The organism is Shouchella tritolerans, from assembly GCF_025770735.1.
Lineage (GTDB): Bacteria > Bacillota > Bacilli > Bacillales > Bacillaceae_D > Shouchella > Shouchella tritolerans.
On sequence record NZ_JAODPB010000002.1, the window covers coordinates 115344 to 173014 of the forward strand.

At 44.2% G+C, this 57671-nt stretch carries 57 protein-coding genes (1 of these 57 only partly in view); 45 read left to right on the forward strand and 12 right to left on the reverse strand.

What is annotated here, in order from left to right:
• The 11 genes from N6H06_RS06850 to N6H06_RS06900 all read left to right on the forward strand — a co-directional run.
• Positions 1 to 871, forward strand: partial view of a beta-ketoacyl synthase N-terminal-like domain-containing protein gene (locus N6H06_RS06850; RefSeq protein ID WP_263705938.1) — the 3' portion only. It extends 380 nt beyond the left edge of the window; 871 of the gene's 1251 nt are visible here — the last part of the coding sequence; its start codon lies beyond the left edge, outside the window; the stop codon is at positions 869 to 871.
• Between the two features lie 21 nt (positions 872 to 892).
• Complete coding sequence (gene fabZ / locus N6H06_RS06855; protein ID WP_263705939.1) at positions 893 to 1330, forward strand: 3-hydroxyacyl-ACP dehydratase FabZ; 438 nt, start codon at positions 893 to 895, stop codon at positions 1328 to 1330.
• A gap of 129 nt (positions 1331 to 1459) precedes the next feature.
• Positions 1460 to 2173 carry a 4'-phosphopantetheinyl transferase family protein gene (locus tag N6H06_RS06860; RefSeq protein WP_263705940.1) on the forward strand — a complete coding sequence of 238 codons (714 nt, stop codon included), beginning with the start codon at positions 1460 to 1462 and terminating at the stop codon, positions 2171 to 2173.
• Positions 2163 to 3407 (forward strand): hotdog family protein, encoded by a 1245-nt coding sequence (locus N6H06_RS06865; RefSeq protein ID WP_263705941.1) that lies wholly within the window; start codon positions 2163 to 2165, stop codon positions 3405 to 3407. The genes N6H06_RS06860 and N6H06_RS06865 overlap by 11 nt, the downstream gene beginning before the upstream one ends.
• 140 nt (positions 3408 to 3547) lie before the next feature.
• Positions 3548 to 4330 (forward strand): enoyl-ACP reductase FabI, encoded by a 783-nt coding sequence (gene fabI, locus N6H06_RS06870; protein ID WP_263705942.1) that lies wholly within the window; start codon positions 3548 to 3550, stop codon positions 4328 to 4330.
• Positions 4331 to 4466: 136 nt separating this feature from the next.
• Positions 4467 to 5282, forward strand: coding sequence for an SDR family oxidoreductase (locus N6H06_RS06875; RefSeq protein WP_263705943.1), 816 nt, complete (start codon positions 4467 to 4469; stop codon positions 5280 to 5282).
• A gap of 84 nt (positions 5283 to 5366) precedes the next feature.
• A complete protein-coding gene (locus N6H06_RS06880; RefSeq protein ID WP_263705944.1) occupies positions 5367 to 7031 on the forward strand; it encodes a flavin-containing monooxygenase in 1665 nt (554 codons plus the stop codon).
• A 512-nt stretch (positions 7032 to 7543) separates the two neighbouring features.
• Positions 7544 to 8950: a sucrose-specific PTS transporter subunit IIBC gene (locus tag N6H06_RS06885; protein WP_212953152.1), complete on the forward strand. Its 1407-nt coding sequence runs from the start codon at positions 7544 to 7546 to the stop codon at positions 8948 to 8950.
• Between the two features lie 18 nt (positions 8951 to 8968).
• Entirely contained in the window at positions 8969 to 11224 is a 2256-nt protein-coding gene (gene bglX / locus N6H06_RS06890) for a beta-glucosidase BglX (RefSeq protein ID WP_263705945.1), read from the forward strand.
• Complete coding sequence (locus tag N6H06_RS06895) at positions 11217 to 12596, forward strand: glycoside hydrolase family 32 protein (RefSeq protein ID WP_263705946.1); 1380 nt, start codon at positions 11217 to 11219, stop codon at positions 12594 to 12596. The genes bglX and N6H06_RS06895 overlap by 8 nt, the downstream gene beginning before the upstream one ends.
• 376 nt (positions 12597 to 12972) lie before the next feature.
• Positions 12973 to 13800 carry a helix-turn-helix domain-containing protein gene (locus N6H06_RS06900; protein ID WP_263705947.1) on the forward strand — a complete coding sequence of 276 codons (828 nt, stop codon included), beginning with the start codon at positions 12973 to 12975 and terminating at the stop codon, positions 13798 to 13800.
• A 112-nt stretch (positions 13801 to 13912) separates the two neighbouring features.
• Here the strand turns inward: N6H06_RS06900 and N6H06_RS06905 are convergent, their stop codons facing one another.
• Entirely contained in the window at positions 13913 to 14419 is a 507-nt protein-coding gene (locus tag N6H06_RS06905) for a MepB family protein (RefSeq protein WP_263705948.1), read from the reverse strand.
• A 355-nt stretch (positions 14420 to 14774) separates the two neighbouring features.
• On the opposite strand from N6H06_RS06905, the gene N6H06_RS06910 reads away from it, so the two are divergent.
• From N6H06_RS06910 to N6H06_RS06935, 6 genes are all read left to right on the forward strand, one after another.
• Entirely contained in the window at positions 14775 to 15698 is a 924-nt protein-coding gene (locus N6H06_RS06910) for an ABC transporter ATP-binding protein (RefSeq protein ID WP_263705949.1), read from the forward strand.
• A complete protein-coding gene (locus tag N6H06_RS06915; protein ID WP_062747696.1) occupies positions 15695 to 16453 on the forward strand; it encodes an ABC transporter permease in 759 nt (252 codons plus the stop codon). The genes N6H06_RS06910 and N6H06_RS06915 overlap by 4 nt, the downstream gene beginning before the upstream one ends.
• 239 nt (positions 16454 to 16692) lie before the next feature.
• Positions 16693 to 17073: a GntR family transcriptional regulator gene (locus N6H06_RS06920; RefSeq protein WP_142237501.1), complete on the forward strand. Its 381-nt coding sequence runs from the start codon at positions 16693 to 16695 to the stop codon at positions 17071 to 17073.
• Positions 17070 to 17768, forward strand: a complete 699-nt coding sequence (locus tag N6H06_RS06925; protein ID WP_263705950.1) for an ATP-binding cassette domain-containing protein — start codon at positions 17070 to 17072, stop codon at positions 17766 to 17768. Before N6H06_RS06920 ends, N6H06_RS06925 begins: the two co-directional genes overlap by 4 nt.
• Positions 17765 to 18511, forward strand: a complete 747-nt coding sequence (locus tag N6H06_RS06930) for a hypothetical protein (protein ID WP_263705951.1) — start codon at positions 17765 to 17767, stop codon at positions 18509 to 18511. Before N6H06_RS06925 ends, N6H06_RS06930 begins: the two co-directional genes overlap by 4 nt.
• A gap of 68 nt (positions 18512 to 18579) precedes the next feature.
• Positions 18580 to 19629: a M42 family metallopeptidase gene (locus N6H06_RS06935; protein ID WP_062747690.1), complete on the forward strand. Its 1050-nt coding sequence runs from the start codon at positions 18580 to 18582 to the stop codon at positions 19627 to 19629.
• Between the two features lie 92 nt (positions 19630 to 19721).
• On the opposite strand, the gene N6H06_RS06940 is transcribed toward N6H06_RS06935, so the two are convergent.
• Both N6H06_RS06940 and N6H06_RS06945 read right to left on the reverse strand, forming a co-directional pair.
• Positions 19722 to 20183 carry a Dps family protein gene (locus tag N6H06_RS06940; protein ID WP_062747688.1) on the reverse strand — a complete coding sequence of 154 codons (462 nt, stop codon included), beginning with the start codon at positions 20181 to 20183 and terminating at the stop codon, positions 19722 to 19724.
• A gap of 70 nt (positions 20184 to 20253) precedes the next feature.
• Complete coding sequence (locus tag N6H06_RS06945; protein ID WP_062747686.1) at positions 20254 to 20793, reverse strand: hypothetical protein; 540 nt, start codon at positions 20791 to 20793, stop codon at positions 20254 to 20256.
• Positions 20794 to 20879: 86 nt separating this feature from the next.
• On the opposite strand from N6H06_RS06945, the gene queG reads away from it, so the two are divergent.
• Together queG and N6H06_RS06955 are read left to right on the forward strand one after the other, a co-directional pair.
• A complete protein-coding gene (gene queG, locus N6H06_RS06950; protein ID WP_263705953.1) occupies positions 20880 to 22031 on the forward strand; it encodes a tRNA epoxyqueuosine(34) reductase QueG in 1152 nt (383 codons plus the stop codon).
• A gap of 39 nt (positions 22032 to 22070) precedes the next feature.
• Positions 22071 to 22598 (forward strand): methylated-DNA--[protein]-cysteine S-methyltransferase, encoded by a 528-nt coding sequence (locus N6H06_RS06955; RefSeq protein WP_062747682.1) that lies wholly within the window; start codon positions 22071 to 22073, stop codon positions 22596 to 22598.
• A 15-nt stretch (positions 22599 to 22613) separates the two neighbouring features.
• Here N6H06_RS06955 and N6H06_RS06960 read toward each other — a convergent pair whose 3' ends face one another.
• Positions 22614 to 23075 carry a GNAT family N-acetyltransferase gene (locus tag N6H06_RS06960; RefSeq protein WP_263705954.1) on the reverse strand — a complete coding sequence of 154 codons (462 nt, stop codon included), beginning with the start codon at positions 23073 to 23075 and terminating at the stop codon, positions 22614 to 22616.
• Positions 23076 to 23183: 108 nt separating this feature from the next.
• Here N6H06_RS06960 and N6H06_RS06965 point away from each other — a divergent pair, with 108 nt between their 5' ends.
• Positions 23184 to 24074 carry an amidase domain-containing protein gene (locus N6H06_RS06965; protein WP_263705955.1) on the forward strand — a complete coding sequence of 297 codons (891 nt, stop codon included), beginning with the start codon at positions 23184 to 23186 and terminating at the stop codon, positions 24072 to 24074.
• Between the two features lie 109 nt (positions 24075 to 24183).
• Entirely contained in the window at positions 24184 to 24657 is a 474-nt protein-coding gene (gene trmL / locus N6H06_RS06970; protein WP_062747677.1) for a tRNA (uridine(34)/cytosine(34)/5-carboxymethylaminomethyluridine(34)-2'-O)-methyltransferase TrmL, read from the forward strand.
• 42 nt (positions 24658 to 24699) lie between these two features.
• On the opposite strand, the gene N6H06_RS06975 is transcribed toward trmL, so the two are convergent.
• From N6H06_RS06975 to N6H06_RS06985, 3 genes are all read right to left on the reverse strand, one after another.
• The gene (locus N6H06_RS06975; RefSeq protein ID WP_062747676.1) at positions 24700 to 25257 is read right to left on the reverse strand and encodes a YufK family protein; all 558 of its coding nucleotides are present in this window, start codon (positions 25255 to 25257) and stop codon (positions 24700 to 24702) included.
• Positions 25258 to 25293: 36 nt separating this feature from the next.
• Positions 25294 to 25608, reverse strand: coding sequence for an antibiotic biosynthesis monooxygenase (locus N6H06_RS06980; RefSeq protein WP_094428868.1), 315 nt, complete (start codon positions 25606 to 25608; stop codon positions 25294 to 25296).
• A 380-nt stretch (positions 25609 to 25988) separates the two neighbouring features.
• Positions 25989 to 27833, reverse strand: a complete 1845-nt coding sequence (locus N6H06_RS06985; protein ID WP_263705958.1) for a transglycosylase domain-containing protein — start codon at positions 27831 to 27833, stop codon at positions 25989 to 25991.
• Between the two features lie 149 nt (positions 27834 to 27982).
• Between N6H06_RS06985 and N6H06_RS06990 the strand changes: the two genes are divergently transcribed.
• The 3 genes from N6H06_RS06990 to lepB (N6H06_RS07000) all read left to right on the forward strand — a co-directional run bounded on the left by N6H06_RS06990 (position 27983) and on the right by lepB (N6H06_RS07000) (position 31309).
• A complete protein-coding gene (locus N6H06_RS06990) occupies positions 27983 to 29878 on the forward strand; it encodes a PrkA family serine protein kinase (RefSeq protein ID WP_263705959.1) in 1896 nt (631 codons plus the stop codon).
• Positions 29879 to 29970: 92 nt separating this feature from the next.
• The gene (gene lepB, locus N6H06_RS06995; RefSeq protein ID WP_062747668.1) at positions 29971 to 30534 is read left to right on the forward strand and encodes a signal peptidase I; all 564 of its coding nucleotides are present in this window, start codon (positions 29971 to 29973) and stop codon (positions 30532 to 30534) included.
• A 205-nt stretch (positions 30535 to 30739) separates the two neighbouring features.
• Positions 30740 to 31309 carry a signal peptidase I gene (lepB, locus tag N6H06_RS07000; RefSeq protein ID WP_062747666.1) on the forward strand — a complete coding sequence of 190 codons (570 nt, stop codon included), beginning with the start codon at positions 30740 to 30742 and terminating at the stop codon, positions 31307 to 31309.
• Between the two features lie 237 nt (positions 31310 to 31546).
• Here lepB (N6H06_RS07000) and N6H06_RS07005 read toward each other — a convergent pair whose 3' ends face one another.
• Entirely contained in the window at positions 31547 to 32290 is a 744-nt protein-coding gene (locus N6H06_RS07005; RefSeq protein ID WP_263705960.1) for an AAA family ATPase, read from the reverse strand.
• A gap of 337 nt (positions 32291 to 32627) precedes the next feature.
• Here N6H06_RS07005 and yhbH point away from each other — a divergent pair, with 337 nt between their 5' ends.
• On the forward strand, positions 32628 to 33800 hold the full coding sequence (yhbH, locus tag N6H06_RS07010) for a sporulation protein YhbH (protein ID WP_263705961.1): 1173 nt from the start codon (positions 32628 to 32630) through the stop codon (positions 33798 to 33800).
• A gap of 397 nt (positions 33801 to 34197) precedes the next feature.
• Here the strand turns inward: yhbH and N6H06_RS07015 are convergent, their stop codons facing one another.
• Positions 34198 to 34374: a hypothetical protein gene (locus tag N6H06_RS07015; protein ID WP_157730510.1), complete on the reverse strand. Its 177-nt coding sequence runs from the start codon at positions 34372 to 34374 to the stop codon at positions 34198 to 34200.
• Between the two features lie 146 nt (positions 34375 to 34520).
• Positions 34521 to 35411: a TetR/AcrR family transcriptional regulator gene (locus N6H06_RS07020; RefSeq protein ID WP_062747660.1), complete on the reverse strand. Its 891-nt coding sequence runs from the start codon at positions 35409 to 35411 to the stop codon at positions 34521 to 34523.
• A gap of 186 nt (positions 35412 to 35597) precedes the next feature.
• Between N6H06_RS07020 and N6H06_RS07025 the strand changes: the two genes are divergently transcribed.
• The 10 genes from N6H06_RS07025 (at position 35598) to N6H06_RS07070 (ending at position 43398) form a co-directional block, all read left to right on the forward strand.
• Positions 35598 to 37079: a DHA2 family efflux MFS transporter permease subunit gene (locus tag N6H06_RS07025; RefSeq protein ID WP_062747658.1), complete on the forward strand. Its 1482-nt coding sequence runs from the start codon at positions 35598 to 35600 to the stop codon at positions 37077 to 37079.
• Between the two features lie 380 nt (positions 37080 to 37459).
• Positions 37460 to 38434, forward strand: coding sequence for an ATP-binding cassette domain-containing protein (locus N6H06_RS07030; protein ID WP_062747943.1), 975 nt, complete (start codon positions 37460 to 37462; stop codon positions 38432 to 38434).
• Positions 38431 to 39270, forward strand: coding sequence for an ABC transporter permease (locus tag N6H06_RS07035; protein ID WP_263705962.1), 840 nt, complete (start codon positions 38431 to 38433; stop codon positions 39268 to 39270). The genes N6H06_RS07030 and N6H06_RS07035 overlap by 4 nt, the downstream gene beginning before the upstream one ends.
• A gap of 129 nt (positions 39271 to 39399) precedes the next feature.
• Positions 39400 to 39915, forward strand: a complete 516-nt coding sequence (locus N6H06_RS07040; RefSeq protein WP_263705963.1) for a hypothetical protein — start codon at positions 39400 to 39402, stop codon at positions 39913 to 39915.
• Positions 39867 to 40562, forward strand: coding sequence for a response regulator transcription factor (locus N6H06_RS07045; RefSeq protein ID WP_062747651.1), 696 nt, complete (start codon positions 39867 to 39869; stop codon positions 40560 to 40562). The genes N6H06_RS07040 and N6H06_RS07045 overlap by 49 nt, the downstream gene beginning before the upstream one ends.
• Positions 40559 to 41878, forward strand: a complete 1320-nt coding sequence (locus N6H06_RS07050; protein WP_263705964.1) for a sensor histidine kinase — start codon at positions 40559 to 40561, stop codon at positions 41876 to 41878. Before N6H06_RS07045 ends, N6H06_RS07050 begins: the two co-directional genes overlap by 4 nt.
• 125 nt (positions 41879 to 42003) lie before the next feature.
• Positions 42004 to 42162 (forward strand): hypothetical protein, encoded by a 159-nt coding sequence (locus N6H06_RS07055; protein WP_263705965.1) that lies wholly within the window; start codon positions 42004 to 42006, stop codon positions 42160 to 42162.
• Positions 42163 to 42257: 95 nt separating this feature from the next.
• A complete protein-coding gene (locus N6H06_RS07060; RefSeq protein WP_062747647.1) occupies positions 42258 to 42650 on the forward strand; it encodes a DUF6220 domain-containing protein in 393 nt (130 codons plus the stop codon).
• A complete protein-coding gene (locus N6H06_RS07065) occupies positions 42647 to 42835 on the forward strand; it encodes a hypothetical protein (RefSeq protein ID WP_263705966.1) in 189 nt (62 codons plus the stop codon). The genes N6H06_RS07060 and N6H06_RS07065 overlap by 4 nt, the downstream gene beginning before the upstream one ends.
• A gap of 89 nt (positions 42836 to 42924) precedes the next feature.
• On the forward strand, positions 42925 to 43398 hold the full coding sequence (locus N6H06_RS07070) for a DinB family protein (protein ID WP_062747643.1): 474 nt from the start codon (positions 42925 to 42927) through the stop codon (positions 43396 to 43398).
• Positions 43399 to 43572: 174 nt separating this feature from the next.
• Here N6H06_RS07070 and N6H06_RS07075 read toward each other — a convergent pair whose 3' ends face one another.
• On the reverse strand, positions 43573 to 45348 hold the full coding sequence (locus N6H06_RS07075) for a right-handed parallel beta-helix repeat-containing protein (protein WP_062747641.1): 1776 nt from the start codon (positions 45346 to 45348) through the stop codon (positions 43573 to 43575).
• A 247-nt stretch (positions 45349 to 45595) separates the two neighbouring features.
• Between N6H06_RS07075 and N6H06_RS07080 the strand changes: the two genes are divergently transcribed.
• Complete coding sequence (locus N6H06_RS07080; protein WP_035204447.1) at positions 45596 to 46465, forward strand: SDR family oxidoreductase; 870 nt, start codon at positions 45596 to 45598, stop codon at positions 46463 to 46465.
• Between the two features lie 143 nt (positions 46466 to 46608).
• Here N6H06_RS07080 and N6H06_RS07085 read toward each other — a convergent pair whose 3' ends face one another.
• On the reverse strand, positions 46609 to 47331 hold the full coding sequence (locus N6H06_RS07085; protein WP_062747639.1) for a GntR family transcriptional regulator: 723 nt from the start codon (positions 47329 to 47331) through the stop codon (positions 46609 to 46611).
• Between the two features lie 135 nt (positions 47332 to 47466).
• Here N6H06_RS07085 and nagA point away from each other — a divergent pair, with 135 nt between their 5' ends.
• The 9 genes from nagA (at position 47467) to N6H06_RS07130 (ending at position 57613) form a co-directional block, all read left to right on the forward strand.
• On the forward strand, positions 47467 to 48654 hold the full coding sequence (gene nagA / locus N6H06_RS07090) for an N-acetylglucosamine-6-phosphate deacetylase (RefSeq protein WP_263705967.1): 1188 nt from the start codon (positions 47467 to 47469) through the stop codon (positions 48652 to 48654).
• Complete coding sequence (gene nagB, locus N6H06_RS07095) at positions 48651 to 49394, forward strand: glucosamine-6-phosphate deaminase (protein ID WP_062747635.1); 744 nt, start codon at positions 48651 to 48653, stop codon at positions 49392 to 49394. The genes nagA and nagB overlap by 4 nt, the downstream gene beginning before the upstream one ends.
• Before the next feature lie 163 nt (positions 49395 to 49557).
• Positions 49558 to 50301: an oxygen-insensitive NADPH nitroreductase gene (gene nfsA, locus N6H06_RS07100; RefSeq protein ID WP_263705968.1), complete on the forward strand. Its 744-nt coding sequence runs from the start codon at positions 49558 to 49560 to the stop codon at positions 50299 to 50301.
• A gap of 15 nt (positions 50302 to 50316) precedes the next feature.
• A complete protein-coding gene (locus tag N6H06_RS07105) occupies positions 50317 to 51492 on the forward strand; it encodes a pyridoxal phosphate-dependent aminotransferase (protein ID WP_318527509.1) in 1176 nt (391 codons plus the stop codon).
• Between the two features lie 46 nt (positions 51493 to 51538).
• On the forward strand, positions 51539 to 52174 hold the full coding sequence (locus N6H06_RS07110) for a fumarylacetoacetate hydrolase family protein (protein ID WP_062747629.1): 636 nt from the start codon (positions 51539 to 51541) through the stop codon (positions 52172 to 52174).
• Positions 52175 to 52250: 76 nt separating this feature from the next.
• Positions 52251 to 52982, forward strand: a complete 732-nt coding sequence (locus N6H06_RS07115) for a glycerophosphodiester phosphodiesterase (protein WP_062747627.1) — start codon at positions 52251 to 52253, stop codon at positions 52980 to 52982.
• A gap of 662 nt (positions 52983 to 53644) precedes the next feature.
• Positions 53645 to 55183, forward strand: coding sequence for a bifunctional GNAT family N-acetyltransferase/carbon-nitrogen hydrolase family protein (locus N6H06_RS07120; protein ID WP_062747626.1), 1539 nt, complete (start codon positions 53645 to 53647; stop codon positions 55181 to 55183).
• 58 nt (positions 55184 to 55241) lie between these two features.
• Positions 55242 to 55940, forward strand: coding sequence for a DNA/RNA nuclease SfsA (sfsA, locus tag N6H06_RS07125; RefSeq protein WP_062747624.1), 699 nt, complete (start codon positions 55242 to 55244; stop codon positions 55938 to 55940).
• Between the two features lie 65 nt (positions 55941 to 56005).
• Complete coding sequence (locus tag N6H06_RS07130; protein ID WP_263705970.1) at positions 56006 to 57613, forward strand: glycerol-3-phosphate dehydrogenase/oxidase; 1608 nt, start codon at positions 56006 to 56008, stop codon at positions 57611 to 57613.
• Positions 57614 to 57671 lie beyond the last annotated feature (58 nt).

Genomic DNA, 57671 nt, shown 5'->3' on the forward strand with positions numbered 1-57671 from the left:
TATAACAGTCACTGAGGGGCCCCAATTTGTAAGTCCAATGCAGGCGCCAAATACCTTGGATAACGCTCCCGCTGCACAACTTGCCATCAGAACAAATGCGCGTGCATTCAACACGACGATTGCTACTGGACAATGTGCCGGACTCGATGCAATTGCTTATGCTGTTTCAGCAATTGATAGCGGACGTGCTAAACAAGTTTTAGTAGGGGGCGTAGAAGAGATAAACGAAAGAGTTTTATGGATTTACCACGATTCTAGTGTTCTGCCAAAAGAACATTCTGATCGAGCCGGAAAACCCTTTTCATCAGACAGCACGGGATGGATACCGGGAGAGGGTGCTTCTGTTTTGATGTTGGAAAAGTTGTCACATTGCTTAGAACGCGGAGGAACGCCACTAGGGAAAATCGCTTCATATTCCAACACTTTTGCTATTAATGAAGACTCACGCATTCATGCGATGGAAAGAGCGGCCGGTCAAGTCTTCAAACAGGCAAGTATTGATTTTAGTGAAACAAGTGGGATCATCACAGGGGCCAGTGGATTTTATCCGCAGGATACGGTGGAAATGAAGGCGATAAACCACTTATTTTCCTCAGTGAATCCGGAAATTCCAATTAGTTCACTAAAAGGGGCAATTGGTGAAACGTACGGAGCGTCCGGGGTATTCCAAGCAGCAGCAGGGTTGATGGCTTTTAACAAGGGCATTTTACCAAAGAGCATGGCTCTTTCAGATCTGAATGATCATGCTCAAGAAAAAATTCCAGTGGATTTAGCACCGAATCATTTAAAGAAAACGAAAAGGCAGAGTATAGTCGTTACATCACAAGACTTGTCAGGGATAACAAATTGTCTGATGCTGGAAAGTGTCTGATAAAAGGGAGGCTGGTTCGTTATGAGACTAAGTTCAAATGATGTCAGATCTCTCTTGCCACAACAGTATCCGTTTATTTTCGTTGATTCGGTACTGAATTATGAGACTCACGATCACATCACATGTTTAAAAAATGTAAGTTTCAATGAATGGTTTTTTCCGGGACATTTTCCGAACAATTCGATCTTCCCAGGTGTTTTATTAATCGAAGGAATGTGTCAGTCCATCATTTTGCTTTATAAATTATCAATTAGTAAAACAGGAGACGTTGAGAAAAATTTCTTGTTTACTGGAATTAAAAAGGCGAGGTTTTTAGATATAGTAAAGCCAGGCGACCAAGTGATATATAAATGCAAGTTCGTAAAAATTATCGAACAGGCAATCTTTGCAGAGGCTGAGGCTTTGGTAGGGGATAAGGTTATAGCTAAAGCTGAATTAAATGGTCGTTTCAGCGATTAAGAAAATTTATCGCTATGAAAGTGTTAATTATCGGCGGCAGAATAGCTGGTGACTCTACCGCCTTTTTTTCACGGGCTTGTTTCAACGTTTCAAGCTTGCCCAAATCTGCTGCCGTAACGGGGTACGATCATGAAATTATTTGCTTTAAGCATTGATTTATATTCGACTGTTTTAAGGGATCATTTTAAAGAAATATTGACTTTTCTTGATAACTATAATAGATCCAAAATTTTAAAAGTAAAAAATCAAGAAGCGCAAATAAGGTCCTTGGCCGGTCAATTGTTGATCAGATATATCATTACGAACGATCTCCACATTAAAAATAGAGATATAAGGCTTTTAAAAAATAAATATGGGAAGCCATACTTGGAAAATAACCCTGATTTTCATTTTAATATCTCTCATTCTCAGAATCAGATCGTTTGTGTAGCCGGCACAAATAGAGTCGGAATTGATGTCCAACATATGAAGCCAATATCAAAATGTTTGAACCTCTCAAAAAAATTCTTCACACATCAAGAGTATTGTTATTTGATCAATGTAGTTTCTTATCATAAAAGAATAGAAAACTTTTATGAGATATGGACGTTGAAAGAAAGTTTTATAAAAGCAGTCGGCAAAGGTTTTCATATTCCTCTAAACACGTTTAATGTTATTCACGAGGATAAGTTAGCATCATTCATATATTTCGAGGAATCAAATTACTATTTCAAACAGTACGATACGATTGAAACGTATAAGCTATCTGTTTGTTCAGCTAGCCCTGATTTCGCTAGTGATGTCATACATGTTAAACCTGAAAAATTAATTCGCTTTTTCTGGGAGGACACATATGAACTTTAAGAAAACGGTTGAATCAACAGAAGCAAGCAAGCACTCATACCCATTTCGACCTGTAGGACCTTCATTTTCTCGGCCTGAACTGGAAGTGTTAACGTCAGGAAAGATTTCAGATATATTTGGAGATCGATTCAAATTCCAGGACAAGTATACGCTGCAAATGCGTATGCCTAAACCCCCATTGTTATTCGCTGATCGGGTTCTCGGTATCGAAGGGGAGCCGGGCACTCTTGGATTGGGTAAGATCTGGTTTGATACGAATGTTTCGGAAGACTCATGGTTTTTACATGATGGTTGTATGCCATTAGGTCTCATGCTTGAATCGATGCTAAACCCTTGTATATTGCTCATGTCCTGGTTGGGTATTGATTCATACAGTAAAGGGGAACGCCGTATACGGTTAATAGGTTGTGAGTTTATGTTGCATGAATCACTTGTTGAGCCTGATTCTACAATTACGTCTGAACTAACTGTCGATGGTCACGTCAATAATGGCGAGATGTGGCTGACCTATTTCCACAGTGACTGTTATGCAGCAGGGCAGAAATGCTTGACAGTACGAAAAGGTCAGTTAGGTTTCTTCACTAAAGCTGAATTGCTTGGAGCACGTGGTGTAAAGTGGGATGTTGAAACGGCACGGTTTAATGCAGACGCCAGGCGGGATGCTCCTGTCGTGGTTTGTGAGCATCGCTCTTTTACTAAGGAACAAGTAAGCTTATTTTCCAAAGGACGTACGGCCGAATGCTTTGGAAACGGATATGAAAAGGCATCTTCCCACACAAGATCACCACGTATTCAATCGGGGGAAATGCTCATGATTGATGAAGTGGAATGCTTTGATCCCCAAGGGGGACCTTGGGGATTAGGTTATTTAAAGGCGAAAAAAGCGCTTAAACCTGATGAATGGTTTTTCTTATGTCATTTTCACAACGATCCCGTGATGCCAGGTTTGCTGCAATTTGAAGGCTGCTTGCAAGCGATGGCGTTCTACCTTGCCGGATTAGGGTTTACACTGGATAAGGATGGGTATCGCTTTGAGGCTGTTCCTGAGGAACTGTATAAAGTGCAATTTCGGGGAGAAGCGGATCCAACCAATAGGGAAATTATTTATGAAGTATTTGTCGAAGAGGTTCATGGTGGGGATGAACCCAAATTATATGCAGACGTGTTGGTTACTGTAGATGGATTAAAAGCTTGTTACTGTCGAAGAATGGGATTGCGGCTCGTCCCTTGTTGACCACATTCAGATATTAGATTGAAGTGTATCATCTGTTTGTTCCTCCAGCCCTGCTTTTGCTAGTCCTATCATAGATGGCAAACCGAGAATTTTTGTTTCTAAATTCTACTTGTCGAGTAACGAACTTCAGGAGGTAGAAAATGTCAGGCCTATTAAAAGGGAAAAATATTGTGGTGATGGGTATCGCGAATGAGAGAAGTATTGCTTGGGGGATTACGAAATCCTTACATCATGCCGGAGCAAATTTAATCTTCACGAATAGACGAGAACGATCCTATAAAAAACTAGTTAAATTGCTAGACGAGCATAACATAACGCCCAAATTAATTGTTTCCTGTGATGTAGCAAGCGATGAAAGCATTCAGGAAGCCTTTGCAAAAATCAAGGATGAAATCGGTGTGATTCACGGACTCGTCCACTCCCTTGCCTTCGCCAATGTGGAGGACCTTGAAGGAGAATATGCAGACACTTCCCGTGACGGATATTTAATGGCACAAGAAATTAGCGCTTATTCGCTTGTCGCTGTCACGAAAGCAGCGAGAGAGCTTATGACGGAGGGAGGAAGTATCGTTACCCAAACGTACTTAGGTTCAGAACGAATACTACCTAAGTTGAACTATAATGTTATGGGCATTGCTAAAGCGGCTTTAGAAGCTAGTGTGCGTTATTTGGCTGAGGATGTTGGAAAATATGGGATACGTGTGAATGCTGTGTCTGCCGGTATTGTTCCTACCTTTTCAGCCAAAGTGATTTCTGGCGTTGATGAAAAAATGCGTGAAGTTGAGGAAAAAGCTCCTCTGCGTCGAGGTGTTGACCAAGATGAAGTTGGAGATGCAACATTATTCTTCATTAGTGATCTATCGAGAGGTGTAACAGGGGAGGTCTTACACGTTGACTCAGGATTTCATATTATCGGTGGTTGATTAGTAGACCATGAAAGGGGTTTATAAATTAATAAAACAATTAGAACTTGCTACGAATGCTTATATCTCTCAGTCACTTGTCGTTATTAAATGCAACAGATTAAAAAAATATTCTTATCCATAAGGAGGAAAAATAATGAAAACGATTTTGATTACAGGTTCATCGTCTGGAATTGGAAAGGCCGCAGCCAAGCATTTTGCTCATAAAGGGTGGAATGTGGTTGCTACGATGCGTTCGCCAGAAAGAGAAACCGAATTGACACTGTTAGAGAATGTCTTAGTCACTAAGCTCGATGTCGAACAACAAGAAACGATTGAACAGGCTATTCAAATGGGAATAGAACGCTTTGGTCAAATCGATCTTCTATTAAACAATGCCGGATATGGCGTGATGGGCATCTTCGAGGCAGCTTCCGAAGAGCAAATTCAAAAACAATTTGGTGTGAACGTATTTGGTCTGATGGGAGTGATTAAAACCATTCTTCCTCATTTTAGAGCGAATAAAAATGGATTAATCATTAATCTCTCTTCCATATGCGGAAAAGTGACATTTCCTACATTTTCGCTGTATAACGCAACGAAATTTGCCATTGAAGGCTTTACGGAAAGTTTATTTTTTGAACTTGCTCCTCTAAACATCCGGTTAAAATTAATAGAGCCAGGTGTGGTCAAAACGGACTTCTTCGGAAGGTCTCTCGATTTCTTGTCCCTTGAAAGTTTGGCAGATTACCAAGAATACTCTGATATGGTTCAACCGTTGCTACAGGAAACGATTGATTCCGAAAACACCTCCTCTTCAGAATTGGTTGCAGAGACGATTTATCAGGCAGCCACAGACGGAACAAACCAAATGAGATATGTGGTAGGTAAAGATGCAGAAATATTTTTAAACCGTAAAAAAGAGCTAGGTGAAGAAGCGTTTATCCAGTATATGAACCAAACATATTCCTGAAATAGGACCACGACACTTAGTTAAGAGATGAGTCTTCGTAGACGCTAGCTATGCTTCAATGAAACGATTAGGAGGAACAGTAAGATGAGGTCAAAGGACGTATCTACTAAACGAACAAGCCAAAGCACTGACTTTGATGCGGTTGTTGTCGGCGCAGGATTTTCGGGTTTGTATATGCTTCATCGTTTACGTGAAACTGGTTTATCCGTCCGGGTTTATGAAGCTGGTGACGATATCGGGGGCACGTGGTACTGGAATCGTTATCCCGGAGCCCGTTGCGACATTGAAAGCATCTATTATAACTACACGTTTTCCGAAGAACTGCTTCATGAGTGGACATGGTCATCAAGGTATGCAGATCAGCCGGAAATCTTACGTTATCTCAACTATGTCGCGGATAAGTTCGATCTGCGCTGTGATATCCAATTAGGGACGAAGATTATCGCAGCCGATTATGATGATCAAACCCATAGATGGAATATCCAAACTAGCAATGGCACGCAGGTGTCGGCAAAATACTTCATCACAGCGGTAGGCTGTCTATCTGTACCCAACATGCCGAAATTCAAGGGCATAGATACCTTTCAAGGCGAGATGTACCACACCGGATGTTGGCCGCATGAGAAGGTAAGCTTTACAGGTAAGCGGGTCGGCGTAATTGGGACAAGTTCGACAGGCAGCCAGTGTATCCCAATAATTGCCGCAGAAGCGAAACAGCTGACCGTTTTTCAACGTACACCACAATACAGCGCCCCAGCAAAAAATCATCCTTACAATCGGGAGTTCATGCGGAAAACCGTTGAAAACTACGAGGAAATTAAGGAACGGATGCGTGACTCTATGCACGGTGTACCTTTCCACGCTCGTGATCAGTCGGCGCTGCAAGATTCGCCAGAAGTACGCCAGCTTGTATATGAGGCAGCGTGGGAGGATGGCAGGCTTTTATCGATGTTGTACAGCTATAACGATTTGCTTGTTAATGCAAAAGCGAACGAAACAATCACCGAATTTTTCCGTTGCAAGATCCGTCAAATTGTACGGGATCCTGAAGTAGCAAAGAAACTAATGCCGTCGTTCTATTACGCAACGACACGACCAGTTATAGACAATCATTACTTTGAAACCTTTAACCGTGACAATGTCTCTTTAGTTGATGTCAGGTCAGCTCCAATTGAAGAGATTACCTCAACGGGGATTCGGACAGTGGAAGCAATGTATGATTTGGACATGATTGTATGTGCAACTGGATTTGATGCCATGACAGGGCCCTTATTCAAAATGGATATCCGCGGTAAGTCTGGAATCTCGTTAAAGGAAAAATGGGAAGAGGGAGCAAGATTAAGGACATACCTTGGAATCGCAGTCGCTGATTTTCCTAATCTTTTTATGATTACAGGCCCTCAGAGTCCTTCTGTGATAGGCAATATGTTGGTTTCCATTGAGCAGCACGTTGAATGGATTTCCGATTGTATTGAATATCTTCGCAGTAACGGTATTGAAGCCTTGGAAGCAACGGTGGAAGCGGAAGAAGGGTGGAGCAAGCATTGTCAGGAAATTGCTGATTCTACGTTGGTAACAAAGACGGACTCCTGGTACATGGGGGCGAACATCGTAGGTAAGCCAAGGGGGTTCTTGGCTTATCTGGGAGGAGTCGGCAATTACCGTCAAATCTGTGATCGAATTGCAGCCAAAGACTATGAGGGATTTTCAATGATTCCTACTTATAACGAAGAAAAAATGTTAAATTAAAGGTCGTCTTCTGACGGTCTTTTTTCATTTCTAGTCAAACACACATTTGTCGTTGCAATCATAAAACTAGAGGCGAATTTAGATGGCATGAACAAGTAGATAATAAGTACCCTTTTTTAAAAGGCATAATCGTGACGGTTGCTGTCTTTGCGAAAACGCTCTTTAAAAATGTAGTTGCCTAGTTGAGCTACTGGAATGCCCTTTTAAATGTCATATTCGGGAAAGTGTAGGGTGAAATGAAACACGTTACTCATCATTTTGAGGTTAACATAGAATATCTTTGGACAAAATACACTTTATGTTTAGTTACATTGCATTGAAAAAGAACGGAAGTGACGTCCAGAATTTAGAAATAGCTTACATATATTGTTGTTTCGCCCGTTTTGCCAGGGGAAAAGGTACAAAAGGTCAAAATTTGCCCTTAATCACGTAAAATAATACCGCTGATTGTAAGCGCCATCTTGATATGCTTAGAAGCAGGAAGCTACTTATTAATTGAAAGGAAGAGACAGATGGGGCCTGAAAAGGAATATCAAAAAATTGCTCAGGATGTAATTAAAGGGCTTGGGGGAAAAGAAAATATCATATCGATGGCACATTGTGCCACACGTCTTAGACTGATCGTCAAGGATCGGGACATCATTGATGATGAATTTATTGAGAACGTGGACAAGGCTAAAGGGGTCTTTTTTACTTCCGGGCAATATCAAATCATTTTTGGAACCGGTACCGTCAATAGGGTATATGAAGCGATGATTGGAGAGGACGTCTCTTCTACTTCCAAAGCGGAATTGAAAGAGAAGGCTTCTGAGCAAGATGATCATTTCTTTAAGCGAATGATCCGGGTTTTCGGTGACGTATTCGTACCGATTATCCCAGCGTTGGTTGCTACGGGATTATTTATGGGTGTCAGAGGCCTTATTACACAGCCTGCCATCCTCGCATGGTTTGGACTTACTCCAGACAGCATTTCCGACAATTTCTTAGTGTTCACGCAAATTTTGACAGACACTGCTTTTGGTTTTTTGCCCGTGCTCGTATGTTGGTCAACCTTCCGGGTGTTTGGCGGATCACCGCTGCTTGGGATTGTGCTCGGCTTAATGCTCGTCAGCCCTTCCCTGCCAACGTCATGGGATGTCGCCCAGAATGTTCAGGAACCGCTAATGTTCCTTGGATTTATAAAAGTAGCCGGTTATCAGGGATCGGTGTTGCCTGCGTTTATTATCGGTATAGTTGGTGCGTTGCTAGAAAAAAGGATCCGCAAACTCGTTCCTGCTGCGTTAGATTTAATTTTGACGCCATTTCTAACCTTGCTGATCGCCCTAATGCTAGGACTGTTTGTGCTCGGTCCTGTGTTCCACGAAGTAGAAATGTTGATCTTGTCAGCAGTTACATGGATCCTGCAGTTGCCGTTCGGAATTGGCGGCTTCATCTATGGTGGCATTAATCAATTTATCGTTGTGACTGGGCTCCATCATGCCTTAAACTTGATCGAAATTCAAATGCTGAGTGACACTGGCTGGAATATGGTCAATGCGATCAGTTCTGGTTCGATCGCTGCACAAGCAGGAGCCGCCTTGGCCGTTGGCATGAAGGCGAAAAGCCTCAAAACGAAGTCGATTGCTTATCCTTCTTCTCTATCTGCACTGTTAGGCATTACGGAGCCGGCCATTTTCGGTGTGAATATCCGTTACGGCAAGCCGTTCCTGATGGGCTTGATCGGTGGCGCCGTCGCTGGATTCTTTGCCCGGATCCTCGATGTCCAGGCAACAGGCATGTCGATCACAGTCATCCCAGGTATGCTGCTGTACTTGAACGCGCAAATCATCCCGTACATTGCAGTCTGCGTCATTGGATTTGGGGTAGCGTTCGCCCTTACATGGATGGTTGGCTTTAAAGAGAAATCAAATCTGAAATAAACAATTAGGGGGAGAACCATGCAAAATAAACAGCTGCTTGAGAAATTGGGCAGTCTTACTGTTGAAGAGAAAATCGGCCAGCTTGTTCAGCTGACTGGTGATTTTTTTGAAGGAGATCTAGATACGGTTGTCACAGGACCGCTTAAAAAACTGGGGCTGCACCAAAATTATAATGTGTATAACACCGGTTCGATCCTCAACGTGACCGATCCTGATAAAATTATTCGGCTGCAAACCGATTATCTGGAAAAATCCAATCATAAAATCCCATTGCTGTTCATGGCGGATATCATCTACGGCTATCGGACGATCTTCCCGATTCCCCTTGCCCAAGCGTGCAGCTGGAACTTTGAGTGTATTGAGCACGCGGCATCGATTGCTGCCCGGGAATGTTATGAGGAAGGTGTGCACGTAACATTCTCCCCGATGGTCGATATCGTCAGAGATCCTCGCTGGGGCCGGGTAATGGAGTCGTCCGGTGAGGACACGCTGTTGGCTAAGAAGTATGCAGAAAGCATGGTGTACGGCATCCAGGGCCGACAAGGGGAAAGCAGCATTCCTGCCGACAAAATTGCTGCTTGTGTCAAACACTTTGCCGCCTATGGCGCACCTGTAGCCGGACGGGAGTATAACGCCGTGGATATGTCGGAGCATATGCTTAGAGAATATTATTTGCCTGGCTATCAGGCTGCGATCGACGCAGGAGTCAAGCTTGTCATGACTGCCTTTAATACGCTGAACGGCATCCCCGCCACAGGCAACGAATGGCTGAACCAGGATCTGCTTAGGCAGGAAATGAAGTTTGACGGAGTCTTGATCTCAGACTATGCAGCTGTAGAAGAACTGATTATGCATGGTTACGCGGAAGACGAAGCAGCGGCCGCCAAGCTCGCTTTGGTGGCGGGTGTTGATATCGATATGAAGACAGCCGTTTACGCCAACCAGTTGGAAAACGTAATAACCGGTAGTGAGGAATTGCAGCAGCTTCTGGATGACGCTGTGTACCGTGTCTTAAAGCTGAAGAACGACTTAGGGCTGTTTGAGGACCCATTCCGCGGTTTAAAGGCCACCCGTCAGCTGCCGACAACGCGCATCTTGTCAGACGAACATAAGACGGCCGCCCGGTCTTTGGCAGAGCAATCCATCGTTTTGTTGAAGAATGAACAAGAACTGCTGCCGTTGTCGAAACAGGCAAAGATCGCTTTAATTGGCCCGTACGCAGAGGAAACCTCTACCCTTGGCATGTGGGCGATTAAGGGGGACGAAGGGGATACGGTGAATTTGAAAACAGGACTGCTGAAGCATGTGGATCCTGAGCAAATTTCCGTATGCAGGGGTTCACACCTCCTGCCTGATTATGCGAGAGATGCGCTTGGCAAGTATGTAGACAAACTGCCTGTTGAAACAGTTGACGAGGATGTGTTGCTTCAGGAAGCGATTCGCAAGGCTAGCGAAGCCGATGTGGTGGTTCTGGCGTTGGGAGAGAGCATCTATCAAAGCGGAGAAGGCGGTTCCCGCACGAATCCTACATTGCCAGAGCCGCAACTGAAGTTGCTCCACGAAGTCAGTCAACTGAACAAAAAACTTGTTGTGATCGTGTACAGCGGCCGTCCGTTAATTTTAACTGAAGTATCCGCCCAAGCTGATGCCCTCATCCAGGCCTGGTACCCGGGAACAATGGGTGGGGAAGCGCTGGCCAATATCCTATATGGAACAGCCAATCCGTCAGGGAAGCTGGCGATGACATTTCCTCGCAGTGTTGGCCAAATTCCGGTTTATTACAACGAGCTTAAAACGGGAAGGCCAAACTTGCCTGAAAATGGTTTTTACCGTTTTGCCTCACGGTATATCGATGAAGCGAATGAACCGCTATATCCGTTCGGGTACGGAAAATCCTACACGACGTTTGACTACAGCCTGCTGTCCGTCAGCCGCAAGGAAATGAGCGCCGATGAGTCAGTCGACATCGAGGTATCTATTACCAATACCGGAAAGTATGATGGGAAGGAAACGATCCAACTATACATCCGCGACCGATTCGCCAGTGTAGCCAGACCAATAAAAATGTTGGCCGATTTCAAGCAGATTTTTTTGCGGAGCGGCGAAACAGGAACTGTTCAGTTTTCAATTTCTGAAGACATGCTTAAATTTTATGGAACGAGTATGAAGTACGAGAGCGAGCCAGGGGATTTTGAGGTTTATATCGGCACGAGCTCACAGGAAACGCCGCTGACGTTTAACTTCGCTTTACGGGCGGGGGAACATGATGAGTAAAAGTGACGCTTATAACCTGAAGTATCATATTACGCCGACACGTGGCCTATTAAATGACCCGAACGGGCTTGCCTATTTCCAAGGTCAATATCATGTTTTTTATCAGTGGAATCCCCATGGCACCGAACATAAAAACAAAAGCTGGGGCCATGTCGTTTCCAATGACCTAGTGAACTGGCACAGGAAAGAGATGGCATTGGTACCTTCGGAATGGTACGACAAGGACGGCATCTATTCCGGCGGGAGCATCGTTCATGAAGGAAAGCTGTACCTGTTCTATACAGGTAACGTCATCAATGAAGATGGGACACGGGCAAGTTATCAATGCGCGGCGGTTTCTGAAGACGGGCAACAATTCCAGAAGCTCGGCCCGTTATTCGAGCATCCTGTTGGTTATACGAGACATGTCCGCGATCCGAAAGTCTGGAAAGACGATTCAGGCAACTGGTGGCTGATCGTAGGGGCCCAGCGAGAAGATCTTACGGGAGATGCCCTTGTCTATAAGTCCGAGGACTTGATCAGCTGGTCGTGCCAGGGATCGTTTCTCGAACAGGAACATTCTTTCGGATATATGTGGGAATGTCCCGATGTGCTCCAGTTCTCTGAACATGATGTCTTTGTCTTTTCTCCGCAAGGCTTGCCAGAGGAAGGCGACAAATATAAAAATCCGAATCAATCAGGTTATATTGTAGGGCGCATTTCAGAGACCGGAAAATTTCTTGGCACGTTGTCTGACTTCAACGAGCTCGACCGGGGATTTGATTTTTATGCCCCGCAAACGTTCAAGGTCGACAATCGAATCTTGATGTTCGGGTGGATGAGCGCAATGACGGAGGAAACAGAGCAAGCTGTCCCGACAATTGAGGAAGGATGGGTTCATGCATTGACTCTTCCGAGGGAAATCATTCTCGCAGACGGCGTGCTATATCAGAGACCGTTACATGAACTCCAGCTATTAAGGCAGCATGAAATACACGAAGGAATTAGCAACAGCGGTCAATGGAGCTTACCTTCCCTGGCAGCTGAGGTCATGATCCGGTTTATGAAGCAACCTGAAAGCTTCCAGCTCATTATTAGAAACTCCGTACAGATCGACTATAATCATGAGCATAACAGTTTGACCGTCTGGAGAACGAACTGGTTAACGAACGAGAAGGAACACCGTAGAGCTGTGCTCGGCCAGCCGCTTGCAGAATTGCATATGTTCATTGAAAGCTCCAGCATAGAGCTATTTGTGAATCAAGGTGAGGAAGTGTTCTCTTTGCGGTACTTTCTAGAGGATACGAACGAGCGCAGCGTGCGGCTTGAGTCAGACTGCAGCGAAGCTGTCTTAAGCATGTACCGCTTGCGAGAAAGTATAGACGAGGAGTGACTCATCATTTTCAATCGCTCAAAAACGCCACGATTTATACTGCAGGCTTGTCAGCGATTAGCCGGTAATTGTTCCCAACATATTTGAACCTGCTGGAAGTATAAAGATAAATGAGGCAGAAGCGAACGATTCTGACGTACCCGTCATTACGGGCTTGCCTTGTACTCTGACTCTCCCTTTGGAATGTACAAGCAGGTAAGAGAAGGCAGTGGCCCCATCGCGGGCGAAGCTGCCTTCTTTTTTTGCGTTCATGCCTTTGATGGATTGACGCTTGTTTGCGTATTTTACTATCGGTATACTATAGGTAAAAGGGACTGGTTCTAGTTCCAAGGAAACAAGCAGGTTCATGTTCACGGTTTGGTGACGGGGTGGCAAAATGAAAAAGATGTATGAACATATCGAAATAGATCGTAAAAAGCTGATTAACCTTTTTATTTTCCAGGCGAGGACGACAGAAAGAGTCATTCCCATGCATTTTCACAGCAACATGGAACTGATTTACTGCATTAACGGAAGCTTGCGGGTCTGGCACGAAGGAAAAGTAACCACTCTGATGGACAAGGATATGCTGTTCATAAACAGCAATGTCCCCCACTCCACTCAAAGCCTTACGGAGAACCGCGTACTTGTGCTGTATTTTCCGGAATCTTTTTTTGCCAGCGAACAAGTTCTTATCCAGTTGAACACTTCAGAAGAACAGCTGGATGAGCAGGTCCTGTCCAATCTAAGAACGCTGCTTATGGAAATATACAACCTCCATTATTCAACAGGCACGTATGACTATATTCTGGCCCAAAGCCGGATCATTGAGTTGAAATACAGGCTGGTGCGCCATTTCGGCCAAACAGCCGAGCTTTCCCCTGCTACTAGCAGAGCCGATCGACAAAAAATCCAAACGATCCTAGACTTTATTAAAGAGCATTATACCGAAAACATCAGTTTGGCCGAAACAGCCCGCATATGCGGTTATTCTGAGGCTTATTTGTCCCGGATGTTTCATGAGTATACAGGGCAGACATTTACGGAGTACAAGCAGATCCTTTGTCTAGAGAAGGCAATCGATTTGCTCGATACTACGTACAAATCGCTTACGGAAATTTCCTATGAGACCGGCTTCCCTAACGTCAAATCGTTTAGAAAAGTATTTAAGGAAGTCATGGGGAAAACCCCTTATGAATATAAAAAATCAACTGAAATGTACTAGTGTAGTGTTGAAGGTGTAGCAGAAAAGGATCAAACATGTGGTTCTGCTAAATTTGATTGTTCTTCTTCAATAACGCATCTGTTAGTTACTAATTAGCCAACTTAGGAATTAGTTAAGAATACAGCTTTACTAGTTCTTGTGCTGGAAAACGATTTGTATTGTTCACCTCTATAAAGTATGCTAACTGCCATTTTTGTGTTTCAAGCGCTTGTTTGCTAGTGGGATTTTCCCATCTAGGGTAAACTCTAATAGCCATTTTTCCTTTTGTAGTGGGTGTTTTAAGGATATTTTGTTTTACAAGAACTTCTTTCGGAAAAACGAATTGGCCAAAATGATTGTCACTAGTAAAAGTATTGATAACCAATAAATCAGTAGCCTTTTCATATGAAAAGGCTTGATTTTTATTGACTTGATCTTTTTCCCAAAAAACAACAAACTGTCCTATCTTGTTAGGTGTGATTTTTGCGACTCTAAATCTAACCGATTTTGAATTTAGTTGAAATATACCAGCTCCATAATCTGAGTTTTGCGCTTCTTCTTGAATAGCATTTATAATTAAGTGATTTGGCTCATAAAAAATTTTATTTACATATGTTAACGCCTGATAAAATTCATTCACTGCTTTGTACTCCTTATTTTTTATACTACGTCATCCAATGCCTTCTAGAATCCGCTAATCATAAATTTTCTTGTTTTATTACGTTTTATATCTAAACATCTTGCTTCGTTAATGAAATAAAACCTAAATAACGAAACACTTTGCTCATTTCAACCCTTTGGATGAGAACGTTCGTTCTTATTGTAACAGCATTTTGGAAACGTATCAAATTGACAGAGCCGAAAATTTAAAGAAGACTTGCGGGAACGTATATGGTTACATGCCGAGAAGTAGCTTTTTATTTTCCTTGCAACCAGTTTAATATTAGTGTACTATTTAAATAGAACACTAGAACATAAGGATAGGAGTGGAGAAAATGGAGTACCCTTTAAAGGTAAAAGAGCTCAACAAATCGCTTGGGAAAAAGCCGATTATAAAAAACATGTCATTCCAATTGGAACGGGGAGCGATTTATGGCTTTTTAGGACCTAATGGATCAGGGAAGACTACCACAATCCGCATGATTGTTTCCTTGATTGCCCCTGACTCAGGAGATGTGGAAATAGAAGGGAAATCAGTGCGTACAAACCGTGAAGAGGCGTTGGCACATATCGGCGCCATTGTCGAAGATCCAGATTTGTACGGCTACTTAACAGGACGACAAAATCTCGAGCACTTTGCACGGATGAGCGCTACTCCTGTTTCAAAAGAACGGATTGATGAGGTGGTCGCGCTTGTAGAGCTAGAAGGGGCGATGCGAAAAAAAGTCAAATCTTATTCACTCGGTATGAAGCAACGGCTTGGCATTGCCGTCTCCTTGCTTCATAAGCCTTCTGTCCTTATTCTTGATGAGCCGACAAACGGACTTGATCCGAAGGGAATCCGCGATTTGCGCCATTATTTGCAACGGCTCGCACGAGAAGACGGTGTCACGTTGCTTGTCTCGAGCCATCAACTAAACGAAATCGAAATGTTGTGTGACAAAGCCATTATCATTAAACAGGGGGAAGTCATTGAACAAATTTCAATGAATACTGCTGTTAAAGAAAAAGCAGCGACTTTTAATATTCAAATTGAAGCAGAGCCTGTAGAGCAAGCAAGAAGCGTGCTTGCTGACTTCGGAAAAGTAGGGGAAGTTGCAGGGAAATTGGAACTAGAAAAACAACCGTATGAGCAAATACCAAAGCTTGTCAATGCCCTCGTTGCAGCGGGAGTCAACGTCTATGGAATGGCTTACCGCAACCGTTTGGAAGACGCCTATTTTTCAATAACGGAAGGGCAGAAGGAGGATGCATCATGATCGGTCTTATTCATAATGAGTGGCTAAAGTCGTGGTACGGACGAAAAATGTGGCTCTTTTCGATCGTAATGGCTGTCTTCATGGTAGGGGCACTTGGCGTCGCTCTTCTCGTCCAAGCAAACACTGACATTACGATTGCTGCCGAAGATTTTTCTGAAATAAGCGTCATGTTATTTCCAACTTTTATTATGCTTTATGGGGTCGTTTTAATTGCAGGCGCCATTGCTGGCGAACATGCAAATGGAACGGTCAAACAATTGTTAATTCGCCCTACATCACGGACGAAGATTTTAATAAGCAAGTGGGCGGGCAATTTCCTCTTGGCAGGGCTTGCCTTTGGGCTTCTTGTTCTTGTCACAACAGCTGCAGGGCTTATTGCTTTCCAGTCGGACATAACCGTGTTGGAAATAATAAAAGATACGGCCGTGACAGCCCTTTATCAATTGCCGACGCTAGTCTTTTATATGGCGCTTGCAACATTGATTGCTGTCCTAACAAAAAGCACCGCTTTAACGATCATTATTACGTTTTTACCGATGTTTTTCGGCTCGATCGTACAATTTTTTATTGTAAGATACGAATGGTCGAAGTGGATGGTCCTGTCTCATATTGATTTTTACAGCAACTATCATGAATTTGGGACAATGCCGGAGCCGTTTGCAAACATGTGGGCATCACTCGGCTTTTTGGCTGCCCATATTGCCTTGATTCTCCTTGTGGCACATGTTGTTTTTCAAAAGCGGGATGTGCTTTAATAAAAAAGTCGGGCGTTTAAAGCCAGACTGATAGAAAACGCTTGTCAGCCGAGGCGCGAAACCGAGTGAAGATGCGAATAGAACGTGGGGTTCATGAGCAGTGGTTTTCTTGCGCATGAACGACAGTTTCAAAGCATATGAACGAGGTGAGCAATGAAGCGAAGGATGTGCGAGCGTTTGGCTACAGTCTGTGCCAGGCGTAACTCGCCTGGCTTTATTCATTTAGAAAAGAGGGGGGAGTGATCCGCAGCATGCAATTTGATCCGAATAAGGCTATTTACACACAGATTGCCGAATATTATTATCAGCAAATATGCAGCGGCGAGTTGGCTCCTGGAGACAAGCTGCCCTCGGTCCGGGAAACGGCGCAACGATTGCAAGTAAACCCAAACACCGTTTCACGGGCTTATTTAGAAATGGACCGTGAACAAATTACGTTTTCAAAAAGGGGTCAAGGTACCTTTGTAACGACCGATTTAACCGTGATCAAACAGTTGAAGGAAACATTGGCTGATGCGCAAATGCAAGCGTTAATTACATTCATGAGAAAGCTCGGTTTTTCCAATCAAGAAATTAGCGCCTCTTTAGAACGGTCATTAAAGGAGATGGGAAACCCATGAGTGCACTAGTCGTCGAATCACTGGAAAAGAAATATGGACGAAAGCGTGTTTTTGCAAATTTATCAGTAGAGATGACAAAAAACCGCTTTATCGTACTTCTAGGCGCAAATGGTGCAGGCAAAACGACATTTTTAAAAGTGTGTGCAGGACTTGCGCCAGCTGGAAAGGGCCGCATCTCCCTCGATGGCGAACATAAGCGAGCGGCGCGTGTTCAATTAGCAAGTTATGTCTCAGAAGAGGGCGGTTTCGAGCCCCATAAACGGGTAGAAACGATTTTGCATGACCAAAAAACGCTTTACGTGACATTCCAACATCGCCGTGCGTTGGAAATGTGCAAAACAGCCGGATTGGAAGAAGGAGCTAAATGGGGGGCGCTTTCAAAAGGGCAGCAACACTTGCTCTCGTTAATCGTCGCCCTTGCCAAACCGAAGCCTTTTATTTTTATTGACGAATTGCTCGCTAATCTCGATACGGCAAAGAAAGAGGCGATGGTTGCTGTGTTAACGGATTTTCTTGTGGAAGAAGAGCGGATGATCATCATGGCGACCCATGCGTATGAAGATGTGGAAATGCTTGCAGATGGGGTTATTTTTTTACGCGAGGAAGGTGCGGATATCATTACCGATTTAGAGGAATGGCGCTTAACGAAAGGGCAGTCCCTCAAGGATTTGTTTGCAGAGGTGGGCAAAAAATGAATGTATTTTGGTTCTATCTTAAACGTGATTTCCTTATGTTGCTTCCTGTGAACACGATCATTTTTCTGCTCCTGTTCACTGGCGTGATTCTCCTAAAGGCACTGCAAGTACGAATTGGCGAACCTTTTGGAATACAAGCGTTGACGGCGACAGGCGCATTGTTTTTCCTTTTCATGTTTGTATTATGTTTAGCTATCGCAGTCGAGGCCATTTGGAAAGAGTGGCGGAAGCGAACCCAATATGATTGGTACGCTATGCCTGGCTCGATCCATGTGAAGTTGGCGAGCAAATTAGTGGCTGTATTAGGATGGCAATATATTCAAATGGTACTTGCTTTTTCGCTGTTCTTGGTGATGACACTATGGACATCAAGTGTAGAAAATGCGGCTCAAATCATAAAAGGATTAGACGTGTTGCCAGTGTTTGGTTGGGAATATTTGTGGGCGCTGCTTATTAGCCCAATTAGCGGTATTTTAATCGTATTTTTATTGTTGTTTTTGTTATTGGGCATTCCCCGGGGATGGAAAAAAGTTGTAATTATTGTCGTTTATATTGGTCTTGTCTGGGTTTTTTATCCGTATATTTCCATTAAATTTGAAGCGAACAACACTGTGCCTTACGACAGCAATCTAATCGTGCTGCTTGCTCAGACAAGTCTGTTGCAAATGCTCATTGATACGTTAGTAGCAGTTTTTGTTTACGTGAGTGTATCTGTTTTTCTCACACGCAAACTAGAACTTTGAACAATTGCGAGTTTGTAGCAAAGTCGCTATGATGGTAGGAAGGCTATATAGAAAGAAGGAACAGACAAATGTATGATAAAGAACTCCAGGGGATTATCTCGATTTTGAAAGACTTGGTCCACATTCCGAGTCCTTCAGGGTACACCGGTGAAGCGATCGCCTATATTAGGCGATTTTTGGAGGATGTCGGGGTCCAAACGCAATTGTTAAATAAAGGTGCGCTCCTTGCCACGATCGAAGGGAAAAACAATGATAAGCAGCGGATGCTCACTGCCCATGTTGATACATTAGGGGCGATTGTGAAAGACATTAAAGAGAACGGGCGCTTGGCAATTGACAAAATCGGCGGATACGCGTTTCCCTCCATTGAAGGGGAATACTGCCTCATTCATAAAGCCGACAAAAGTACGGTGTCAGGAACGATTGTCATGCATCAATCTTCTGTCCATGTTTACAAAGATGCAGACACTGCAAAACGGAATGAAGAAAATATCGAAGTACGAATTGATGCCGCTGTCCATGATGAAAAAGACACGAAAGCGCTAGGAATTGCCGTAGGAGATTTCATTAGTTTTGCTCCTCGTTTCGAGCAAACTCCGTCCGGTTTTATAAAATCGCGCCATTTGGATGATAAAGCGAGTGTGGCCTTGCTTTTGCAGTTAATGAAACAACTGGCGGGCAGCAAGATAAAGCTTCCTTATACGACCCATTTCCTCATCTCAAACAATGAAGAAATTGGCTACGGCGGAAATGCTGGGATTCCCGAAAAGGTGATTGAATATGTTGCCGTTGATATGGGAGCCATTGGCGATGGGCAGCAAACCGATGAATTTACTGTTTCCATTTGTGCAAAAGACGGAAGCGGCCCGTATCATTATGGACTGCGGACACACCTTGTTTCGCTATGCAAACAAGAGTCGATTCCATACAAACTAGACATTTATCCTTACTATAGCTCAGATGCATCTGCTGCTATTAAGGCAGGCCATGATTTAGTCCATGGCTTAATTGGGCCAGGCATTGAAGGTTCCCATTCGATGGAACGGACACATCAGTCTTCACTGGAAGCCACATATCGCCTTCTATGTGCGTACACTTATTCGGAGATGAACCATTAAAGAGGCGCATTGAGCTTGTACATAAAAAAAGCTGCCCTTTGGCAGCTTTCAGACTATAGCAACTCGCATCATTTTGTTTGTGCACCGCTTTTTTATGAGCGAACGTCTGACGTTTCTTTTGTATAAGCACGAAGCATCCATGCGTGTTTTTCGATTTTTTCTTGCAAGCCAATGAGCATGTCTTGGGTTGGATCGTCGCCAAGGGAGCCGCATGTGTCAATGCCGCTTTTGAGCTCATCAGAAATTTTTTCGTAATCGCGTACTAAGTCACGAACCATTTCATCTGGAGACAGCGTTTTATCGCCCTCTTTAATCGCGGATAGTTGCAGAAACTCATCCATTGTTGCCACCGGTTGACCTTTTAAGGCAAGCAGGCGTTCAGCTAACTCGTCCACTGTTTCTCCGGCTTCATTGTATAACTCTTCAAATTTCTCGTGGAGTGTAAAAAAGTGCGGGCCCTTCACATACCAATGGTAGTTATGCAATTTCACATATAAAACACTCCAGGTTGCTACTTGTTTGTTCAATAGTTGTTGGATTTTTTCTTGTGCCATGGATGATTCCTCCTTATGGTAAGCCTACCGTTACTATACCCGATCGCCATTTTTCTTAAACATCGGACGGTTAACTTTCCACAAGCTGAATCGATGTGCTGCCGCCATGTACATGGGTAAACATGCTGCCCGCTGCTTGGAGCAAAGGCAAGCGCTTGTCCTCGTGTAAGTGGTTCGGAAAGTAAAAAACATGTAGCCCGTTTGTCGTCGTTTCCGATGCTTCTGTTCGCAAAGCAAACGTATCTGGGCTTGAAATCAAGCCTAATTGATCGGAAACAGTAGCCTGTTTTGGATCAACCATTAACGGTGTTGTCAGGGCATCGGCGTCATGAAAGGTAATTGGCAATTTATACTCAAGCATGAAAAAACGAGTCAAGTCCACTGCTGAATGGACTGGTTTAAAAAAGTCCCCTTCTTGAAGCGAGGCAAACAAAGCCTCATGATGGAGCGTCCCTTTTTGGGGCCAGTTTTCTTGCGCAACAAAAGCGTTAAGCGGAGCGTCCTGCAAATCAAAATGGAGCAATTCTTGAAAAAACTGGAGACGTCCTTTTAACATTTGTGATGATGGGCCAATTTCGATATGATAGGTATAAAGCAAACCAATAGTCATAGCGACCTCCTAAAGTGATACATTTATTATCGTCGTATCGGTTGCTTAAATCAATAAAAGCGTTTTGCAAAAAAGGAGACAAGGGCATGGATTACGCCCAACTGAAAGCCGATTTGCTCGCTTACAGCGCTAAAATCGGCGTTGATAAACTGGGAATTGCATCTGCTGATCCATTTCTGTCATTAAAAGACCGTTTAATCGAGCACCAAGAGAAAGGATATGCTTCAGGCTTTGAGCATCCCGTATTGGAAGAACGGGTCGATCCGCGGCTCAGCTTGCCAAGTGCACGTACGATTATCTCGATTGCCGTTGCCTATCCGACAAAAATGAAAAAAGCGCCTAAAAGCATTCCAGGGGCAAGGCGCGGCGTTTTTTCGCGCTCGTCATGGGGACAAGATTACCACACCGTACTAAATGACCGTTTGAAAAAACTGGAGGCGTTTTTACGCGAACGGGTTGGGGAAACGGAAATGGTGCGAATGGTTGACACAGGCGCTTTATCAGACCGAGCTGTAGCAGAACGTGCCGGCATAGGCTGGTCAGCGAAAAATACGTTTACGATTACGCCTGAATTTGGAAGCTTTGTTTTCCTTGGCAACTTATTAACATCCCTACCGCTTCCATTGGATGAACCGCTTGAAGATTTATGTGGTTCATGCACTAAATGCATTGATGCGTGTCCAACTGGCGCTCTTGTAGGTCCAGGGGAACTGAATGCACAAGCTTGTTTGTCGTACCAAACGCAAACGAAAGGATTGATGCCTGATGAGTATCGGGAAAAGATCGGAAATTATTTATACGGATGGGACACCTGCCAGCTAGTATGCCCATATAATAAAGGAATCGACAGCCATCATCATCCAGAAATGGAACCAGATCCAGAGTTGTGCAAACCATTACTAGAGCCGTTGTTGTCGATAAGCAATCGTGAATTTAAAGAGCAGTTTGGCCATATGGCAGGCTCATGGCGCGGCAAAAAGCCGATCCAACGCAATGCCATTATCGCCCTTGCTCACTACAAGGAAAAAAGCGCTTTGCCGAAACTGCGTGAATTGCTTGCTTCTGACCCTCGGCCTGTTATCCGCGGCACGGCAGCTTGGGCGATTGGCAAAATTGGCGGGTCGGAAAAAGAGGAAAAAGCGCTGCTAACAGCGAAAGAGACAGAAACGGACCAGCTTGTGCAAATTGAAATCGAAAAAGGGCTCGAACTGTTAAAAAAACAGAATGGGCCCCAATAATAAAGATGCTTTAATCTTTTCAGGGAAGAAGGGAATGGCATGAGTTCGCTTAAGCAAATGTACGTCAAAGAAATGGAGAGTCCCCTTGGATTGTTGTCCATTGTCGCATCAGAGCGAGGAGTTTGCCAAATCCACTTTGGTCAAATAAACAAAGCACAAGTTACGGCAAAGCTGTCAAAAGCGGGAATACGGCCTCAATGGATTCATTTAGACGAAAACGAAGATCTTGATATTTGTTGCCAGCTGCGCGAATACTTTAATGGTCTCCGTGTTGAGTTTGATGCCGACCTCGATTTAATCGGTACGCCGTTTCAACTAAAAGTATGGAAAGAACTACAAAACATTGGCTATGGTAAAACAAAATCGTACAAAGATATTGCCCAGGCAATAGGAGCGCCTAAAGCCGTTCGCGCAGTAGGCGGTGCCAATAATCAAAATCCCCTTCCTATCGTGATCCCATGCCATAGAGTAATCGGCAGCAATGGGGCAATGGTTGGGTACGGAGGCGGCTTGACGAAAAAGCAACTATTACTAGGCCTCGAAGGAGCATTAAAAATATCCTCATAAAACAAGGCAGTGTGCTTATGCACACTGCCTTGTTTGCCTTTCCTTGAGCATCTTTTTTAACAAATACAAGTCAGATTGAGCGTGGTACCCACAAATGCTGTAGCCTTGTTTTTCATAGTAAGCACAGTTGGCTTTCCGTGCTTGACAACACATCGAAGAACAGCCTTGGGCGTTCGCGTGCTGTTCCATTTCTTTCAGAAGCAAAGTACCCAGCCCTTGACCTTGGTATGCAGGATGGACACAGAGACGGATAAAATGGCAACTGCCATTTACGAATTGAAATAAACACATTGCCGAAATTTGGCCATTTTTTATGAGAAGGAGTGCCTTGTGGCTTGAAGCAATCTTTTCTTTTAGAGAGGCTGGCGTTTCTGTAAGGGCTGGCGTATCGGTCAAACCGGTGTCATATTTGCTAAAAGCAAGTTGCAATAAATGATGAAGGGCGTTGGCGTCTGCCTGTTGTGCGAACCGTATCATTTAGAAAGGCCTCCGTAATCATTTTTGTTTAATTATACATTTATATGAATAATTATTCAATCATTGTTTTTAAAAAACGCCATATGATTGGAAGAGAGGAGGATGGCGATGAAAAAAAAACTTGTAAAAGCAATTCATGACCGGGTAGAGAGAATGAATCGAGCGTATGTAAAAGGAGATGCGTCCATCTTTGACGATGAGGAAAAAAAAGCGATTGAACAAGAGCGGAAAGAGATGGAAAAAAGGGGAGCAGAAGTCGTCCGTTCCCAAGCATCAGGCGACATCATATCTGTACGCACCCATGAACAAGTGACGCAAGTCGATTACGCGATTTTGCTTGAACGGTTGATTGTTCAAGATGAAGGTAGCTATATGGAAGAAAGGGTATTTAAACGTAGGGCAACCTTTACAGAGGGCAGGCTACGTGCCGATGTCCGTCTGCTTCAAGGGCCAGTGCAAGACGCACAGAATGAAAGCGTTGAGGCTCGAGACGAGCAAAGTCAAAATCGCAGTGAGTACAACCGCCGTGATGCTGTCCGATATGCGGAAAGGTGGTGGAATGATTATAATCCCGCGTTTAAGCGCTTTGAAGACAATTGCACCAATTTTATATCACAATGCCTGTTTGCTGGAGGCGCCCCAATGACCGCTAAAGGCAACACACACCACGGTTGGTGGTATGAAAACAGCCAATCGATGAGTTTAAGCTGGTCTGTTGCCCATTCTTTTCGCTGGTATTTAAGCGGCGCCCAAAAAGGACTCCGTGGCGAGGAAAAACAACGAGCAAGCCAATTGTTGCCTGGCGATGTCATTTGCTATGACTTTGATGGGTCGGGGAGATGGGACCATACAGCGATTGTTGTAGCGAAAGATTTGCGCAATGAACCCCTCGTCAATGCGCAGACAGTCAATAGCCGCATGCGTTATTGGACTTACCAAAACTCACCTGCTTATACACCAGATATCCAATATAAATTTTTCCGCATTGTCGTTGACTAGAAGGCTTTAAACTGTGGCAACTTGTATTAGGGGACAGCAATGAAAACTAGGAAAAGGAGGCAATACATGCTATAATGGCGATATTTGAGTAAAGACCGAGGTGCTTTTCATGAGTTTACATATTGTCCTATACCAACCTGAAATTCCAGCAAATACAGGAAACATTGCCCGCACATGCGCAGGAACCAATGCGACGCTCCATTTAATACGCCCGCTCGGGTTTTCAACTGAAGATCGGATGTTGAAGCGGGCTGGCTGTGATTATTGGCCTAATGTGACGATTCACTATTATGATTCGATTGAAGAACTGTTTGCAACTTATCCAGAAGGGCTTTTCTATTATATTGAGACAGTTGGCTCTAAACCTTATACAGACTTTGACTTTCGTAACACAGAGGTTGACCATTTTTTTGTCTTTGGCAAGGAAACGACAGGTTTGCCTAACCATCTGACCGAGGCAAACACTGAACGCTGTCTCCGCATTCCGCAGACCGATTTGATCCGCTCCCTTAATTTATCCAATACAGCTGCAATTGTTCTGTATGAAGCCCTAAGGCAGCAAGGGTTTCCAAACGTCCAATAAAACAAGCTCGCCTCGTTGCTGTGTGCGAGCTTGTTCGTGCTGTTATAGAGGAAGGCTGGCGACAAAAGAATTATAAAGGCGGATAGCGAAATAGATGATGGTAATTAAAAACGCGGCCCAAAATAAAAGCTGAAAACAAACAAAACCAATTAAGCCAGGAATCGTCAAAGAGTCGGCAATTCGGTAAATGGCAAACAACAAATAGCTAAAGGCAGCGGCAACAAACAGTAACAAAATGACAAAGATCATTTTTACGGCAGCCAGGGATAGGATGCTTGCCCCAAGAAAAATCCAGGCGCCACCTTGTACCTTTTGCCAAAGCGCGCCTTCTTCATCTTTTGAAAAAAACAGCAATGACAGTGAAAACACTGTATCGGCAATCAATTTTAAAGCCGAAAATAGCATAAAAAAGGCCAGTAAAAACAGAATCGTGACCCCAAGGCGGATTTCGTTTTCCCGGATCAACTCTGTCATGCTAGAAAGAATGCCATTATTTTCAAGCCAGCCAATGGCAAAGGATTGGCCAAATAGTGCTAACGCTAAACTAAAAAGCAATATGCTAATTAACGGAAGATGTCCGGTTAAATACCGATTTGTCATGGTCGTCTCCTTAACACAAAATGTTGATCGTGGCGTTTAGTCGCCTTTGCAAAAATGGTGGGCGACTTCATAGGCAAAAAGCTCATTAGCAGAAGCGGCAGGCTTTTCTTGCTTTGGTTTGCCAGAGTGAGCGTTAGCGAAAGCAGGGCTGGAAAGCCAATTTTCATAGTCTTGCTTCGATGCCCATTTTGTAAAAACAATTTGTTTTCCAGTTTCTTCAATGTTTGAGAGAAACAAAAACTCTAAACAACCTGGCACTTCTGCCATGCGCTCTGCCGATTGACGAAACCGTTCAGTCAGCACCGCTTTTCTTTCTGGTGGTACATGCAATTCATTCATAACAACATACATAGTGAAAAACCCCTTTCCGTTAAGTGAAAACGTTTTAGAAAGTTTACTGGAATGCTTTTCAAGTGTGAGCAGATTCGCTATAATGAAATGGAATCAGCCGAGCCCCTGCGAGGAGGAGTAGGAAAAATGAGAACGTTTTTGATGATGAGCGTTTGTGTCGTCTTTTTAATTTCAATTTTTGCTGGAGGCTATGAGGACAACCCTCATAAACAATAGCACGTTACGAAAAACCGGAAGACCCGATGAGGCGGTCGGCAACGTTGACCTGCCATACTAGACTAAATAGGGCGCTTGTCTTTAGTCGAGAGTCGGGAACCGGTTTTTTGTATGTTATCAACCCTCTATACGTCCGTTTGCCTTCGTTCCCATTGATGGCCAGGCTACTCGCGCACGGCCGTTTCCCAAATATTCATTGCTGGTCGTCTTGGCGACAAGTCTTCTACGAAACCTTCATCCCTTCCTACCCATACCGAAGCCGTGTATTTGTCGGTTAGTCCAGAAAAGGCAAGGTCGCGGTATTGACTGCTCGTTCCTGTCTTTCCGCCGATGTAGCCACTTTGCCCCAACGTCATTCCTTTGCCTGTCCCTGAAGCAATTACATCCGCCAGCAACGTCCGCATTTTGTCATTCGTTTCCTTTGACCAGACAAGCACTTCTTCCACATCGTCCCATTGATAGAGCGTTTCCCCGTGTTCATCAACGACGCGCACGATGCCATGTGCTGGGGCAAATTTGCCGTCGTGTGCAAAAGTGGAATAGGCTTGGGCCATCTCATAAACAGAGACATCGACGGTGCCTAAGGCAAGAGCGAGGCCGCGCTCCTCGTCATTAAGTTTGCTAAAAGAGAAAGGCTCTAAGTAAGATAGCGCTTTTTCGACGCCGACTTGTGCCAGCATGTATTCCGCCGGGACATTGTAGGAATGCTTGAATGCTTCTCGCATGGTGACAACGCCAGGCATAGCATGATTGTAGTTATTCACACAGCCAACCGTTTGTTTGCTGCTGTTTTGATCACAGTTAGGCGATGGATTGCCGTTAAAAGTAGCGGTCAGTGGAGCGCCTGTTTCTTCTAAATAAGGCACATAGTCGATCAATGGCTTAAAGGCGGACCCATGGTGGCGAAACGACTGTGTCGCGTACATGAGATTGCCCTTTTCGTAGCCTCTTCCGTTACTGATAGCGACAATCGTCCGTTCGTCATTATCAATCACCATCGCAGCTCCTTGTGCGTCGTCAGGCAATTCTCGCACCACGCTGTCGACTAGCCGCTGTTGCCGATCTGGATCAAGCGCTGTTTCAATCGTCACCCCTTGTTTCAGCAGTTCGTTAACGCGCGCTTCGACTTCCTCGCTTGGCGCTTCCTCCATATTCTCTTGTTGGCGGATAAGCATTTTAAATTCAGCTAAAATAAAATCGCTGTAATCAGGAAATTCGTTTGTAAGCTGCGAACGATGCAAGGCGATCGATTCTTCCAATGCTTCGTTATGCTCGGTAGACGTAATGAACCCTTCCTCTTCCATTTTTTGCAAAACCCATTCTTTACGTTCATGGGTATGGGTGGCTTCGTCTTTAAAAGGATCATAATAAGTTGGATTATTCGGAATGGCTGTCAAAAACGCAATTTGCGCAAGGGACAACTGGTTCGTTGTTTCGCTGAAATAAAGCTGCGCCGCTGCCTCAACGCCATAAGCACCGTTGCCGAAGTAAATAGAATTTAAATAAAGCTCAAGAATTTCGTCCTTAGAATACTGTTGTTCCAGCTCATAGGCATAAAGCAGCTCACTCACTTTTCGCTTATATGTACGGGAATGGTCTAAAAAGATATTGCGCACCATTTGCTGGGTAATGGTGCTTGCCCCTTGGTCAATGCCTCCTTCGCTTGCATTGGCAAGAAAAGCTCTGGCAATGCCTGTTGCATCGAAGCCATGATGCTCAAAAAAACGCTTGTCCTCAGTGGCGATAAAAGCATAAATGACCGTCTCAGGAATATCGCTATAAGGCAAGTAAACCCGGTTCGTTCCGTTATTTAATTCCGCAAACGTTCGTCCATTGGCATCGACAATGGTACTGTTGGAAGACAAGTAGAGGGCGTCACGGTCAATGTGCTCATTGACTATTTGTCTCACTGATTGTACGTTTGTGATTTCCGCTGTTACGTTTGAAAATAAAAAAACGGTTGATAAGGCTAAAACCACAATTAATATCCAGCCTGTCCCTGTTTTCATGACAAAACTCGCTTTCTATTAATATGGGTTTAGTATACCACTGTTTTGTTGGGACGGACAGAGATTCAATTTCGAAAAAGTAGCATGTTCATGCGTCATTCGGCATAACGTTAAGTAATCTCGCTTACACGAGGACGGAGGTATACGCATTGGATATTCTAAAAAAAATTGAACAATACCGAGAAGAAGAAGAACGCTTAAAGTGGGAAGGGACGTTTGCCGATTATTTAGCGTTAATTAAGGAAAAGCCATGGGTCACTCAAACAGCCCACTCACGCGTGTACAATATGATAAAAGACGCCGGAGTAGAAGAAAAAAACGGAAAAAAAGTGTATTCCTTCTTTAAAGATTCCATCTATGGGCTGGAGGAAGCGCTTGAAAAGCTGGTAGAGGAGTATTTTCATTCGGCTGCGAAACGACTCGATGTCCGCAAGCGGATTTTGTTGTTAATGGGGCCAGTTAGCGGCGGAAAATCAACACTCGTGACGATGTTGAAGCGTGGCCTCGAGAACTATTCACGTACCGACAGAGGCGCCGTTTATGCCATTAAAGGATGTCCGATGAATGAGGACCCTCTCCATTTGATTCCACTGCATTTGCGCAAAGACTTTGAAGAGGAGTATGGCATAAAAATTGAAGGCAATTTGTCGCCTTTAAATATGATGCGGTTAGAGGAGGAATACGGAGGGCGAATTGAAGATGTCTTAGTGGAAAGGGTGTTTTTCTCAGAAGACAAACGAACCGGGATTGGCACCTTTTCGCCGTCAGATCCAAAATCGCAGGACATTGCCGATTTGACTGGAAGCATCGACTTCTCGACTATTGCTGAATTTGGTTCTGAATCGGATCCACGTGCATACCGCTTTGATGGGGAGTTAAACAAGGCAAACCGCGGTATGATGGAATTTCAAGAAATGCTGAAATGCGATGAAAAATTTCTATGGCATTTGCTGTCATTAACGCAAGAAGGCAATTTTAAAGCAGGGCGGTTTGCGCTCATTTCGGCTGATGAACTCATTTTGGCCCATACGAACGAGTCAGAGTACAAATCGTTTATTTCCAACAAAAAAAATGAAGCACTCCATTCAAGAATCATCGTCATGAAAATCCCCTACAACTTAAAAGTTTCGGAGGAAGAACGGATCTACAAAAAAATGATCGCTGAAAGCGACTTAGCCCATGTCCATATTGCCCCCCATGCTTTGAAGGTAGCAGCTATCTTTACGATTTTGACTCGTTTAAAAGAGCCCCACAAGGCGGGAATTGACTTAGTGAAAAAAATGAAGCTCTATGACGGGGAAGCGGTTGAAGGATACAACAGTCAGGATGTGAAAGAATTGCAGGCAGAGGTTCCTGACGAGGGCATGAGCGGGATCGACCCCCGTTATGTGATCAACCGCATTTCGTCAGCGATTATCCGCAAGCAACTAACCTCAATTTCAGCGTTGGATGTGCTCCGTTCTATTAAAGAAGGGCTTGACGCCCATGCTTCGATTTCTAAGGAAGACAAAGAGCGGTATATCGACTACATTACCATTGCCCGCAAAGAGTACGATATGATTGCCAAAGAGGAAGTGCAAAAAGCATTCGTCTACTCTTATGATGAATCAGCGAAGACGCTAATGGACAATTACCTTGACAATGTGGAAGCTTATTGCAACAAAAACAAACTCCGCGACCCCCTTACAGGGGAAGAAATGTCGCCAGACGAAAAGCTGATGCGTTCAATCGAAGAACAAATCGGCATATCCGAAAATGCCAAAAAAGCATTTCGTGAGGAGATTTTAATTCGCATATCTGCCTATGCCCGAAAAGGGAAGAAATTCGACTACAACTCCCATGAACGGTTGCGTGAAGCGATTCAGAAAAAGTTATTCGCCGATTTAAAAGATATTGTAAAAATCACGACTTCTGTGAAAACGCCAGATGAATCACAGTTGAAAAAAATGAATGACGTCATCGCAAGACTCATTGATGAACATGGCTATAACTCCGTTTCAGCTAACGAATTACTCCGCTATGTTGGCTCGCTTTTGAACCGGTAGGCAAGAAATCCTCCGCGTCGCCTCGTGGAGGATTCTTGTCCTTTTTTTGATTTAATGCTACGTTAATAAAAACACGGGCAGGATGCTCGCGAATGGAAGACGGAAAGCGAGGAGCAGCAGTGGCGGAAGCAAAAAGAAAATCAGAGTTTTGGGGCTGGGTAAAGACGATTGCAATTGCCTTTATTCTTGCAGTTGGAATCCGGACATTTGTGATTGAACGTTTTGAGGTTCAAGGTGCCTCGATGGTGCCGACTGTTCATGACGGGGAGCATTTTATCATTGATAAGTTGAGTTACCAATTTGGCGAGCCTGAACGGTTTGATCTCATTGTGTTCCAAGCGACGGAAGAAGACCGCTACATCAAACGGGTGATTGGCTTACCAGGCGATACCATTCGATTTGAGGACGACATCCTTTACATTAATGGCGAGCAAGTCGAAGAGCCTTATTTGGAAGAAGCAAAAGCTGCTGATTCAGGACCCGTGTATACGGAAGATTATTTATTTGAAGAGGCTGTCCCAGAGAACCATGTCTTTGTAATGGGGGACAACCGCCCTACTAGCTTAGACAGCCGCGCTATTGGCCCAGTTAGCGAAGATAAAATGATCGGCAAAGTCGGATTGCGGTTCTGGCCGCTATCTGAATTTGGCTTATAATGAGTCAGCGAAGTGGAAGCCTTCGATCAAAAACAACACCGTGCTTTTAGAGGGATCGCTCGATAACAAGCTATGCATCAAATTGGAAAATCTCTCTTAGGCGGGTCAGTAGGTAGGAAATCTTTCCCTTCCCCTCGTGGAGGATTTCTTGTTCTTTTTTTGAATTAATGATACGTTAATAAAAACACGGGCAGGATGCTCATGAATGGAAGACGGAAAGCGAGGAACAGCAGTGGCAGAAGCGGAAAAGAAATCAGAGTTTTGGGGCTGGGTAAAGGCGATTGCAATTGCGCTTATTCTTGCGTTTGTAGTCCGGACATTTGTGATGACCAGCTTTGAAGTTCGCGGCGTCTCAATGGTGCCGACTGCTCATGACGGTGAGCGTTTTATTGTAAATAAATTAAGTTATCAATTTGGCGAGCCTGAGCGGTTTGATCTCATCGTGTTCCACGCGACGGAGGAAGATAGCTATATCAAGCGGGTGATTGGCTTACCAGGCGATACGATTCGCTTTGAGGACGACATCCTTTACATTAATGGCGAGCAAGTCGAAGAGCCTTATTTGGAAGAAGCAAAAGCTGCTTATTCAGGGCCCGCGTATACGGAAGATTACTCATTTGAAGAAACCGTCCCAGAGAACCATGTCTTTGTAATGGGTGACAACCGCCCTGCTAGCTTAGACAGCCGTGTGATTGGCCCAGTTAATGAAGATGAAATCATTGGCAAAGTCGGATTGCGGTTCTGGCCGGTGTCCGAATTTGGCTTTATGGATTGATAAACGAGTACGAAACAGCACTCGTTTGAGGTTGTCGACAAAGTCGATAACCGCCCTCAGACTGATAGAAAACGCTTGTCAGCCGAGGGAAGATGCGAATAGAACGGGGGTTCATGAGCAGTGGTTTTCTTGCGCATGAAACGACAGTTACAAAGCATATGAGTGAGGCAAACGACGACGTATGCGAGCGTTTGCCTACAGTCTGAAACGAGTGCGAAACAGCACTCGTTTTTGCATTCAGTCAGAGAAGAGTTGGTGAATAAAATAGGAATTACGTTCCATAATCATGCGCCAATCTTTAAAAAGCTGCGTCTCTTCTGCAGCGATTTCCTCAATACCTTCATCGCTTAGTTGAAACACTTGTGCTCCTGGATACAATATTAAAATCGGCGAATGGGTGGCGAAAATAAATTGCGAATTTTTGGCGATCCGTTCCTTGATGGCAAGGAGGATTTGAAGCTGGGAGTTTACAGACAGCCCAGTTTCTGGTTCGTCCATCAAATAAAAGCCATTGCCGAAAAAACGATGATTCATTAACGTTGTCATTGCCTCACCGCGAGAAAATGTATGTAAATTCCGGCCAAATAGTTTTTGTGATAACACTCCTTCTCCTTCTGCAAATTGATCCATATCTGTAGCTAAATTATAAAACGTTTCTGCCCGGTAAAAGTAAGCATCGCGTGGGCGGTAGGCCCCCCTAGTTAAGCGGCAATACTGATAGAGAGAAGAATGGCTTGCTTCTGTTTCAAAGCGGTGGTTTTTTGAGCCACCTTCAAGGTTTAATTCCACTAACGCTGCTAGTGTTTCAATCAACGTTGACTTGCCTGTTCCGTTTTCACCGACAAAAATCGTGACAGGTTTTTTAAAAGAAAGGCTATCAAAGCCTTGTAGGAATGGAAGGGTATGAGGAAAACCAAGATCTTGCCCATTAGCAGGCTTGTCGTAGTGTAACTGTGTAATGTACATATGTTTAGCTGTCATAGGCTCTCCCTGCTTTTTAGATTAGTGTAGCAAAAAACGTACGAAATGGGGGCGTCTGCTTTTATGTTTGCTTCGAGATTAGCGATGGAAAAACGATGCCTTGGCAAAAACGCATACATACGAAATCCTTGTAATCAGTTAGCCTTTTCATCGTTACTATGGCGCGGTTTGGCTTGTCCAACGAAAATTTCTTGGCAACTCTTGCTCTTGTCTTACATAGGATAAGAAAAGTAGCCATGCAACAATATTTTGCACCAGTTTATGATATGCACAATCAACTAGAAACGTTCCACTTTCAATCGATAAACGTAAACAAACCTTACTGAGGAGGGAAGGTATGGAAAAAGACAACGGCCGGCAGTTCACGATCTCCCAGGAAAACTGGTCCCTCCATCGAAAAGGGTTCCAAGACCAACGTCGACACCAAGAAAAAGTACGGGACGCCATCAAAAAAAACTTGCCTGACTTAGTTAGTGAAGAAAACATTGTTATGTCCAATGGAAAAGACGTGATCAAAATTCCGATCCGCTCGTTAGATGAATACAAAATTCGTTACAACTATGACAAAAACCAACATGTTGGCCAAGGGAAAGGCGACAGCAAAATCGGCGATGTCGTTGCTCGTGATCCAAATGGCGACAAACAGGCAGGCGCTGGCAAAGGGTCAGGCGCAGGCGACCAAGCAGGCGAAGATTATAATGAAGCTGAGGTTTCGATCGTGGAGTTAGAAGAAATGCTTTTTTCTGAGCTTGCATTGCCAAATTTACAAAAAAAAGAAGAACAAGAGCTTGTAGTGGAAGATATTTCCTTTAATGATATTCGCAAAAAAGGATTAATGGGAAATGTCGACAAACGCCGTACGATTTTAGCCGCCATTAAACGCAACGCTTTAAATGGCGAAGCGAACATTATGCCGATTTACAAGGACGATTTACGGTTTAAAACTTGGACGGAAACGATCCGGCCAGAATCGAAAGCGGTTGTCATTGCAATGATGGATACAAGTGGTTCAATGGGGCGGTTTGAAAAATATATGGCACGTAGCTTTTTCTTTTGGATGACTCGTTTCCTGCGTACAAAATACGAAACAGTTGAAATCGAATTTATTGCCCACCATACAGAAGCGAAAGTAGTAAGCGAAGAGGATTTCTTTTCAAAGGGAGAAAGCGGGGGGACAATTTGTTCATCCGCTTATAGGAAAGCGCTAGAGTTGATTGACGAGAAATACAACCCACGTGCGTATAACATTTACCCATTCCATTTTTCAGACGGTGATAACCTAACGTCCGATAACGCACGTTGCTTAAAACTTGTTAACCAGCTAATGGAACGTTCCAATTTGTTTGGCTACGGGGAAGTCAATCAATATTCGCGCCATTCGACGTTAATGAGTGCGTACAAAAACATGACAGATCCCCGTTTTATGCACTATATTTTAAAAGAAAAAGGCGATGTATACCACGCCCTAAAATTTTTCTTTCAAAAATCGGCAGAGGAAGCCCCCGTTTAGGGGGTTTTTCCTTTTGCAACGACACTATTTTATTCGTTTTAACTCCCGGAGCTCTGTCTCTTGTTCTAATGAACGCATGGCGAGCGACTCTAAAATTTTTTCATGCCGCTCTTGCCCTTGTTTAAGGGCCGTCATTTCCCTCTTCATAAAATTCATATCTCAGCAAGAGACGTTAACTTCGCATCTGTTTCTTCCTGCCTGTCATAGAGCGCCCTCGTCAGTCGTGTATTCTCATCTAATTGGGCTTTCATGCTTTGCTACCCAACTTTCATATTTTGCTGTTCAGCTTCGATGTTTTCTAGCTTATTCAAAATTTGCTTCAGTAAATCATTGCTCATATTCAAACCTCTCATTATTGTCGTTAACGTATGATCGTGATGAATTCGTTGCTAGAATGTTAAATGAGACTCGAAGACCAAAAGAGCACAAAGATGATGCCAGTAATAGCCAGTGATGAGAGGAACCACCGTTTTATACTGGGGTTGTTTTTTAAAAGTGTGTCGATTAAGCCACTTAACAAAAAAACGACTACAAACGTCACAACAAAAATTGCAACCAACATGATGATCGTCATTAAGCATTACTCCTTTTTAAAAAGTATAGCAGAAAAAAGTACATCCATAAACGTTAACTCAATTAAACCGTGAATGTTCTCCTTCTCTTAAAGGCCAGTTAAACAACCATTTTCGAGCGCTGTCTGTAAATCGTTTGAGGGAACGGTTACATAAAAGGTTCAAGCGCTTTTTTATAGTGATGCAATGTTTCTTTCCATTCTGAAGCATGTGCTGTAAAGGAGAGGAGGATGCTCTCGATTACAAATGTTCGTGGTTCCTGCTGTTTTAGTTCATGCTCAATAAATTCCAGCCCCTCGAGCAAGCCTTTTTCTATTTGTGTATCGTGGTTTGCGGAAAGAATCGCTGTCTTAAGGGTATTGTGCGCTGTTTCAAAATGCCGTTGATTCTTCATTGGTGTTGTGGCTTTTTGGTCAAGCCAATCCCGCAACAAACTTTCTGTAAATAAAGGTGCTTTTGGTGTTTGTTGCATGGTGGAGAAAAACTCTCCTGCCCTTTCAGCTGCATAGCGAATCACGTTTTCATAAAATCGGTCTTCTTCTTTTTTTGAAATCGTTTTTACACGCATAAATTGATGGACAATGCCGTTAAAAATTAGGGCGCCATCCAAGCTGTATGGTTTTATTTCTTCGCCAAATAAACGAACAAACTGTTTTTGGATCCATTCGATTTCATGGAAGAAATATTGCTGGAAAAGTTTTTTTAACGAAGGATCGTCAGATAAAAAAATTTGTTCAAATAAAGGAAAAAGGTTGTACTTTTTGTTTGTCTTGCTAAACAGGATCGTTTGTTTTGTAAATTGTTCCATCCCTGTAATGGTAGGATCATCTTCAATTTCTTTCCGCTTGGCTAAAACTTTATTGTGTATCAATTTAATGATTCCGTATAGGAGGTCATTTTTAGACTGAAAATAGTTATAAAACGTTCCTTTTGAAATCCCGCTTTTGTCAATAATCGTTTGGATAGAAGTCCCTTGGATGCCCGATTTTAAAAATAGGTTAAGCGCTGTTTCGATGACATGTTCTTTCCGTTTCTGCAATTGCGTCACCCCGTATTGAATGATCTGAACCAGTCGTCCAATTTTAATGCTACCGTACATTTGTAAAAAAAACAAATCGCAAATTTTTCGCTTGAAAAGAGGAATGGAAAGGAGTATGATAAATCTCGTTATTGCAATAGAACTGGTGTATATATATTGGACCGACAGTTTAGAGGGGGTTATTGAATGACAGAAAATACACCAACGAAACCGCCATATAAAATGATTGCGATGCTGCTTGCCGGTGCATTTATTGCGTTACTAAACAATACGTTGCTTAATGTGGCTTTGCCGTCTATCATGGCAGACTTTGATATTTCTCCTGCGACTGTTCAATGGTTAACGACTGGCTATATGCTTGTAAACGGGATTCTTATACCCATTACAGCGTTTTTAATCCAAAAATTTTCCGTACGCGGGCTTTTTTTAACAGCAATGACACTGTTTACTTTAGGAACCGCATTAGCTGGTTTCTCCCACGGTTTTCCACTACTTATGGCAGGGCGTGTCATTCAAGCTTCAGGATCGGCGATTATGATGCCGTTGTTAATGAATGTAATGTTAACATCCTTTCCAGTTGAAAAGCGCGGATCGGCAATGGGCATTTTTGGCCTCGTCATGGTATTTGCCCCGGCGATTGGCCCGACGTTGTCAGGCTGGATTGTAGAACATTATGAATGGCGTGTATTGTTTTATATGATGCTGCCGTTCGCAATTGTTACCCTTTTACTCGCTGTATTTCGACTGTATGACAATAAACAATCGGTGCATACACATCTTGATGTGATGTCTGTTATTTTATCAAGCATCGGTTTTGGCGGGATATTGTATGGGTTTAGTGCTGCTGGAGATAAAGGATGGGCCAGCCTAGAAGTGTACGGGACAATCGTCATCGGCGTGATTGGCCTTGTGCTGTTTATTACGCGGCAATTTCATCTGGAAAAGCCCATGCTGGACTTTCGGATATATAAATACCCGATGTTTGCTTTATCTTCGGCGATTTCGCTTACAGTGACGATGGGCATGTTTGGCGGAATGTTGCTCATGCCACTCTACATTCAAACTGTTCGCGGCATTTCGCCATTCCATGCAGGCTTGCTCATGTTGCCAGGCGCTTTGATCATGGGAGCGATGTCCCCAATCACGGGACGTTTGTTTGACAAATTTGGCGGGCGCGTTTTAGCGATCATCGGCCTGTTGATCACGATTGTTACTTCCTACTTTTTCACGACATTGGCTCTTGATACTTCCTATACAGAGTTGATTATGTTGTATTCATTTAGGATGTTTGGCATGTCTATGTTGATGATGCCTGTCATGACAAACGGTTTAAACCAGCTCCCCGCACGAATGAATCCACACGGAACTGCGATGAATAATACGCTAAACCAAGTGGCAGGGGCGGTTGGTTCCGCGTTGCTTGTGACGATTATGTCTACACAGACAAGAATCCATGCAGAGGAGCTAGCTGGCACAATTGATCCTGCGCTTCTCGGCCAACAGGCAATGGTTGAAGGGATCAACGACGCATTCATGGTTACGGTATACGTTTCAATCATTGCGTTAGTGCTAGCCTTTTTCATGAAACGGGCAAAACCTGCCGAAGACAGCAATGAAGAGTTGCCAGGAAGGGCAGAGGACTTGACGGAAGCCCCAAATCATTCTTAACGAAAACACAAATAGCTCGCCTCGTGTGTAAAACGAGGCGAGATGTTTGCTTTATTGAAGGTTATTTTATTATTCTTGCCAGCTGGGAAAATAAAATGAGAGCCTGCGACGTTAACAGTCCAGCGAAGTATGATTGGCTAGCAACGTTTGTTTTATATTTCAGACAAAATCATTCAGTAACATCGAACAAGGTGCTATACTTGATTAACGGAATGAAGTGCGCGCCATCTGTTTTGCTGTGATCATCATGATGTAGCGTATTTTTCCAAGTGTCAGGCGCAAGGCGTGATCATTTGTGGATAAGCCGTTGAGCATAAATAAGCGTTTGACTGAATAGGAGTAATGTTGGTAAAAAAGGGGGCTGAATATAGTTGGGACAAATGGCAGAAGAAAAGGCGATCGAGGCGAAAGGCCTCGTGAAAGTATTTGGCAAGCATCGGGCTGTTGATGGTGTCGATTTGTCTGTCGTAAAAGGAACGGTCTATGGGTTTCTTGGGCCAAACGGGGCGGGAAAGACGACGACAATCCGCATGCTTGCGACTCTTTTAAAACCAGATGGCGGTGAGGCGAAGATCTTTGGCCATGACCTCGCCAAAGAAACAGATGCAGTCAGAAGCCGGATCAGTTTAACAGGACAATACGCTTCCATTGATGAAGATTTAACTGGCATTGAAAATTTGACGATGATTGCCCGGCTTATGGGATATAAGCGAAAACAAGCAAAACGGCGAGGGGAAGAATTGCTCCATGCATTTGGATTAGAGGAAGCCGCAAAAAGGCAAGTGAAAAATTACTCAGGCGGGATGCGGCGCCGCATAGACATTGCGGCCAGCATTGTTGTAACGCCTGAACTGCTGTTTCTTGATGAACCAACCACAGGGCTTGATCCCCGGAGCCGCAACCAAGTGTGGGATATTGTCCGTACATTAGTCGATGCTGGGACGACCGTGCTCCTAACGACGCAATATTTGGAGGAGGCTGACCAGCTTGCGGACCGGATTGCCGTTATCAACCATGGCAAGATTATTGCTGAAGGCACAAGCAGTGAGTTGAAAGCATCGGTTGGCACGAATACACTCCACTTGACGCTGCAACATGCAAGCGATCGGGAAAGGGCGATGCAATTGCTGGCGGAAGATCAGAACACCATGGTGCATCCTGGAAAAGACCCGACGTCGCTTACCGCGCAAACGGGTAATCCAGATGTTGCGGCAGCGGCTGTAGGAAAGTTAGCGAGCGCAAACATAGCTGTCCGTACATTTTCCCTTGGACAGCCGAGTCTAGATGAAGTCTTTTTGACGCTGACTGGCGAAATGGTGCAAACACCAGAGGAAGAAAAGGAGGAAAGTGAATGAACGAGGCAATGGAAGGAAATAAACAAGAACAAAGCATGCAATTAGCGGATGCGATTGCCAAAAGCAGGCGCCCACCTCGCCCGAATCCACTCGCTGCGTCAATGACATTCGCGACTAGGGCGCTGCTGCGGATTAAGCACATTCCTGAACAAATGTTTGATGTGACAGTCTTTCCGGTTATTTTCCTGTTGATGTTCACTTATTTATTTGGCGGCGCGATTTCTGGCTCTACAAATGAATACTTGCAATTCCTCCTGCCAGGGATTCTTGTCATGACCGTCGCGCAAATTACGATGTATACTGGACTTGATTTAAACAACGATATTCGAAAAGGCATCTTTGACCGTTTCCGAACGTTGCCAATCTGGCTGCCTTCGGCCTTGATCGGCTCGTTGCTGGTAGACACAGTCCGCTATACAATGGCATCGGCGATAATGATTATACTTGGCCTTATTCTTGGGTTTCGTCCAGAAGGGGGAGCGCTTGGCGTCATTGCTGCCGTTGCGCTAATCTTGCTTTTCTGCTTCAGTTTATCGTGGATTTGGACGACACTAGGCCTTATTATGCGTTCTGATAAGTCACTCATGATGGTCAGCATGATGGTGCTGTTTCCGCTCACTTTTGTCAGCAATGTCTTCGTCGATCCAGGCACGTTGCCATCGTGGCTCCAGCTCTTTGTCGACATCAATCCAATCTCCCTTTTAGTCGATGCCGTCCGTGGCTTCATGCATGGAACGGCTACTGGTGAACAGGTAGGCTGGGTAGTAGCTGTATCGTTTTTGATTACAGCTGTTTTTGCTCCGCTCACGATGTATTTGTACCGAAATAAGAAGTAAAACAAAACGACCAGCGCTTAGGCATTTGCTGGTCGTTTCCTTTTTTCCGTGCCTATAATCGTCATAACTTCGCAACATGACTAGCGTACCCTTATGAATAAGAAAAAGCATAATAAGGGAGTGTCTAAAATGGCTAAAAGATTTTTCCGTTGGACAGGGGTTTCGTTGGGAACAGTTTTGTTGCTGGCTTTACTAGGGGTGCCAAGAGTCATTGCCCATGATTTACGATTGGTTGAGCCAAACGGAGTCGCTAATCAATTTCTCGTGTTTGTACCGGCTATTGTTTGGATGGGGTATGTTGTTTGGAAGAAAGTGAAAAAACCTTTTGTGGTGCTGTTTAGCATTGGTTTATGGTATGGCTTTTATGTTGGGCTGTTTCATCAATTGTTTTGGAGTCATGTTTTTGGTGACTCTTTACGTCTAGGCGGCAATTTAAGTCATCTCTCCAACACAGCAGCAGAATTAATTGCACGGCCAATTGCGTTTATAAGCAGCGTTGCAACTGGCGCTGTCGTTGGCCTGATAGTTGGCGTGATTGGGGCGGCGGTTAAGCGGATAGGATTGTTTTTACAAAGTGATGAGCCTAGGAGGAAAAGATGGATTCGATATTGGTTGTGGATGATGAGAAAGAAGTGCTCGAATTAGTAGAGGATTTTTTAAAGAAAGAAGGGTACCGTGTGTACACAGCACGGAATGGAATAGAAGCCATTCAGGTAGAAGCAAACCATTCAGTTACTATTGCGGTGGTCGACTGGATGATGCCTGGCATGAGTGGGGTAGACGTTTGCAGGCAACTGCGAACAAAAAACCCGGGCATAGGCCTTATTTTATTAACAGCAAGGTCAGAAGAAAGCGATAAGGTGCTCGGGCTCGAGGCCGGAGCGGATGACTATATTACAAAGCCTTTTTCTCTACGAGAATTAGCAGCAAGGCTCCATTCATTAAATCGGCGCTTGGCCGTGCAGAAAGGGCATGCTGAAGAAAAGACAACATTGGCACGAGGCGAGCTCGTCATCTCGGAAAACGAATACCGGGTATGGAAGCGGGGAGTTGAAGTACAGTTGACGCCAACTGAATTTAAGTTGCTGTATTTGATGGCTCAACGGCCAAATATTGTATACAGTCGCTTGCAATTGCTTGACTTAGCGTTGCGAGATGAACTGTTAAATGATGAACGGACGGTCGATGCCCATATTAGCCGATTGCGTAAAAAAATAGAAGATCATCCATCTAAGCCAGAGTATATACAAACGGTATTTGGTTTTGGATATCGGTTTGGTGATACGAAGTGAAGGTACGCAAAAGGCTGTTTTTGACGCTTGTCGTATATATTGGAATAACGATGTTATTGTCTCTTCTTGTTACGCAAGTGACGTTAAACACGATGTTAAATCACTTTATTGACGACGCGCATGCGGAAAAAGGCGATCAAATCAAAGCGGCCATTACGGAAGCCTATTTAGAATTTGACGGCGATTGGGTAGAAATGAACGATCAGCTACTTGTGCCTGCGCCTTATTCCATTGCAGTCGTTTCTGATTCTGGAGAGCGCTATTATTCGCAAGGCGAAGAAACGATTGAAACACTAAAGCATTTAGGAATGTCCGTAACGTTGGACCTCCCACATACAGCTGAGGGAGCAACGGTTTATTTTATTGATGACTCGATTCAAATCTTAACGATATTGCAATATGCTTACAGGGACAACATGACGATCGCATTAGTAGCAAGTTCAGTAATTGTGACAATAATATGCACCGTTATCGCTTATTTTGTCTCGAAAACGTTAACCGCTCCTTTAGAATCATTGATCCCGGTTTTAACCAAGATCGGCCAAGGCCAGTTTAGCAGACGAGTTCCTAGCTATTCAACGGATGAGTATAATAAAATTTCACATACTGTAAATAAGATGTCAGAACAACTTGAGCTTGCTGAAGAAAACCGCAAACAACTGACTGCGGATATTGCCCATGAATTGCGGACGCCATTAACAATTATTAGAGGGAAGCTTGAATCATTTCAGTTAGGTCAAGCAGAAATCCCGGTTTATGAGTTGTTGCCATTGCAAGATGATGTAGCTAGGCTCCAATCAATCATTGATGACTTACAAGTACTTTCATTGGCCCAATCTGACCAACTGCCTCTCTCGTTAAAACGAGTAAATGTAGCCTCAGTTGTGGAAAATGTCTGCAGTCACCTCAAATATGAAGCTGATAAGAAAAAACAGCAATTGTCAATGTCTTTACCAGAGGAATTCGTTTTTCTTACTGTTGATGAGCAACGAATGACCCAAGTTCTGCATAATTTAATGACGAATGCGATCCGCTATACACCGGAATACGGGGAAATTACCGTCGAATTATTGGAGGAGGATAGCAAGATCGTTATAAACGTAAAAGACACAGGCCAAGGGATTGATTCGGCAGCGCTGCCTTTTATATTCGACCGGTTTTACCGCACGGAAAAAGCAAGAGACCGCAATTCAGGGGGGAGTGGACTAGGACTGGCCATTGCGAAAGAATTTGTACAGATTCTTGGGGGAACCATTGATGTGAAAAGCACGATGAGGAAAGGAACAACATTTACTGTTATCCTGCCAAAACAATAAAAAGCACTTTCGGCTGGCGGAAGTGTTTTTTGTATGAAGATTAATTAGCCATTTCATCTGCAGCGCACCTGGCCTTCAATCGTTTGCAATATGGTTGCTGTAAGTTAAAGCAAGGAGGTGAAGCGATGATTTTAAAAGCAATAGCGGGGTTTGGATGTGGCGTCTTTGCCAGCTTGCTCGTATTCGGGAAGGAAGGCATTGGGGTCGTGCTGGATAAAGTGGTGTTTGGAGTGGCGGGAGCTTGTCTTGTCTTGTTTTTCAACTATTTAAAGAAGGACCACTAACCTGATTTCTCCTCTTCATGTGCGTCGTCATCTTTTCGCAATATTAATTAGCTAATATGGTCGTGTGAGTTATTTAGAAAAAGGGGGATGAGTGTATGCGAATCATGAAAATTATTTATGCCAGTGTCGCAATCTTGTTTTTTATCAGTGTTTTGGTGCAATTTTTCTTTGCAGGTATGGCTTTGTTCGGCCAAGGCAGCTACTGGTTAACCCATACACTATTTGTTCGTTTGTTTGGCCTTAACTTGCCAATTGTCTTACTCTTAATAGCTGTCCTTTGTAAAGTGAAAAAGACTGATTATGTTTTCATCGCCAGCTTGTTCCTATTGGTTTTTATCATGTATGCAACGGCAAACATTGGGCGTCAAGCAGCGTTTATTGGCGCCCTGCATCCAGTTGCGGGAGCCACACTTGTTATTCTAGCTGCTGCGTTCGTACCAAGAGCGGTCGGATACGCATTGGGACATAGAAAGGAGGGGCATCAATGATGCTAGGATTCGCACTTATTGGCATAGTTAGCGGGTATTTTTTAGGAAGCGGGCTACTATTCGTTTTGTCACAATTTACGGTGATTGACATGGTTCCAACCCTAGTATACTTTACGCCCTATATCACTTCTGCGATAGTAGGTGTATGGTTTCCTTTTGCTTTTAATAAAATAGGAGGCAAATAGTGGATAAATAGCGGTACAGGAAGAAAGGAGTTCCAGTGGAAACTGCCAAATCCGATGTTTTAGAAGATCTATAGGAGGAGTTGAGAAAAATGGTTGATGCTAAGACAGTATTGTTAGACCAATTATTAGCAAATGCAAATGACCCCAGCTGGTATGTCCCGTTCCAAGAAGCTGTCAAAGGGATCACGGAAACAGAGGCGTTTTGGAAACCTGACAAATCGAGCCATAGCATTGCCGAGATTGTCCAACACTTAATCTACTGGAATCAAACATGGCAGACACGCTATGAAAAAGCGGACGCAAATAGAGTACCTGGCATCGAAAAGAATGCGGATAGTTTTCTTGTCCCCAAAGATAAAAATTTCCAAACTTTGCAAACGGAGCTGCTGGACATTTTGTTGCGTTGGCAGGACTTAATTACAGAAAAGCAATTGTCAGAGAAGGTAAAAGGCTATCCGGTAGAGGCCGAATGGTGGGGGCTAATTGCAAATGCAGCAACGCATAATGCCTACCATATCGGGCAAATCGCATTTTTGCGGAAAATGGATAAGCCTGTGAATTAATGCTTTATAGGTTGCGAGACAGAGGCAGATTTAACATGTAAATATTAAATGGAACGATTTTTTGCTATTTATTTCCTTTTGTGTCGGTCTGAATAATACTTTCAATGAACTATAATGAGGCGCCTTCTACAAGAAGGCGCCTCAATTTGTAGCTAATTTTTATCTGCTAAAGGATTATTTTTTTCCGAGTTGTTCTTCCAATTCCTCTACAAGGCCGACAATTTCCACTGTCCGCTCTTCACGCTCTGCGTCTTTTTGTGCTTTTTCTAGTGCTGCCCGCATTTCAGCTTGTGAGAGCTGTGCTTCCATTTCCTCTGTCACGCTTAATGCTTCAGCATATTGGCGCAATGCGTCAGCTTCTTGTCCGATAATGTCTGTGTCGCATTCGCCCCCAATGGCAATATTGTGTTCATGGCCACTAAATGTACAATTTTCGATGAAGCCGCCAGCATGGAGCAGGCGGATGGCGCAGGTTCCACCGTTCTCGATGACGCATTCTCGAATCGTTGGCGCGCTATGTTGGATATCAATTTGCGCTTCATAATGGCCGCTAAACTGGCAATGTTCCAGGAGCCCGCTCGCTTCCATATCAAAGCGGATGCCGCTCTCATAACTGTCATAAAGCTTGCTTTCTTTCATTGTAATGGTTGAATGGCTACTTACATAAATTTGCGGGTAAAGGTCATTATGATGGTAAAAAGTTGAATTCACCACATTCGCATGGCTATGATCATGAATATAAAGGCCGCTTTGCGCTCCATCAAAGACTTGTATATCTTCTAGGTCGGCTTCACTTTTGTCAGCAATAACGAGTTGATTGAGTTCATTTTCATAAAAGCGGCAGTGGCCTACATCTGCACTTGCTTGTTCCGTTAGCCAAAACCCATAATGTTTGCCATAAAAGATAGCGCTGTGTTTTAGACTTACACGTGCTTTTTCGCTCACTGCTAATTGTGGCATCATGTGGCCGAACAAATCACATGATTCGATATGGGCATAGGCGTTTTTCGTCAGGACTACACCTGATTTTTGCCCAAATTTAATCGTGCTTCTATACACGTAAAGGGCGCCAGCGCCAACACGAATATGATCGTCTTCGTGCGACGTGAGAATCGTTGCTTCAAGTTGCGCGGTACCGTTATCGTTAATGTCCACTCCAATTTGTCCGGCTTCAAACAAACTGTTTTGGATAATCGTTTCCCCGCCTAAAACGACTACTTGTTTCGGTGCATTATTAGTCAATGTACATGAATTCAATGTCAGCTTCGATTCGCCAAGGACAAGTGCACCTCCAGAAGAGCTTTCATAGATCAAGCAATCTTTTAAAGCTGCTTCGCTGTTGCCCATTGATTTAAGTTGCATATTTTCAGAATGATGGCCGTAGATTTGGCAATTTTCCACAAAGCTGCGGCTGTTCTGGTCAAAATAAATGGCCGCGCTCTTTCCTTGGTAAATATGCGAGTGTTTCATGACAAAACGGCCGTTTCCGCTTACGCATACTTGACTGCCCCGTTGACTGTATAAGGCGCAGTACTCAGCGCGGGCTCGTCCAACTACAAATAGGCCGATGCCGCTGTGGCGAATCGTGGCGTCGGTTAAATCAAGATGGCCATCTTCAAGAACATGGATCCCCCATTTTTTCAGGCGAGTAAACTGACAATGAGTCAATTGCGCATATCCGTTTTTAACAGTTAGCCCTTTCTCGCATTCGGCAAAAGATATGTTTTTTATCGACACCGACGCTTTATTGATGATCTCCATTGGCGCTTGAATGATGACTGTTTCCGGTTCGCCGAGGCCGACTAAATGAACAGACTTGGCAATTGTCACAGACTCCTGGTATGTTCCTGGATCTATTTTGATCGTATCCCCATCGCTAGCATCAAGCAACGCTTCTTCAATCGTTTTGTACTTGGAAAGAAGTTTTCTCGTTACGTGGATTGTTTTCACCGTTTTCACCTCAATCTATGCTAGAGTATACCGCTTTTTTTAAAGGCTGTCCAAGTAGAATTGTTTTTGCATGAAAAAGGGCAGTTATGTACACCTTAATGACAGATTAGCATGATCAAACCGCGTTTGTATGCAGTTTTTAGTAAAAATTTCAGGCGGTTTAACGGATGAAAAGTACCTATGTTTAAATACCCTTTCTTTTGAGGTATACCAATACTAATGAAGAAGAAGAGGAGGAATCTACAAAGTGGACTTACACAATTATTTAGCAAACGGCATTCCGCCGCAAAAACAAGACAAGCAACCAGGGGATGAAGCGGTGATGGAACCGCGCCCGATCTATGAAGACGACGATTACAAAGGTACAGGAAAACTTCGCGGCAAAGTAGCGCTTATTACTGGTGGCGATTCGGGTATCGGCCGCGCGGTGGCAGTCGGGTATGCTAAAGAAGGCGCCCATATTGCGATCGTCTATTTAGATGAGCATGAGGACGCGGAGCAAACAAAGCAGCGCGTCGAACAAGAGGGTGTCCAGTGCATTACCATTTCTGGCGATATAAGTGATGAAACGTTTTGTAAGGAGAGCGTTGAACGCACAGTCACGGAACTTGGCGGTCTAGATATTTTAGTCAACAACGCTGCAGAGCAGCATCCAGTCAACGATTTACGGGAACTTACAGCCGAACAGCTTCACCGTACATTTGCGACGAATTTCTATTCGTATGTGTATTATACGAAAGCAGCGCTTGATTATTTGAAGCCAGGCAGCGCTATTATCAATACGTCTTCCATTAATGCCTATCGGGGCAATGTGACGTTGATTGATTATACGAGTACCAAAGGTGCCATTACAGCCTTTACCCGCTCGATGGCACAAGCGCTTGCTTCAAAACATATTCGCGTAAACAGCGTAGCCCCTGGTCCGATCTGGACGCCGTTGATTCCTGCTTCTTTTGACGAGCAGAAAGTATCTGAGTTTGGCACAACGACGCCAATGGGACGAGCAGGGCAGCCGAGTGAACTTGTTGGTGCCTATGTGCTCCTTGCTTCTAACGACTCTTCCTACATGACCGGACAGGCGATCCATATTAATGGTGGGGATTATATTAGCTCATGACCGAAAACAAGTGGCACTGCTCTTTAGATGGATAGTTTGCAATGAAGAACAGCTGCCGTTTCATAGCAGCTTATGCACAGAAGTTAGAGGCGCCTGCTAATGAGTCAGGCGCCTCAAGTCTGAATGAGGTTGTCTTTACAACTTCAACGCACCATTTTCGTTACAAAATGGTAGCGATCACCGCGGTAATGGGAATAAACGGCTTCTAATACACGATTGTCCTCAAGTCTTGTTTGCCGGCGAATCGCCAAAAGTGGGGAGCCGACAGGCACCGTAAGCCAACGGGCATCTTCTTCGTCAGCGAGGACGGCTGCGATTGTCTGTTCTGCATCAGAAATCGAATAGCCGCATGTCCGTTCAAAGTAGGAGTAAAGCGAATGGTTCAATGTGTCAGCGGTTAAATGGGGGGCGAGCTCACAAGCAATATAAGTCCGTTCCAAGGCAATAGGAAGCTCATCTGCTAGACGCACACGTTTAATCGCATAAATAGCTGTGCCTTCCTCAACTGCGAGCACTTTGGCAATCGGTTCATCCGCTTTAGTGGTTTTAAAAGAAAGCAACTTTGAACCAGGCTCCATGTTGCGGCTTTTCATATCTTCTGTAAAACTGGTCATTTTAGAGAGTGGTTGCTCAATTTTAGGCCACGAAACGAATGTGCCTCGTCCTTTTTCACGGTATAGTTTTTTTTGCTGGACAAGATTGTTGATGCCTTGGCGAACGGTCATGCGACTAATGCCGTACATGTCTGCAAATTCTCGCTCAGACGGCAATGCTTCGCCTGGTTTTAAAATCCCGTTGGCAATTTGCTTTTTAATAAGCTCCTCAATTTGAAAATAAATCGGAATAGGAGACTGTTTGTCAATCATGCCTTTATCCTCCGAACATATAATAAAGTCAGTATACCATAATTTTTTTTACGTTGTAATTGGTATAGACAACTAAACGACTAGAGCGTATACTAAAAGAAACAAAGGGAATGATGAAACGAGGAAGGTGATCGCATGGCAAGTATCGTTGTAACAGGGGGGCAGTTGATTACAGGGGAACCAGGGTGTTGTAAATACGACAGAGGTTTTCTTGCGATCGATAATGGCAAAATTATTGCGGTTGGTGTTGGCGACGGCGACGATCATAAAAACGATGACACTGTACAGGTAACGGTTCCAGCAGATGCAATTGTTGTCCCAGGCTTTGTTGACGTGCACATACATGGTGGCTATGGTGCCGATGTAATGGACCGTACAAAGGATGCGCTGCAAACAATGGCAGCAAATTTGCCGGCTGAGGGGACGACCGCTTTTCTTGCAACAACCATTACCCAAAAACATGAGCACATTGAAGGCGCGATTGAAAATGTCGTCGCTTATAGACGGGCGGATAAAGAAGCAGAGATTGTCGGCCTACATATTGAAGGGCCTTTTATAAATGAAACGAAAAAAGGCGCACAGCCTCTCGAGTACATTGTAGAACCATCCGTACCAATCATGAAAAAATGGATGGACTTAGCAGAAGGCAAGATTAAACAAGTAACCTACGCCCCGGAGAAACGAAATGGAAGCGAGTTGGCAGCCTATTTGCGTTCAGAAGGCGCGAATCCGTCAATTGGCCATTCGGATGCTGTTTATAGTGAAATGGAGCAAGCTGTCGCAGCAGGCGCAAATCAAGTAACGCATATGTACAATGGCATGCGTTCTTTGCATCATCGTGAACCAGGCGTAGCCGGTGGGGCGCTCCTTCTTGATGAACTCGACATTGAATTGATTGTAGACGGCATTCATATCCATCCAGAAATGGTGAAGCTAGCCTGGAAAGCAAAGGGCACGAATCAGTGTCTGCTTATTACTGACTCGATGAGGGCAAAAGGGTTGCCTGACGGTGCTTATGATTTAGGGGGCCAGGATGTTTCTGTTAACGGTGGAAGAGCGACGCTTTCTGATGGTACGCTTGCCGGTTCTGTTTTGCAAATGAACAAGGCGGTAGCAAATATGGTTGCTTATACTGGCTGCTCATTGGAACAAGCGGTGCAAATGGCTTCCTACAACCCAGCGAAAAAAATTGGCATTGAAGCGAAAAAAGGGTCATTGGCGCCTGGGAAAGATGGCGATTTTACTGTGCTCACGAAAGATGGCGATGTGTTGTACACCTATTGTTTAGGGAAAAAAGCATATGGCAAGGAGGATGACGTATGAATATAATTCACGTAAAAAATTATGAAGAAATGAGCCAAAAAGCAGCAGCACTCTTGTTTGAGCGAATTCAGCAGTCTCCGAAAATAACGCTCGGACTTGCGACAGGGGGCACACCAGAAAACACGTATACCGCTTTGATTGCAAAAGCAAAGGAAAACGGCCAATCATTTTCACATGTGCAAACGTTCAATTTAGATGAATATGTAGGCTTGCCTGCTGAGGACAAAAACAGTTACCGCCACTATATGAAGCAACGGTTGTTTGATTATGTCGATATTCCAAAAGAAAAAACGCATTTGCCAAATGGAATGGCTGCGTCGCTTGAAGAAGAATGCCGTGCTTATGAAAACATGATTGCCGAAGCGGGCGGAATTGACATTCAACTTCTCGGCATCGGCAGCAATGGCCATATCGGTTTTAATGAGCCAGGGACACCCTTTTCTAGCAGAACTCATGTTGTCGAGTTGGCCGAAGAAACACGCAAAGCTAACGCTAGGTATTTCCCCACTTTAGAAGATGTGCCAAAGCAAGCGATCACAATGGGGATTCAAACGATTATGGAAGCAAAAGAAATCCTGTTGCTTATTTCCGGGAAAGCAAAAGCGGAAGCGTTCGCCAAACTATGCGCAAATGAAGTAAATGAGGTGTTCCCAGCTTCTATATTAAACAAGCATCCAAATGTCACAGTGATTGCTGACGAAGAAGCGGCAAGCGCTTATACGCAGAAAGCACATTTGTAGAATAGCTTTGTGTTTAAAGAGAACCGTTGCCACATTGATACGGTTCTCTTTTTGTATTCTTTAGTAAGAAAATCGGCTGATCATGCGGCTAATAGTTCCTCTTTCTCGGCATTTTTAGTACACTACCATTATCAGCAAAAAAATGAAACAGGTGGTGGTGGAGATGGAAAGCAATGATGTGCTAAAGCTTATGACCAGTCATCGGTCAATTCGCGCTTTTACAAATAAGCGTGTCACAAAGGAACAAATTGAAACGATTGTCAGCTCGGCGCAGTGGGCGTCAACGTCCCATCACGTGCAGGCATACTCCGTTATAGCTGTAGAAGATCCCGCACGAAAAGAAACACTCGCCGATTTAACAGGCGGTCAACGTTGGGTAAATGAGTGTCGTGTGTTTTTTGTTATTTGCGCAGATTTCTCACGGCATGCAAGTGCCAGCAAACAGCATCAGGTTTCCTTTGACGTCGGTGGGGCGGAGCAACTTCTTGTTAGCGCTGTTGATGCCGCTTTATTTGCCCAAAATCTTATGCTTGCCGCTGAATCGCTGGGCCTTGGCGGAGTGATGATTGGCGGCATCCGTAATCAACCAAAGGAAGTAAGTGATTTGCTTCATTTGCCTACATATGTATTCCCGGTAATGGGGATGGCGATAGGCGAGCCTGACAGTGAACCTGGACAAAAGCCGCGCCTGCCTTTAAAAGCTGTTCTCCACCAAGAAACATATCAAAGCGATCAGGAGGATGCCCTTTCTGCCTATGATGAAACAATGAGCGCTTATTATGCGAAGCGCACGAATGGCAAACGAACCACTGGCTGGACTGCATCGATGGCGGCTTACACAAAAGAACGGAAGCGGCCTCATTTGGATGCCTTCTTGAAAGAAAAGGGCTTTTTGCAAGAGGACTAACACAGTGAGTGGGGGATGGCAATGGACATACAGCAAGCGGCAATGATGGAACAGCTGCCAAGTCAATTTTTTGCGAAGTTAGTAAACAAAGCACAACGAATGGCTCAAGAACATAATGATCTCATTAATTTAGGCCAAGGCAACCACGATCAGCCGACTCCTGCTTTTATTGTGGAGGCGCTGCGTGAGGCAAGCTGCGAGCCCCGGTTTCATCGATACGGCCCTTTTCGAGGGTATCCGTTTTTAAAGGAAGCAATCGCTGCGTATTACAAACAGCAGTATGAAGTGGAGTTGGACCCTGAAACCGAGATCGCCATTGTACCAGGAACAAAGACGGCCATTGTTGAGTTATGCCAATGTTTATTAAATAAGGGTGACATGGCACTCGTACCTGATCCAGGCTATCCAGACTATTTGTCAGGCATCGCGATAACGGGAGCAATAGCGAAACCAATGCCGTTGTTAAGGAACAACCGATTTCTGCCAGATTATCATGAGCTAGGCTCTGATGTGTTGGATAAAGCAAACATGATGTTTCTAAATTATCCTAATAACCCAACGGGCGCGACAGCCGACGCGCGCTTTTTTGCCAATACGGTCGCTGTTGCCCGTTCCCACGGTATTCCCGTCATTCATGATTTTGCTTACGGTGCAATTGGGTTTGAAGGCACGCCATGCAGCTTTTTGCAGCAAGAAGGGGCAAAAGATGTAGGTGTAGAGCTTTTTACTATGTCGAAATTGTACAATATGGCAGGCTGGCGCGTCGGTTTTGTGCTTGGAAATAAGGAAATTGTTGCGATGCTAGAAGAGTTGCAAGATCATTATCATTGTAGCCTCTTCGGCGGCCTTCAAGCAGCTTCTGCCTGCGCGTTGCAATCCGATCAGTCCAGCGTACACGAGCTGGTCAGTCTGTACAAAGAACGGAGCGAAGTCCTTTGGGAGGCAGCACAGGAAATTGGCTGGCAAGTTGAACGTCCATCAGGTTCGTTTTTTGCCTGGTTCCCTGTACCAAAAGGCTATACGTCCGAGGAATTTAGCGAACTGCTTCTTGAGAAAGCTCATCTCGTCGTCGCTCCAGGAAACGGGTTTGGCCGGTATGGAGAAGGATATGTGCGTATCGGACTCCTCGCAAACAAAACGACATTGCGTGAAGCGATCGCACGAATTGGCAACTTAAATCTGTTTAAATAAGGCAATAAAATCGTGTCGTCCGTGCAATGACACAGAGGGGGATGGAATGGAGGAAATCGCGAGCATTTATTGTATTGGCCGTAACTATGCCAACCATGCGAAAGAATTAGGAAACGAAGTACCGACGGAACCTTTGTTATTTGGCAAACCTAAAAGCGCAGCTGTGTTGGCTAACGGAAGCACGCTTCTTTATCCAAGTGACAAAGGGGCCATCCATTATGAGGCCGAGATTGTATTGAAAATTGACAAAGACATGGAGGATGGAGATACACTTGATGATGTCGTCACGGAGATGGCAGTAGGTGTCGACTTAACGTTGCGCGACTTGCAAAGCAAGCTAAAGCAAAAAGGGCACCCTTGGCTCCGTGCCAAAGGATTCCGCAACTCTGCCATCCTAACGCCATTTTTCCCATTTCCAGGAGAACAAGAAAGCAAAAGCATCGATTTTTCTCTCGAACGAAATGGCAAGATCGTCCAGCTAGGCAATACGGAGAATATGTTGTTTTCGTTTAGTGAAATTGTCCAGGAATGCCACCTTGCTTTTGGCTTAAAAAAGGGCGATTTGCTATTTACAGGCACGCCAGAAGGTGTCGGGGCAATCGCTGATGGCGATCAGTTTAACCTTGCATTTCAAGGAGAAACAAAGGGGACTTTCTTTGTAAGAATGGAAAGCAAGGAATAAAACAGCCCTTTGGTGTCTCAGTTGGCTAACCATAAGACAAACCTTTGATGAACGTGAGGGGAAAGGAGGTGCATGGATGAAAACGTTGATTTATGCCCACCGTGGTGCATCTGGATCTTATCCGGAAAACACGCTGAAGGCTTTTGAACAAGCAGCAAAAGCAGGGGCAGACGGGATTGAATTTGATGTCCAGTTAACGAAAGATGATGTACCTGTTGTCATTCACGACCGCACGGTCAACCGAACAACCAATGGGCAAGGCCCTGTTTGCCAATACATGGCCAATGAGTTGAAACAATTGAATGCAGCTGCCAAGCAAACGTACCAAAAACAAGAAAACATCCCTTTCCTGTCTGAACTGCTCGACTGGGCAGCGAGTTATCCGTCGCTCCATTTAAACTTAGAAGTAAAAGGGTACGGCCAGCCGCATGAGCGGGTCATTGATGCGATTTTGCCGCTCATTCGTGATAACCGGTTTAAAGAGCGTCTTGTTGTTTCTTCATTTGACCATATGTTGCTAGCAAAGTTCCAAGCCCATTTACCTTTCATTGAAACGGCCGCACTTGTAAAAGGGCCTTTATTTAAAGCAACCAGCTATCTGAAGCAGTTAGGGGCAAAAGGCTACCATTTAGACAGTATGTACGTATCAAAAGAATTAATCGAAGAAATGAAACAGGCAAATACTGCCGTTCGGGCTTTCACTGTCAATGACACGACAACTTTGAAAAAGTTATTTTCTTGGGGCTGTCCAGCCGTTTTCACAGATTTTCCGACACGAGCGCTTCATCTTCGTGAAGCGTTTATGTAGGAAGGCAACGGGTGCATAGAGCTACGGCTCTCTAGTGCCTTTCCAAAAGGAACCCCCTTTTCCATTAGACCGTTGCTCATTCAAATGCAATGCATTTTTATCTATTTTTTTATAAGCCCCGTTTCCGGCATGCCGATTGTTGCTTATCGTCAACTGGAATCGGGGACATATCCACGTCCATGTAGCTATCAAACGGTGGCGACATCCCGTTAACTACCTTTCAAACCGACAAGCCGTAAAGCAAGCAATCATTTTTAGGCAAATGGAGGATTGGCCTTTTGCCAAAGTCATTGCTTTATTCCCTCCCGTTAGCTCGCTAGTGTATTCTTCCTCTTAAAAATCGGCCATTATACGCTGAAATTTTTAGTGTGCAGCCCTATGATTTCCGTTAAGGTTAGTCGTTTCATACTGCGGTTTAGCAGAGTCTGTGTAGTTAAGCCTGTCACGGACTTTTTCCTAAAGTCAAGTATAAAAGCAATGATAGGATCTGTCCCAACCTGTGGGCATACCACGTCAGGACGAGACACTTCACAACGCACCCTTTCTTTTTTGAAAACTTTTTCCTTGTTTAGCGGAACGGGGAAAAACACTATTCAAACGGCTAAAAAAGAGGTAAACTACGGAATGAATTGACATGTTCCAGTGAGAAAGGTGTGAGCAGCATGAAAGAAATTGATGTGTCTAAGTTCGAAAAAAAAATCATTCTTCGCCATATTGAAGAAAAGGATTTTAACGATATTATAAATTTATCAAAACGATGCTTTCCAAATATGGAGCCGTGGCGCCGTGAAGAATTACAGAGTCACATTTCCATATTTCCAGAGGGCCAATTTTGCGTCGAATACGACGGGCAAATCATCGGTTCATGTTCTAGTTTAATTATCAATTTTGATGAATACGATGACCAGCATACTTGGGATGAAATTACCGACCAAGGCTATATTACCAACCATGATCCTGATGGCTACAATTTATACGGCATTGAAATCATGGTGCATCCTGACTTTCGCCGTATGAAAATTGGCCGTCGTCTTTACGAAGCGCGGAAAGACTTGTGCCGGGAAAAAAATTTAAAAAGCATTATTATTGGCGGTCGCATCCCAAACTACTACAAATATGCGGACAAAATCTCACCACGGGAATATGTTGACCAAGTAACGATGCATAATATTTATGACCCGGTTTTGACGTTCCAAGTCATTAATGGCTTTTCCCTTAAACGCGTTAATGCCAATTATTTGACTGATGACAAGGCGAGTATGAAATATGCCACATTGATGGAATGGAATAACATTGACTATCAGCCATCTACGCCGAAAAGGCGTTTTAAAACGTCTTTTCCTGTGCGGATTACGACGATCCAATACGAAATGAAAAAAATTGCTTCATTTGATGATTTTGCTGTCCAATGTGAGTATTATGCAGATGTGGCAGCTAGTTATCAATCCGATTTTGCTGTTTTTCCTGAGATTTTTACGCTTCAGCTATTATCCTTTCTTCCCGAGAAAAGTCCAAGCCGGGCGATTCGCCGTTTAACGGAATTTACAGAGGAATATATTGCGCTGTTTACGACGCTTGCTGTTCGCTACAATGTCAATATAATAGGCGGGTCCCATTATGTAGAAGAAGAAGGGAAGATTTATAATATCAGCTATTTGTTCCGCCGTGATGGTACGATTGAAAAACAATATAAACTCCATATTACCCCAAATGAACGGCTTTTTTGGGGGATTAGCGGCGGCGACGAAGTAAAAGTGTTTGACACAGACTGCGGCAAAATTGCCATCCAAATTTGTTATGATATTGAGTTTCCAGAATTGGGCCGTATTGCCACCGACAAAGGGGCGAACATCATCTTTTCGCCATTTTGCACAGATGACCGCCAAGGCTATTTGCGTGTCCGCTACTGTTCCCAGGCACGGGCGATTGAAAACCAAATTTACACCGTCATTTCTGGCACAGTCGGTAACCTTTCTGATGTGGCCAATATGGATATCCAATATGCCCAATCTGGCATTTTCACGCCGTCTGATTTCACGTTCCCACGCGACGGCATCGTAGGGGAGTGCAGCCCCAATATTGAAACGGTCGTAGTAGGAGACGTTGATTTAGAAATTTTACGGCGCCACCGCCGTTCTGGCAGCGTTAATCAATTACGTGACCGCCGAGATGACATTTATCATGTCGTTTATAAACAGTAAGTGATAGCAGATTGAGCAGACACGATTGAGTGTGTCTTAGTAGAAAGGAAGGATCACAATGCGATTGCCGCCATTAACGAAAATGCAGTTCATTCATCGCCCCAATCGCTTTGTTGTCGAATTAAGGCGAACAGACACAGGGGAAACTGTACTGGCGCATTTGCCTGATCCAGGACGTTTGCGTGAATTGTTAGTGGAAGGCGCCGTCATTTGGGCTGAACCTGCTGTCGGGCCGTTACGTAAAACGGCATGGACAGCTGTGTTATGTGAGACATCTGGCGGTGACCTTGTTTCACTAAAAACGACTTTTGCCAACCAACTAGTAGAAGAGGCGCTAGCCTCCCATTCCCTTGAAGCATTTAGTGGCTGGCAGCTAGTAAAAAGAGAAGCAACAATAGGCAAATCGCGTTTTGATTTTTTGCTTTCCAAAAACGGACGCACGCTGGTGCTTGAAGTAAAGAGTGTAACGCTTGCTCGCGACAGCAAAGGGTTTTTTCCAGATGCCATCACGAAAAGGGGCGCAAAACATGTACGGGAATTGACTGCTTTAAATATGCTGCCTGAGTATGAGAGTGCGATTCTGTTTGTCTCTCAACATAGCAACATTAGCACGGTGGAAATGGAAAGCAGCATAGACGCTGATTTTGCCAAAGCGATCAAGGAAGCAAACGATAAAGGCGTGTTCATTAGCGCAGTGAGCACGACACTATCCAAACAGAACATTTGTTTAAAAAATCGGATTCCGGTTATCGTCTGACTTCTCTGTTATTGTGAAAAAATGCTATGATAAGGAAAGTGAGCAAACAGATAGGGGAGTTGTAGATGGTTCATTCTTTTTCAAGTGAATTGCGGGGTGAGTATATACAGCAGCTGGAAGGGGATGTCTTTGACCTGCTGGTGATCGGCGGAGGGGTTGCCGGAGCGGGCATTGCCCTTGATGCAGTAGTCAGGGGAATGAAGACGGTTTTAATTGAACGTGCCGATTTTGCTTCAGGCTCTTCTGGGGCTTGGTCAACCCTTTTTCATAATGAGAGTAGGCAGGCCCACCAGCTTGACATGAAATGGCACGGAGAATATGTCAAAGAGCGCTTGATTTTGCATGAAAATGCTCCGCATTTAATGAAACAGCTTCCTTTGCTGCTTCCTGCTTTTAAAGTCAGCATGTTTGGCAGGCAATCTTTTGGTTCAAAGGTGGTTGAACGTATATCAGACTTGGCAAGAAAGGAAAAGCGCAAACATTTATCAAAAAAGGAACTGAATCGCCTTGCGCCTTTACTCTCTGATAAATCGATCAAAGGCGCTGTTCTCTACCATGAATTTTGGCGTGACGATGCACGGCTCGTGTTTGATTTGCTAAAAGAAGCAACTAGAAGGGGAACAATGGCGCTCAATTATATGAAAGCAGAGACGTTTCTCTATGAAAATGGGAAAGCCGTCGGTGTGGTTGCGATCGATCAGTTGACTGGCGAAGCTTATAAAGTGTTCGCTAAAAAGATTATTAATGCTACAGGGATTGAGGCAGATACTCTTCGGGAGCAAGACCGGTCTATGTCGGCAAAGACGATTGGCTATATGACTGATGCGTATATGGTCATTCCAAAAGAGCTGCTTGCGATTGACCAAGTTGTTTATTTGGAATTGGACGACAAAAAGCTGATTAGTCTGGCGCCAAGAGGCAAGAAAGTCGTGTTGTCTTTGACGAACAGCGATGAAAGGGACGAAAACGAACGAGAGGTCATGTTGGCGAAAATCAATCAGACGTTTCAGCAAGTACAGATCACACCCGATGATATTGAAGCCTCGTGGTATGTTAAACGGCCAATTGTGATGGAAACAAACAAAAAAAAGCATGAAGCGATCAGGAAAAATGACTGGTTTGAATCCGCTTCAGGCCTTGTAACAGTAGTATGTGGGCACACCACTGGTTATCGTTTATTGGCCAAGCAAATTCTTGACCGTATCGCCAAAAAAGCAGGCCCTTTTTCTCCGTGCGAAACGGATACAGTCACCCTTTCCGGCGGCTATGCAGGCAGCGTTGACCAATTTGACAATTATAAAGAAAAACGCCTTGCTGAAGGGGTACAGTATGGAATTAGCCGAGAAAAGGCACAAGAATTAGTCGATATGTATGGGTCGAATGTAGGGGCCATTTATGCACGTTTTTGGTCTTATAAAAAACAAGCGCGTCTATTTGGGTTGCCGCCGGTTATTTTTGCGCAGCTGCTGTTTTCGATTGAAGAAGAAATGGCAGTTACGCCCGCAGACTTTTTGGTCAGGCGCACGGCGATGTTCTATTTTAATAAAACAGAAGCGGTACATGTCCAAGAAGCGGTTTTTCGGTATATGCGTGATCGCTTTAATTGGAGTGAGGAGCAGGAAGCGCAATACCGATTGGAATTGGATGCCTTGATCAAGCTTGCAAGCAGATGAGCCGTTTTTTTGCTGGCAAACCAGGGGAATGCTGTGTAAAATGATAGCGTAGAGCAGT

Bases quoted from the DNA above. Each gene is read 5' to 3' on its own strand.
- fabZ (WP_263705939.1), top strand. From the start codon at position 893: ATGAGACTAAGTTCAAATGATGTCAGATCTCTCTTGCCACAACAGTAT.
- N6H06_RS06860 (WP_263705940.1), top strand. From the start codon at position 1,460: ATGAAATTATTTGCTTTAAGCATTGATTTATATTCGACTGTTTTAAGG.
- N6H06_RS06865 (WP_263705941.1), top strand. From the start codon at position 2,163: ATGAACTTTAAGAAAACGGTTGAATCAACAGAAGCAAGCAAGCACTCA.
- fabI (WP_263705942.1), top strand. From the start codon at position 3,548: ATGTCAGGCCTATTAAAAGGGAAAAATATTGTGGTGATGGGTATCGCG.
- N6H06_RS06875 (WP_263705943.1), top strand. From the start codon at position 4,467: ATGAAAACGATTTTGATTACAGGTTCATCGTCTGGAATTGGAAAGGCC.
- N6H06_RS06880 (WP_263705944.1), top strand. From the start codon at position 5,367: ATGAGGTCAAAGGACGTATCTACTAAACGAACAAGCCAAAGCACTGAC.
- N6H06_RS06885 (WP_212953152.1), top strand. From the start codon at position 7,544: ATGGGGCCTGAAAAGGAATATCAAAAAATTGCTCAGGATGTAATTAAA.
- bglX (WP_263705945.1), top strand. From the start codon at position 8,969: ATGCAAAATAAACAGCTGCTTGAGAAATTGGGCAGTCTTACTGTTGAA.
- N6H06_RS06895 (WP_263705946.1), top strand. From the start codon at position 11,217: ATGAGTAAAAGTGACGCTTATAACCTGAAGTATCATATTACGCCGACA.
- N6H06_RS06900 (WP_263705947.1), top strand. From the start codon at position 12,973: ATGAAAAAGATGTATGAACATATCGAAATAGATCGTAAAAAGCTGATT.
- N6H06_RS06910 (WP_263705949.1), top strand. From the start codon at position 14,775: ATGGAGTACCCTTTAAAGGTAAAAGAGCTCAACAAATCGCTTGGGAAA.
- N6H06_RS06915 (WP_062747696.1), top strand. From the start codon at position 15,695: ATGATCGGTCTTATTCATAATGAGTGGCTAAAGTCGTGGTACGGACGA.
- N6H06_RS06925 (WP_263705950.1), top strand. From the start codon at position 17,070: ATGAGTGCACTAGTCGTCGAATCACTGGAAAAGAAATATGGACGAAAG.
- N6H06_RS06930 (WP_263705951.1), top strand. From the start codon at position 17,765: ATGAATGTATTTTGGTTCTATCTTAAACGTGATTTCCTTATGTTGCTT.
- N6H06_RS06935 (WP_062747690.1), top strand. From the start codon at position 18,580: ATGTATGATAAAGAACTCCAGGGGATTATCTCGATTTTGAAAGACTTG.
- N6H06_RS06940 (WP_062747688.1), bottom strand. From the start codon at position 20,183: ATGGCACAAGAAAAAATCCAACAACTATTGAACAAACAAGTAGCAACC.
- N6H06_RS06945 (WP_062747686.1), bottom strand. From the start codon at position 20,793: ATGACTATTGGTTTGCTTTATACCTATCATATCGAAATTGGCCCATCA.
- queG (WP_263705953.1), top strand. From the start codon at position 20,880: ATGGATTACGCCCAACTGAAAGCCGATTTGCTCGCTTACAGCGCTAAA.
- N6H06_RS06955 (WP_062747682.1), top strand. From the start codon at position 22,071: ATGAGTTCGCTTAAGCAAATGTACGTCAAAGAAATGGAGAGTCCCCTT.
- N6H06_RS06960 (WP_263705954.1), bottom strand. From the start codon at position 23,075: ATGATACGGTTCGCACAACAGGCAGACGCCAACGCCCTTCATCATTTA.
- N6H06_RS06965 (WP_263705955.1), top strand. From the start codon at position 23,184: ATGAAAAAAAAACTTGTAAAAGCAATTCATGACCGGGTAGAGAGAATG.
- trmL (WP_062747677.1), top strand. From the start codon at position 24,184: ATGAGTTTACATATTGTCCTATACCAACCTGAAATTCCAGCAAATACA.
- N6H06_RS06975 (WP_062747676.1), bottom strand. From the start codon at position 25,257: ATGACAAATCGGTATTTAACCGGACATCTTCCGTTAATTAGCATATTG.
- N6H06_RS06980 (WP_094428868.1), bottom strand. From the start codon at position 25,608: ATGTATGTTGTTATGAATGAATTGCATGTACCACCAGAAAGAAAAGCG.
- N6H06_RS06985 (WP_263705958.1), bottom strand. From the start codon at position 27,833: ATGAAAACAGGGACAGGCTGGATATTAATTGTGGTTTTAGCCTTATCA.
- lepB (WP_062747668.1), top strand. From the start codon at position 29,971: ATGGAAGACGGAAAGCGAGGAGCAGCAGTGGCGGAAGCAAAAAGAAAA.
- lepB (WP_062747666.1), top strand. From the start codon at position 30,740: ATGGAAGACGGAAAGCGAGGAACAGCAGTGGCAGAAGCGGAAAAGAAA.
- N6H06_RS07005 (WP_263705960.1), bottom strand. From the start codon at position 32,290: ATGACAGCTAAACATATGTACATTACACAGTTACACTACGACAAGCCT.
- yhbH (WP_263705961.1), top strand. From the start codon at position 32,628: ATGGAAAAAGACAACGGCCGGCAGTTCACGATCTCCCAGGAAAACTGG.
- N6H06_RS07015 (WP_157730510.1), bottom strand. From the start codon at position 34,374: ATGACGATCATCATGTTGGTTGCAATTTTTGTTGTGACGTTTGTAGTC.
- N6H06_RS07025 (WP_062747658.1), top strand. From the start codon at position 35,598: ATGACAGAAAATACACCAACGAAACCGCCATATAAAATGATTGCGATG.
- N6H06_RS07030 (WP_062747943.1), top strand. From the start codon at position 37,460: ATGGCAGAAGAAAAGGCGATCGAGGCGAAAGGCCTCGTGAAAGTATTT.
- N6H06_RS07035 (WP_263705962.1), top strand. From the start codon at position 38,431: ATGAACGAGGCAATGGAAGGAAATAAACAAGAACAAAGCATGCAATTA.
- N6H06_RS07040 (WP_263705963.1), top strand. From the start codon at position 39,400: ATGGCTAAAAGATTTTTCCGTTGGACAGGGGTTTCGTTGGGAACAGTT.
- N6H06_RS07045 (WP_062747651.1), top strand. From the start codon at position 39,867: ATGGATTCGATATTGGTTGTGGATGATGAGAAAGAAGTGCTCGAATTA.
- N6H06_RS07055 (WP_263705965.1), top strand. From the start codon at position 42,004: ATGATTTTAAAAGCAATAGCGGGGTTTGGATGTGGCGTCTTTGCCAGC.
- N6H06_RS07060 (WP_062747647.1), top strand. From the start codon at position 42,258: ATGCGAATCATGAAAATTATTTATGCCAGTGTCGCAATCTTGTTTTTT.
- N6H06_RS07065 (WP_263705966.1), top strand. From the start codon at position 42,647: ATGATGCTAGGATTCGCACTTATTGGCATAGTTAGCGGGTATTTTTTA.
- N6H06_RS07070 (WP_062747643.1), top strand. From the start codon at position 42,925: ATGGTTGATGCTAAGACAGTATTGTTAGACCAATTATTAGCAAATGCA.
- N6H06_RS07085 (WP_062747639.1), bottom strand. From the start codon at position 47,331: ATGATTGACAAACAGTCTCCTATTCCGATTTATTTTCAAATTGAGGAG.
- nagA (WP_263705967.1), top strand. From the start codon at position 47,467: ATGGCAAGTATCGTTGTAACAGGGGGGCAGTTGATTACAGGGGAACCA.
- nagB (WP_062747635.1), top strand. From the start codon at position 48,651: ATGAATATAATTCACGTAAAAAATTATGAAGAAATGAGCCAAAAAGCA.
- nfsA (WP_263705968.1), top strand. From the start codon at position 49,558: ATGGAAAGCAATGATGTGCTAAAGCTTATGACCAGTCATCGGTCAATT.
- N6H06_RS07105 (WP_318527509.1), top strand. From the start codon at position 50,317: ATGGCAATGGACATACAGCAAGCGGCAATGATGGAACAGCTGCCAAGT.
- N6H06_RS07110 (WP_062747629.1), top strand. From the start codon at position 51,539: ATGGAGGAAATCGCGAGCATTTATTGTATTGGCCGTAACTATGCCAAC.
- N6H06_RS07115 (WP_062747627.1), top strand. From the start codon at position 52,251: ATGAAAACGTTGATTTATGCCCACCGTGGTGCATCTGGATCTTATCCG.
- N6H06_RS07120 (WP_062747626.1), top strand. From the start codon at position 53,645: ATGAAAGAAATTGATGTGTCTAAGTTCGAAAAAAAAATCATTCTTCGC.
- sfsA (WP_062747624.1), top strand. From the start codon at position 55,242: ATGCGATTGCCGCCATTAACGAAAATGCAGTTCATTCATCGCCCCAAT.
- N6H06_RS07130 (WP_263705970.1), top strand. From the start codon at position 56,006: ATGGTTCATTCTTTTTCAAGTGAATTGCGGGGTGAGTATATACAGCAG.